This is a genomic window from Pseudomonas sp. BLCC-B112 (genome assembly GCF_028550695.1).
Lineage (GTDB): Bacteria > Pseudomonadota > Gammaproteobacteria > Pseudomonadales > Pseudomonadaceae > Aquipseudomonas > Aquipseudomonas danubii.
The window spans coordinates 171,171-225,306 of the sequence record NZ_JAQQGK010000001.1; the positions used below are offsets into that span (position 1 = coordinate 171,171).

Annotated in this window: 55 protein-coding genes and 2 pseudogenes (1 of these 57 running past the window's edge); 34 read left to right on the top strand and 23 right to left on the bottom strand. The window is 61.2% G+C overall.

Annotation, left to right across the window (positions count from 1 at the left end):
• The 3 genes in view from gatB to gatC are tightly spaced (at most 16 nt apart) and all read right to left on the bottom strand, a layout consistent with a single transcriptional unit that may run on beyond the window.
• Positions 1-39, bottom strand: the 5' portion of a protein-coding gene (gatB, locus tag PQT43_RS00770; RefSeq protein ID WP_102878366.1) for an Asp-tRNA(Asn)/Glu-tRNA(Gln) amidotransferase subunit GatB. The gene continues 1,407 nt to the left of window position 1, outside the view; 39 of the gene's 1,446 nt are visible here — the first part of the coding sequence; its start codon is at positions 37-39; the stop codon falls past the left edge of the window.
• Positions 40-49: 10 nt separating this feature from the next.
• Positions 50-1,501: an Asp-tRNA(Asn)/Glu-tRNA(Gln) amidotransferase subunit GatA gene (gene gatA, locus PQT43_RS00775; RefSeq protein WP_102878367.1), complete on the bottom strand. Its 1,452-nt coding sequence runs from the start codon at positions 1,499-1,501 to the stop codon at positions 50-52.
• A gap of 16 nt (positions 1,502-1,517) precedes the next feature.
• The gene (gene gatC, locus PQT43_RS00780) at positions 1,518-1,805 is read right to left on the bottom strand and encodes an Asp-tRNA(Asn)/Glu-tRNA(Gln) amidotransferase subunit GatC (RefSeq protein WP_011059250.1); all 288 of its coding nucleotides are present in this window, start codon (positions 1,803-1,805) and stop codon (positions 1,518-1,520) included.
• A 211-nt stretch (positions 1,806-2,016) separates the two neighbouring features.
• Between gatC and mreB the strand changes: the two genes are divergently transcribed.
• From mreB to tldD, 8 genes are all read left to right on the top strand, one after another.
• Positions 2,017-3,054, top strand: a complete 1,038-nt coding sequence (gene mreB / locus PQT43_RS00785; protein WP_002555108.1) for a rod shape-determining protein MreB — start codon at positions 2,017-2,019, stop codon at positions 3,052-3,054.
• Between the two features lie 142 nt (positions 3,055-3,196).
• Positions 3,197-4,291 carry a rod shape-determining protein MreC gene (gene mreC, locus PQT43_RS00790; protein ID WP_267270016.1) on the top strand — a complete coding sequence of 365 codons (1,095 nt, stop codon included), beginning with the start codon at positions 3,197-3,199 and terminating at the stop codon, positions 4,289-4,291.
• Positions 4,291-4,782 (top strand): rod shape-determining protein MreD, encoded by a 492-nt coding sequence (gene mreD, locus PQT43_RS00795; protein ID WP_102861138.1) that lies wholly within the window; start codon positions 4,291-4,293, stop codon positions 4,780-4,782. The genes mreC and mreD overlap by 1 nt, the downstream gene beginning before the upstream one ends.
• A 43-nt stretch (positions 4,783-4,825) precedes the next feature.
• The gene (locus PQT43_RS00800) at positions 4,826-5,431 is read left to right on the top strand and encodes a Maf family protein (RefSeq protein WP_102861139.1); all 606 of its coding nucleotides are present in this window, start codon (positions 4,826-4,828) and stop codon (positions 5,429-5,431) included.
• A 56-nt stretch (positions 5,432-5,487) separates the two neighbouring features.
• Positions 5,488-6,945 carry a ribonuclease G gene (gene rng / locus PQT43_RS00805; protein WP_102861140.1) on the top strand — a complete coding sequence of 486 codons (1,458 nt, stop codon included), beginning with the start codon at positions 5,488-5,490 and terminating at the stop codon, positions 6,943-6,945.
• A 75-nt stretch (positions 6,946-7,020) separates the two neighbouring features.
• Positions 7,021-10,824: a YhdP family protein gene (locus PQT43_RS00810; RefSeq protein WP_272753393.1), complete on the top strand. Its 3,804-nt coding sequence runs from the start codon at positions 7,021-7,023 to the stop codon at positions 10,822-10,824.
• Positions 10,825-10,882: 58 nt separating this feature from the next.
• Positions 10,883-11,722 (top strand): carbon-nitrogen hydrolase family protein, encoded by an 840-nt coding sequence (locus PQT43_RS00815; RefSeq protein WP_102861142.1) that lies wholly within the window; start codon positions 10,883-10,885, stop codon positions 11,720-11,722.
• 26 nt (positions 11,723-11,748) lie between these two features.
• On the top strand, positions 11,749-13,191 hold the full coding sequence (gene tldD, locus PQT43_RS00820) for a metalloprotease TldD (protein WP_102861143.1): 1,443 nt from the start codon (positions 11,749-11,751) through the stop codon (positions 13,189-13,191).
• A gap of 48 nt (positions 13,192-13,239) precedes the next feature.
• On the opposite strand, the gene yjgA is transcribed toward tldD, so the two are convergent.
• A complete protein-coding gene (yjgA, locus tag PQT43_RS00825; protein ID WP_102861144.1) occupies positions 13,240-13,761 on the bottom strand; it encodes a ribosome biogenesis factor YjgA in 522 nt (173 codons plus the stop codon).
• Positions 13,762-13,869: 108 nt separating this feature from the next.
• Here yjgA and pmbA point away from each other — a divergent pair, with 108 nt between their 5' ends.
• The 6 genes from pmbA to PQT43_RS00855 all read left to right on the top strand — a co-directional run bounded on the left by pmbA (position 13,870) and on the right by PQT43_RS00855 (position 19,233).
• On the top strand, positions 13,870-15,216 hold the full coding sequence (gene pmbA / locus PQT43_RS00830) for a metalloprotease PmbA (RefSeq protein WP_102861145.1): 1,347 nt from the start codon (positions 13,870-13,872) through the stop codon (positions 15,214-15,216).
• Between the two features lie 235 nt (positions 15,217-15,451).
• Positions 15,452-15,847 carry a FagA protein gene (locus PQT43_RS00835; protein ID WP_102861146.1) on the top strand — a complete coding sequence of 132 codons (396 nt, stop codon included), beginning with the start codon at positions 15,452-15,454 and terminating at the stop codon, positions 15,845-15,847.
• Entirely contained in the window at positions 15,840-17,216 is a 1,377-nt protein-coding gene (locus PQT43_RS00840; protein WP_102878373.1) for a class II fumarate hydratase, read from the top strand. The genes PQT43_RS00835 and PQT43_RS00840 overlap by 8 nt, the downstream gene beginning before the upstream one ends.
• A gap of 27 nt (positions 17,217-17,243) precedes the next feature.
• Entirely contained in the window at positions 17,244-17,693 is a 450-nt protein-coding gene (locus PQT43_RS00845) for a hypothetical protein (protein WP_102861148.1), read from the top strand.
• Position 17,694: 1 nt separating this feature from the next.
• Positions 17,695-18,306 (top strand): superoxide dismutase, encoded by a 612-nt coding sequence (locus PQT43_RS00850; protein ID WP_102861149.1) that lies wholly within the window; start codon positions 17,695-17,697, stop codon positions 18,304-18,306.
• Between the two features lie 33 nt (positions 18,307-18,339).
• Positions 18,340-19,233 carry a ZIP family metal transporter gene (locus tag PQT43_RS00855; RefSeq protein WP_102878375.1) on the top strand — a complete coding sequence of 298 codons (894 nt, stop codon included), beginning with the start codon at positions 18,340-18,342 and terminating at the stop codon, positions 19,231-19,233.
• A 29-nt stretch (positions 19,234-19,262) separates the two neighbouring features.
• Here the strand turns inward: PQT43_RS00855 and PQT43_RS00860 are convergent, their stop codons facing one another.
• From PQT43_RS00860 to PQT43_RS00905, 10 genes are all read right to left on the bottom strand, one after another.
• Positions 19,263-19,535, bottom strand: coding sequence for an HPr family phosphocarrier protein (locus tag PQT43_RS00860; protein ID WP_041115979.1), 273 nt, complete (start codon positions 19,533-19,535; stop codon positions 19,263-19,265).
• Between the two features lie 16 nt (positions 19,536-19,551).
• A complete protein-coding gene (gene rapZ, locus PQT43_RS00865) occupies positions 19,552-20,409 on the bottom strand; it encodes an RNase adapter RapZ (RefSeq protein WP_016966640.1) in 858 nt (285 codons plus the stop codon).
• Positions 20,410-20,411: 2 nt separating this feature from the next.
• Positions 20,412-20,876, bottom strand: a complete 465-nt coding sequence (gene ptsN / locus PQT43_RS00870) for a PTS IIA-like nitrogen regulatory protein PtsN (protein ID WP_011059267.1) — start codon at positions 20,874-20,876, stop codon at positions 20,412-20,414.
• A 12-nt stretch (positions 20,877-20,888) separates the two neighbouring features.
• Positions 20,889-21,194: a ribosome hibernation-promoting factor, HPF/YfiA family gene (hpf, locus tag PQT43_RS00875; RefSeq protein ID WP_016966642.1), complete on the bottom strand. Its 306-nt coding sequence runs from the start codon at positions 21,192-21,194 to the stop codon at positions 20,889-20,891.
• 125 nt (positions 21,195-21,319) lie between these two features.
• The gene (locus tag PQT43_RS00880; RefSeq protein ID WP_102861151.1) at positions 21,320-22,813 is read right to left on the bottom strand and encodes an RNA polymerase factor sigma-54; all 1,494 of its coding nucleotides are present in this window, start codon (positions 22,811-22,813) and stop codon (positions 21,320-21,322) included.
• Between the two features lie 182 nt (positions 22,814-22,995).
• Complete coding sequence (lptB, locus tag PQT43_RS00885; protein ID WP_011059270.1) at positions 22,996-23,721, bottom strand: LPS export ABC transporter ATP-binding protein; 726 nt, start codon at positions 23,719-23,721, stop codon at positions 22,996-22,998.
• Positions 23,721-24,266, bottom strand: a complete 546-nt coding sequence (gene lptA / locus PQT43_RS00890; protein WP_102861152.1) for a lipopolysaccharide transport periplasmic protein LptA — start codon at positions 24,264-24,266, stop codon at positions 23,721-23,723. The genes lptB and lptA overlap by 1 nt, the downstream gene beginning before the upstream one ends.
• Positions 24,253-24,825 (bottom strand): LPS export ABC transporter periplasmic protein LptC, encoded by a 573-nt coding sequence (lptC, locus tag PQT43_RS00895; RefSeq protein WP_102861153.1) that lies wholly within the window; start codon positions 24,823-24,825, stop codon positions 24,253-24,255. The genes lptA and lptC overlap by 14 nt, the downstream gene beginning before the upstream one ends.
• Before the next feature lie 9 nt (positions 24,826-24,834).
• On the bottom strand, positions 24,835-25,359 hold the full coding sequence (locus tag PQT43_RS00900; protein ID WP_102861154.1) for a KdsC family phosphatase: 525 nt from the start codon (positions 25,357-25,359) through the stop codon (positions 24,835-24,837).
• Entirely contained in the window at positions 25,359-26,333 is a 975-nt protein-coding gene (locus tag PQT43_RS00905) for a KpsF/GutQ family sugar-phosphate isomerase (protein ID WP_102878376.1), read from the bottom strand. Before PQT43_RS00905 ends, PQT43_RS00900 begins: the two co-directional genes overlap by 1 nt.
• A 264-nt stretch (positions 26,334-26,597) precedes the next feature.
• Here PQT43_RS00905 and PQT43_RS00910 point away from each other — a divergent pair, with 264 nt between their 5' ends.
• The 10 genes from PQT43_RS00910 (at position 26,598) to hisC (ending at position 34,586) form a co-directional block, all read left to right on the top strand.
• Entirely contained in the window at positions 26,598-27,407 is an 810-nt protein-coding gene (locus PQT43_RS00910; protein ID WP_102861156.1) for an ATP-binding cassette domain-containing protein, read from the top strand.
• A complete protein-coding gene (gene mlaE, locus PQT43_RS00915; protein ID WP_102861157.1) occupies positions 27,407-28,204 on the top strand; it encodes a lipid asymmetry maintenance ABC transporter permease subunit MlaE in 798 nt (265 codons plus the stop codon). The genes PQT43_RS00910 and mlaE overlap by 1 nt, the downstream gene beginning before the upstream one ends.
• Positions 28,204-28,671 (top strand): outer membrane lipid asymmetry maintenance protein MlaD, encoded by a 468-nt coding sequence (gene mlaD, locus PQT43_RS00920; RefSeq protein ID WP_011059277.1) that lies wholly within the window; start codon positions 28,204-28,206, stop codon positions 28,669-28,671. Before mlaE ends, mlaD begins: the two co-directional genes overlap by 1 nt.
• Before the next feature lie 11 nt (positions 28,672-28,682).
• The gene (locus tag PQT43_RS00925; RefSeq protein WP_102861158.1) at positions 28,683-29,336 is read left to right on the top strand and encodes an MlaC/ttg2D family ABC transporter substrate-binding protein; all 654 of its coding nucleotides are present in this window, start codon (positions 28,683-28,685) and stop codon (positions 29,334-29,336) included.
• On the top strand, positions 29,333-29,638 hold the full coding sequence (locus PQT43_RS00930) for an STAS domain-containing protein (protein ID WP_102878377.1): 306 nt from the start codon (positions 29,333-29,335) through the stop codon (positions 29,636-29,638). Before PQT43_RS00925 ends, PQT43_RS00930 begins: the two co-directional genes overlap by 4 nt.
• A gap of 117 nt (positions 29,639-29,755) precedes the next feature.
• The gene (locus tag PQT43_RS00935) at positions 29,756-29,995 is read left to right on the top strand and encodes a BolA family protein (RefSeq protein WP_011059280.1); all 240 of its coding nucleotides are present in this window, start codon (positions 29,756-29,758) and stop codon (positions 29,993-29,995) included.
• A gap of 22 nt (positions 29,996-30,017) precedes the next feature.
• A complete protein-coding gene (gene murA / locus PQT43_RS00940) occupies positions 30,018-31,283 on the top strand; it encodes a UDP-N-acetylglucosamine 1-carboxyvinyltransferase (protein WP_102861160.1) in 1,266 nt (421 codons plus the stop codon).
• Between the two features lie 129 nt (positions 31,284-31,412).
• The gene (gene hisG, locus PQT43_RS00945) at positions 31,413-32,048 is read left to right on the top strand and encodes an ATP phosphoribosyltransferase (RefSeq protein ID WP_016968619.1); all 636 of its coding nucleotides are present in this window, start codon (positions 31,413-31,415) and stop codon (positions 32,046-32,048) included.
• Between the two features lie 154 nt (positions 32,049-32,202).
• Complete coding sequence (hisD, locus tag PQT43_RS00950) at positions 32,203-33,531, top strand: histidinol dehydrogenase (RefSeq protein WP_047283941.1); 1,329 nt, start codon at positions 32,203-32,205, stop codon at positions 33,529-33,531.
• Between the two features lie 2 nt (positions 33,532-33,533).
• The gene (gene hisC, locus PQT43_RS00955; RefSeq protein WP_272753394.1) at positions 33,534-34,586 is read left to right on the top strand and encodes a histidinol-phosphate transaminase; all 1,053 of its coding nucleotides are present in this window, start codon (positions 33,534-33,536) and stop codon (positions 34,584-34,586) included.
• A gap of 82 nt (positions 34,587-34,668) precedes the next feature.
• Here hisC and PQT43_RS00960 read toward each other — a convergent pair whose 3' ends face one another.
• From PQT43_RS00960 to algW, 3 genes are all read right to left on the bottom strand, one after another.
• Complete coding sequence (locus PQT43_RS00960) at positions 34,669-35,397, bottom strand: DUF4198 domain-containing protein (RefSeq protein WP_253083664.1); 729 nt, start codon at positions 35,395-35,397, stop codon at positions 34,669-34,671.
• A 12-nt stretch (positions 35,398-35,409) separates the two neighbouring features.
• Positions 35,410-37,515, bottom strand: a complete 2,106-nt coding sequence (locus PQT43_RS00965) for a TonB-dependent siderophore receptor (protein ID WP_102878380.1) — start codon at positions 37,513-37,515, stop codon at positions 35,410-35,412.
• A gap of 85 nt (positions 37,516-37,600) precedes the next feature.
• Complete coding sequence (gene algW / locus PQT43_RS00970; RefSeq protein ID WP_102878381.1) at positions 37,601-38,755, bottom strand: Do family serine endopeptidase AlgW; 1,155 nt, start codon at positions 38,753-38,755, stop codon at positions 37,601-37,603.
• A gap of 102 nt (positions 38,756-38,857) precedes the next feature.
• Here algW and PQT43_RS00975 point away from each other — a divergent pair, with 102 nt between their 5' ends.
• The 3 genes from PQT43_RS00975 to cysN all read left to right on the top strand — a co-directional run bounded on the left by PQT43_RS00975 (position 38,858) and on the right by cysN (position 42,677).
• Positions 38,858-39,616 (top strand): Nif3-like dinuclear metal center hexameric protein, encoded by a 759-nt coding sequence (locus PQT43_RS00975; RefSeq protein ID WP_272753395.1) that lies wholly within the window; start codon positions 38,858-38,860, stop codon positions 39,614-39,616.
• A 235-nt stretch (positions 39,617-39,851) separates the two neighbouring features.
• Positions 39,852-40,769, top strand: coding sequence for a sulfate adenylyltransferase subunit CysD (cysD, locus tag PQT43_RS00980; protein ID WP_102861165.1), 918 nt, complete (start codon positions 39,852-39,854; stop codon positions 40,767-40,769).
• A gap of 9 nt (positions 40,770-40,778) precedes the next feature.
• Positions 40,779-42,677, top strand: coding sequence for a sulfate adenylyltransferase subunit CysN (gene cysN / locus PQT43_RS00985; RefSeq protein ID WP_110653379.1), 1,899 nt, complete (start codon positions 40,779-40,781; stop codon positions 42,675-42,677).
• Positions 42,678-42,797: 120 nt separating this feature from the next.
• Here the strand turns inward: cysN and PQT43_RS00990 are convergent, their stop codons facing one another.
• The 3 genes from PQT43_RS00990 to PQT43_RS01000 are packed head-to-tail and all read right to left on the bottom strand — an operon-like array spanning position 42,798 to position 46,199.
• Positions 42,798-43,703 carry an acyltransferase gene (locus tag PQT43_RS00990; protein WP_272753396.1) on the bottom strand — a complete coding sequence of 302 codons (906 nt, stop codon included), beginning with the start codon at positions 43,701-43,703 and terminating at the stop codon, positions 42,798-42,800.
• Complete coding sequence (gene pta, locus PQT43_RS00995) at positions 43,704-45,803, bottom strand: phosphate acetyltransferase (RefSeq protein WP_272753397.1); 2,100 nt, start codon at positions 45,801-45,803, stop codon at positions 43,704-43,706. It abuts the gene before it with no gap.
• A 57-nt stretch (positions 45,804-45,860) separates the two neighbouring features.
• Complete coding sequence (locus PQT43_RS01000) at positions 45,861-46,199, bottom strand: DUF3565 domain-containing protein (RefSeq protein WP_102879065.1); 339 nt, start codon at positions 46,197-46,199, stop codon at positions 45,861-45,863.
• Between PQT43_RS01000 and PQT43_RS01005 the strand changes: the two genes are divergently transcribed.
• From PQT43_RS01005 to PQT43_RS01015, 3 genes are all read left to right on the top strand, one after another.
• Entirely contained in the window at positions 46,168-46,653 is a 486-nt protein-coding gene (locus tag PQT43_RS01005) for an FKBP-type peptidyl-prolyl cis-trans isomerase (RefSeq protein ID WP_102861169.1), read from the top strand. The genes PQT43_RS01000 and PQT43_RS01005 overlap by 32 nt on opposite strands.
• A gap of 122 nt (positions 46,654-46,775) precedes the next feature.
• Positions 46,776-47,258: a glutathione peroxidase gene (locus PQT43_RS01010; RefSeq protein WP_267269384.1), complete on the top strand. Its 483-nt coding sequence runs from the start codon at positions 46,776-46,778 to the stop codon at positions 47,256-47,258.
• 186 nt (positions 47,259-47,444) lie between these two features.
• Positions 47,445-48,548, top strand: coding sequence for an NADH:flavin oxidoreductase (locus tag PQT43_RS01015; RefSeq protein ID WP_267269385.1), 1,104 nt, complete (start codon positions 47,445-47,447; stop codon positions 48,546-48,548).
• Here the strand turns inward: PQT43_RS01015 and PQT43_RS01020 are convergent.
• Together PQT43_RS01020 and PQT43_RS01025 are read right to left on the bottom strand one after the other, a co-directional pair.
• Positions 48,545-49,825, bottom strand: coding sequence for a glycosyltransferase family 4 protein (locus tag PQT43_RS01020; RefSeq protein WP_115581617.1), 1,281 nt, complete (start codon positions 49,823-49,825; stop codon positions 48,545-48,547). The two genes, PQT43_RS01015 and PQT43_RS01020, sit on opposite strands and share 4 nt — an antisense overlap.
• A gap of 45 nt (positions 49,826-49,870) precedes the next feature.
• Positions 49,871-50,089: pseudogene (locus PQT43_RS01025) on the bottom strand (EI24 domain-containing protein); the annotation flags it as partial.
• 290 nt (positions 50,090-50,379) lie between these two features.
• Between PQT43_RS01025 and PQT43_RS31265 the strand changes: the two are divergent.
• Positions 50,380-50,517, top strand: a pseudogene (locus PQT43_RS31265) (DUF4236 domain-containing protein); the annotation flags it as partial.
• 159 nt (positions 50,518-50,676) lie between these two features.
• The gene (locus tag PQT43_RS01030) at positions 50,677-51,555 is read left to right on the top strand and encodes a hypothetical protein (protein WP_253083668.1); all 879 of its coding nucleotides are present in this window, start codon (positions 50,677-50,679) and stop codon (positions 51,553-51,555) included.
• A 147-nt stretch (positions 51,556-51,702) separates the two neighbouring features.
• Here the strand turns inward: PQT43_RS01030 and PQT43_RS31270 are convergent, their stop codons facing one another.
• Entirely contained in the window at positions 51,703-52,032 is a 330-nt protein-coding gene (locus PQT43_RS31270) for a transposase (RefSeq protein WP_372342419.1), read from the bottom strand.
• Between the two features lie 254 nt (positions 52,033-52,286).
• On the opposite strand from PQT43_RS31270, the gene PQT43_RS01035 reads away from it, so the two are divergent.
• Together PQT43_RS01035 and PQT43_RS01040 are read left to right on the top strand one after the other, a co-directional pair.
• Entirely contained in the window at positions 52,287-52,859 is a 573-nt protein-coding gene (locus tag PQT43_RS01035) for a recombinase family protein (RefSeq protein ID WP_253083669.1), read from the top strand.
• A gap of 578 nt (positions 52,860-53,437) precedes the next feature.
• Complete coding sequence (locus PQT43_RS01040; protein WP_253083670.1) at positions 53,438-54,073, top strand: helix-turn-helix transcriptional regulator; 636 nt, start codon at positions 53,438-53,440, stop codon at positions 54,071-54,073.
• Positions 54,074-54,136: the final 63 nt, after the last annotated feature.

Genomic DNA, 54,136 nt, shown 5'->3' on the forward strand with positions numbered 1-54,136 from the left:
GGTATGAATCTCCAGCCCGATCACGACTTCCCATTGCATGTGTGTCTCCTCAGAAGCCGGTTGGGGTGCGGGTGTGCCAGTCAGTGTTCAACTGATACTGGTGCGCAACGTTGAGCAAGCGGCCTTCCTGGAAATACGGGGCGAGCAGTTGCACGCCGACCGGCAAGCCGTCGACGAAACCGGCCGGCATCGACAGGCCCGGCAGGCCCGCGAGGTTGGCGGTGATGGTGTAGACGTCTTCCAGGTACGCGGCGACCGGATCGCTGCTCTTGGCGCCGAGCTTCCAGGCCGGGTTGGGCGTGGTCGGGCCGAGGATGATGTCGACTTCGTTGAAAGCGGTCATGAAGTCGTTCTTCACCAGGCGACGGATTTTCTGCGCCTTGAGGTAGTAGGCGTCGTAGTAGCCGGCGGACAGCGCGTAGGCACCGACCATGATCCGGCGCTGCACTTCGCTGCCGAAGCCTTCGCCACGGGAGCGCTTGTACAGGTCTTCAAGGTTGGCCGGGTTCTCGCAACGGTAGCCGAAGCGCACGCCGTCGAAACGCGACAGGTTGGAGGAGGCTTCCGCCGGGGCGATCACGTAGTACGCGGGAATCGCGTGCTGCATGTTCGGCAGGCTGATTTCCTTGATCACCGCACCGAGCTTTTCCAGCTCCTTGATGCTGTTGTGGATCAGTTCGGCGATGCGCGGGTCGAGGCCGGCGCTGAAGTACTCCTTCGGCACGCCGATGCGCAGGCCCTGCAGCGAGCCGCTGAGGCTGGCGCTGTAGTCCGGCACCGGTTCATCGATGCTGGTGGAGTCGTTCGGGTCGAAGCCGGCCATGCCTTGCAGCAGGATCGCGCAGTCTTCGGCGGTGCGTGCCAGCGGGCCGCCCTGATCGAGGCTGGAAGCGTAGGCGATCATGCCCCAGCGGGAAACGCGACCGTAGGTCGGCTTCAGGCCGGTGAGGTTGGTGAAGGCGGCGGGCTGGCGGATCGAACCGCCAGTGTCGGTGGCGGTGGCCGCAGGCAGCAGGCGCGCGGCTACGGCGGCGGCGGAACCACCGGACGAACCGCCGGGCACGTGCTCCAGGTTCCACGGGTTTTTCACTGCGCCGTACCAGCTCGACTCGTTGGCCGAGCCCATGGCGAATTCGTCCATGTTGGTCTTGCCCAGGGTCACGGCCCCGGCAGCGGCCAGCTTGGCGACCACGGTGGCGTCATAGGGCGCCTTGAAGTTGTCGAGCATCTTCGAACCGCAGCTGGTGCGGATGCCTTGGGTGCAGAACAGGTCTTTGTGGGCGATCGGTGCGCCCAGCAGGGCTCCGCTCTCACCGTTGGCGCGACGTTCGTCGGCGGCCTTGGCCTGGCCCAGGGCCAGGTCTTGGGTGAGGCTGATGAAACTGTTGATCTGCGGATCCAACTGAGCGATGCGCGCCAGCAGGGTCTGGGTCAGTTCTACAGAGGAAAACTTCTTGTCGGCGAGGCCGCGGGCGATCTCGGCCAGAGTCATGTGGTGCATTGCAGGCTCTTTCCCTTTAGTCGATGACTTTCGGAACCAGATACAGGCCGCTTTCGACCGCTGGTGCGATGGACTGATAGGCCTCGCGATGATTGGACTCGGTCACAACGTCTGCGCGCAGGCGCTGGCTGGCTTCCAGAGGGTGGGCCAGGGGCTCGATACCATCGGTATCGACTGCCTGCATTTCATCCACCAGCCCGAGAATGCTGTTAAGGGCGGAGGTGATGTGTGGAAGATCGCCTTCATTGAGCTTGATGCTGGCCAAATGAGCGATTTTTTCCACGTCGGAGCGTTCAAGCGCCATGGGATTCTCCAGTGGAAAACAAAAACGGATTTCGTCCGCGTGTTAGATTGTCGGAACACTACCGCATTTCTACGGTCTTATGGCCGCGATTGTGGGGTTTGGTGCACAGAAAAGCGGCCAATTTAACATATTGGCGCCTTGCCCAAAATCCCTGTCGTTGTTAGAGTTTGCCGCACTTTTTTACCCACGCGTTGCCTAGGGTCCCTTTCCCATGTTCAAGAAACTGCGTGGCATGTTTTCCAGCGATCTTTCCATTGACCTGGGCACTGCCAACACCCTTATTTACGTGCGCGAGCGCGGTATTGTCCTGAATGAACCATCGGTTGTGGCCATTCGGACCCACGGTAATCAGAAAAGTGTTGTTGCGGTTGGTACTGAGGCCAAGCGCATGCTCGGTCGTACTCCGGGCAACATTGCCGCCATTCGTCCGATGAAGGACGGCGTGATCGCCGACTTCAGCGTCTGCGAAAAGATGCTGCAGTACTTCATCAACAAGGTTCATGAAAACAGCTTTCTGCAGCCCAGCCCTCGTGTGCTGATCTGCGTTCCATGCAAGTCCACCCAGGTTGAGCGTCGTGCCATCCGTGAATCGGCCCTTGGCGCCGGTGCCCGTGAAGTGTTCCTGATCGAAGAGCCAATGGCCGCTGCGATCGGTGCCGGCCTGCCGGTTGAAGAGGCCCGTGGTTCGATGGTCGTGGACATCGGTGGTGGTACCACTGAAATCGCCCTGATCTCCCTGAACGGTGTGGTTTACGCCGAATCCGTACGTGTTGGCGGCGACCGTTTCGACGAGGCCATCATCACTTACGTGCGTCGCAACTACGGCAGCCTGATCGGTGAGTCCACCGCTGAGCGCATCAAGCAGGAAATCGGTACTGCCTACCCAGGCGGCGAAGTACGTGAAGTCGACGTACGCGGCCGTAACCTGGCTGAAGGTGTGCCACGTGCCTTCACCCTGAACTCCAATGAAGTGCTGGAGGCTCTGCAGGAGTCCCTGGCAACCATCGTTCAGGCGGTGAAAAGTGCCCTGGAGCAATCGCCTCCGGAACTGGCTTCGGACATCGCCGAGCGCGGCCTGGTGCTGACCGGTGGTGGCGCTCTGCTGCGTGATCTGGACAAGCTGTTGGCCCAGGAAACCGGTCTGCCGGTGATCGTTGCCGAAGATCCGCTGACCTGTGTTGCTCGCGGCGGTGGCCGTGCATTGGAAATGATGGACAAACACACCATGGACCTGCTCTCCAGCGAGTAACTTCGCCGGTTGCATCTATGCTGTTGCGCTCACAGGCAGCACTTTGCAGTGCTGCCTGTGGCGTTTATCTTCTGTCAATCTGCATCCAGGCCGGTTTGATGCCGTATGAATAAACACAACATTTGCCTGGGAGGAGCGGCTTATTAAACCGCTTTTCGCCAAAGGCCCCTCATTGGGCGTGCGCCTCCTGGTGCTGGTCGTACTGTCGGTCGCACTAATGGTGGTCGATGCCCGCTTCACACTGCTCAAGCCAGTGCGTAGCCAGATGTCGCTGGTGTTGATGCAGTCCTACTGGATCACCGACCTGCCGCAGCGGCTATGGCAGGGCGTTGCCAGTCAGTTCGGCAGTCGCACCGAGCTGGTCGCTGAAAACGAAAAACTCAAGACCGAAAACCTGCTGCTGCAGGGGCGCATGCAAAAGCTCGCAGCCCTGACCGAGCAGAACGTGCGTCTGCGCGAATTGCTCAACTCTTCGGCACTGGTCAACGAGAAGGTCGAAGTGGCCGAGTTGATCGGCATGGACCCCAACCCCTTTACCCATCGCATCATCATCAATAAAGGTGAGCGTGATGGCGTGTTCCTCGGCCAGCCGGTGCTCGATGCCCGTGGCTTGATGGGGCAGGTGGTGGAGTTGATGCCTTATACCTCGCGCGTCCTGTTGCTGACCGACACCACCCACAGCATTCCGGTACAGGTCAATCGCAACGGCCTGCGGGCCATTGCCAGTGGCACTGGCAACCCGGAGCGCCTGGAGTTGCGCCACGTGGCCGACACCGCCGATGTCAAGGAAGGCGATTTGCTGGTCAGTTCGGGCCTTGGCCAGCGTTTCCCCGCTGGATATCCGGTGGCCACGGTCAAGGAAGTGATCCACGATTCCGGTCAGCCATTCGCCATTGTGCGAGCGGTGCCCACTGCTGCGCTGAACCGCAGCCGTTACCTGTTACTGGTATTCAGTGATCCGCGCACGGCCGAAGAGCGGGCCAATGATGCGGCCCAGGCTCAGGAAGCCCAGGACCAGCAGGGTGGCAATCCCACCCCGGCGGTGCCGGCCACGGTGCCCAAGCCTGCGGTGACTCCAGCTGCCACTGCCGCGCCTGCCACTGCCCCCACTGCTGCACCGGCGGCTCCGGTCAAGCCGGCCGCCCATGCGCCGGCCAAGCCGGTCAATAAACCTGTGGTGAAACCGGCGGCCCAGCCTCCGGCTGCGGCACCGGCCACCACCGGAGGAAGAGAATAATGGCGGGTAGCACCTATTCGCAAAACGGCTGGATCGTCTGGCTGACGTTTCTGATCGGCATGCTGCTGAGTGTGTCGCCTTTGCCTCAGTTCATGGAAATCCTGCGCCCGCTATGGCTGGCCCTGCTACTGGCCTTTTGGGCCCTGGCCCTGCCGCACAAGGTGGGCATGGTCACGGCTTGGTGCCTTGGGCTGGCGGAGGATGTGCTTTACGGCACGCTCCTGGGGCAGAACGCCTTGATCCTGACTCTGATCACCTTCCTCGTGCTATCCCTGCAACAGCGTCTGCGGATGTTCCCGATGTGGCAGCAGAGTTTGGTGATCCTGGTGATCTTTGGCTTGGCGCAGTTGGTCCAACTCTGGCTCAGCGCCCTGACCGGTAATCGCCAGCCGACCCTGGCGCTGGTCCTGCCAGCCCTGGTCAGTGCGCTGTTGTGGCCGTGGGTCAGCTTTGGCCTGCGTGGGTTGCGCCGACGTTTCAAAATCAATTAATTCGGTCAGGCATTGGCCCGCACCTCGACAGGGAGATGTCTTGATGAATCCGCTTTACCTCGCTTCCGGTTCGCCCCGTCGGCGTGAGCTGCTCACCCAGATCGGTGTGCCCTTCACCGCCATCAGCGCGGACATCGATGAAACTCCGCTGGCTGATGAATCCCCTGCGGCTTATGTCGAGCGTCTTGCCCGTGGCAAGGCGGCGGCCGGGCGCGCCCTGATCACCAGCAGCGAATCCCGGGCCCCGGCCTGTGTGCTGGGAGCCGATACGGCCGTGGTGCTGGATGGGCGGATCCTCGGCAAACCGTTGGACCAGGCCGACGCCCTGGCGATGCTCATGGCGCTGGCCGGGCGCGAGCACGAAGTGTTGACTGCCATTGCCCTGCTCGACGGGGAGCGCTGCGAGTCGAGAGTGGTGCGCAGCCTGGTGCGGTTTCGCGCCATCTCCCCTGAGGAAGCGAGCATCTACTGGGCCAGCGGCGAGCCTCGGGACAAGGCCGGTGGTTATGCAATCCAGGGGCTTGCGGCGGTGTTTGTGTCAGGGCTCAATGGCAGTTACTCCGCTGTGGTTGGCTTGCCGGTGTGCGAAACCGCAGAACTGCTTGGCCATTTCGGCATACCCTGTTGGCAAAACCTTCCAGTGCGCTAAAGCGCCGTACCCGACTGCTGCGGCCTTCTATGAACACGCCTGAACGAGACACTGCCATGAGTGAAGAGATTCTGATCAACATCACGCCGATGGAATCACGGGTGGCGGTGGTCGAAAACGGAGTGCTGCAAGAGGTTCACGTCGAACGGACCCAGCGCCGCGGTATCGTTGGCAACATCTATAAAGGCAAGGTGGTGCGGGTATTGCCCGGCATGCAGGCCGCTTTCGTCGATATCGGCCTGGACCGCGCAGCGTTTATTCATGCTGCGGAAATCTCCACCCGTGAAGGTACGGCGGTGGAAAGCATCAGTGCCCTGGTGCATGAAGGGCAGAGCCTGGTGGTGCAAGTCACCAAGGACCCCATCGGCACCAAGGGCGCCCGACTGACCACCCAGTTGTCGATTCCTTCACGTTATCTGGTGTACATGCCCCGTACCGCCCATGTCGGCATCTCGCTGAAGATCGAGGATGAAGCCGAGCGTGAGCGCTTGAAGCAGGTGGTCAGCGACTGCGTGGCCCAGGAAGGCATCAAGGAGGCGGGCGGGTTCATCCTGCGTACTGCCGCCGAGGGCGCCGGGGCCGATGAGATCCTGATGGACATTCGCTACCTGCGTCGGCTCTGGGATCAGATCGGTGTTCAGATCAAGACCATTGGCGCGCCCAATGTGATCTACGAAGACCTGGGCCTGGCGCTGCGTACCCTGCGGGATCTGGTGAGCCCGAAAATCGAGAAGATCCGCATCGACTCCCGGGAAACCTTCCAGAAGACCACCCAGTTCGTTGCCGAGCTGATGCCGGAAATCGCCGATCGCCTGGAGCACTACCCCGGTGAGCGGCCGATCTTCGACCTGTACGGCGTCGAGGATGAAATCCAGAAGGCCCTGGAGCGCAAGGTGCCACTCAAGTCCGGTGGTTATCTGGTGGTGGACCCGGCAGAAGCCATGACCACCATCGACGTCAACACCGGGGCCTTCGTCGGTCATCGCAATCTTGAGGAAACCATCTTCAAGACCAACCTCGAAGCCGCTACCGCCATTGCCCGGCAACTGCGCCTGCGCAACCTGGGCGGGATCATCATCATCGACTTCATCGACATGGAAGACGAGGAGCATCAGCGTCAGGTACTGCGGACCCTGGAGAAGCAGCTGGAGCGCGATCACGCCAAGACCAACATCATCGGCATCACCGAACTGGGCCTGGTGCAGATGACCCGCAAACGCACGCGCGAGAGTCTGGAGCAGGTGCTCTGCGAGCCCTGCAGCAGTTGTCAGGGACGGGGCAAGCTGAAGACCCCGGAAACCATCTGTTACGAAATATTCCGTGAAATCCTCCGTGAGGCCCGGGCTTATCAGGCAGAAGGGTATCGAGTGCTGGCCAATCAGAAAGTGGTGGATCGTCTGCTGGACGAAGAGTCGGGCAATGTGGCGGAGTTGGAAGGTTTTATCGGCCGTACCATCAGGTTCCAGGTCGAAACCATGTACTCCCAGGAACAATACGACGTGGTGCTGCTCTGATTTCCCGTGTTTTACACCACTGGAAACGGCTGGCTTCAGCTTTTTGCATGACTTTTGCCATGGGAGCCAACTGAGATGGAGCGGCTGATCCGCTTGTTCACCACGCTGATTCGCTGGGGGCTGGGTTCCTGCGCGTTGCTGTTGGTGGTGACGGCCTTGTACGTCAGCCTGGGTCGGGAACTGACTCCGCTGGTGGCTGAGTACCAGGCCGAGGTCGAAGCCAAGGTGCAGCAGGCCGTGGGGCTGCCGGTGCATATCGGTAGCCTGGAAGGGCGTTGGAGCGGACTGTCGCCGATTCTCCTGGCACACGATGTGATGGTGGGCGAGGGGGCCAACGCCCTGCGCCTGGACCAGGTCAGCGTGGCCCCGGACATGCTCGGCAGCCTGTTGGCCCGTGACCTGCGCATAGGGCGCCTGGAGCTCAGCGGTCTGAGTCTGAGCCTCAAGGAAGGCGCGGACGGCCAATGGCAATTGCAAGGCCTGCCAATGCAGCAGGACCAACCCATGGATCCGGGACAACTGCTGACTCGCTTGCAGCAAGTCGCGGAACTCTCCCTGTTGGACAGCCAAGTCACTTTACTGCCGCAGGATCATTCGCCGCTGGCCCTGACCTATGTCGGACTCAATCTGCGCACCGGTCCCAGCCGCCAGCGCCTGGACCTGCGCCTGACCCTGCCTGATGGGCAGCCCCTGGCCGTCAACCTGCGCACACGCATCCAGGCGGATGCATGGCGCGACGCCCGGGCCGAGCTGTACCTGAGCCTGCCGCAAAGTGACTGGTCGCGCTGGCTGCCGGCCCGTGTCACTCAGCAATGGAAACTCTCCGAACTCAAGGCCGGTGGCGAGCTGTGGCTGACCTGGGCCAAGGGCACAGTGCAGAGCGCGGCGCTGCGCTTGAATGCGCCACAGCTCAGCGGCGCCTATGCCGAGCGCACGCCAGTCACCCTGAAGAATCTGGCGTTGAATGCCTTCTTCCAGCGCAGCGATCAGGGCCTGCAGGTACAACTCGATTCCCTGGCGCTGAGCCTTGGCGAAACCCGTTGGGAATCGCGTCTGCAACTGCAGCAAACCCAGGCCGGCGATAACCGTGAAGAACTCTGGCATCTGCAAGCCGACCGCCTGGACCTGACGCCGCTCACGCCGATCCTCAATGCCCTGGCACCTTTGCCGCAAGGCCTGGCCACCACCATCGAGCGCTTGAAGGTTAGCGGCGGGCTGCGCAATGTGCTGCTCGACTATCGCCCCCAGAACACCGGCGACCAGCGGCTGAGCTTTGCCGCCAACCTTGATCGGGTCGGCTTCGACGCCTATCACGGCGCTCCGGCGGCGCGAAACGTCAGTGGCAGCATCAGCGGCGACCTGGGCAAGGGCGAGCTGCGCATGGACAGCAAGGATTTCTCCCTGCACCTGTACCCGATCTTCGCCAAGCCCTGGCAGTACATCCAGGCCAACGCCACCCTGACCTGGAAGCTCGACAAACAAGGTTTCACCCTGATCGCGCCCTACCTCAAGGTGCTGGGGGAAGAGGGCAAGATTGCCGGCGATTTCCTGATCCGGCTGCACTTCGACCACAGCCAGGAAGACTACATGGACCTGCGGGTCGGCCTGGTGGACGGCGATGGGCGCTACACCGCCAAGTACCTGCCCCAGGTGCTCAGTCCGGCGCTGGATGAATGGCTGCGCACGGCGATCCTCAAGGGCGCGGTGGATGAGGGGTTCTTCCAGTACCAGGGTTCGCTCAACCATGACGCTATCGAGGCGGCTCGCAGCATCAGCCTGTTCTTCAAGGTGCATGACGCCGAACTGGCGTTCCAGCCGGGCTGGCCGCACCTGAGCAAGATCAGCGGCGATGTGTTTGTCGAAGACAGCGGCGTACGCATCGTCGCCAGCAAGGGGCAGCTGTTGGATACCAAGGTGCGGGATGTTTTCGTCAACATTCCCCATTCCGTTGCCGGTCAGAGCAGCCACATGTTCATCGACGGCAGTTTTGCCGGCGGCCTGGGTGACGGGGTGAAGATTCTGCAGGAAGCGCCGATCGGCACCGCATCGACCTTTGCCGGCTGGCAGGGCGAGGGCGACCTGCAAGGCAAGCTGAACCTGGACATCCCCCTGGTCAAGGGCGAGGAACCGAAGATCCTGGTGGACTTCAAAACTGACAAGGCGCGCCTCAAACTCAGCGAACCCGAGTTGGAACTGACCCAGCTCAAGGGCGACTTCCGCTTTGACAGTGCCAGGGGCCTGAGTGGCTCAGGGATCAGCGCCCAGGCTTTCGATCGGCCGGTCACGGCGCAGATTTTTGCCGATGGCAAGCCAGGCAAGCCCAATACCCGAGTGGTTGCCAAGGGTCAGGTTACGGTGAAGAAACTCACCGACTGGTTGAAAGTCAGCCAGCCGTTGCCGGTGTCCGGCGAAGTGCCCTTTCAGTTGCAACTGAACCTTGACGGTGCCGACAGTCAATTGATGGTCAACTCCAGCCTCAAGGGCATGGCGGTGGACCTGCCGGCGCCGTTTGGCATGGCTGCCAGCACCGGGCGTAACAGTGTGTTTCGCATGACCCTGCAAGGGGCCGAGCGGCGCTACTGGTTCAAATACGGCGAGTTGGCCGACTTCACTTTCGCGGCGCCCAGCGGCAAGCTCGCCGAGGGTCGGGGCGAACTGTTCCTCGGCGATGGTGCGGCCTTGCTGCCTCCTGGCAAAGGGCTGCGGGTACGGGGGATTCTCTCCGAGCTGGATGTGGAACCGTGGAAGGCCCTGGTGGATCGCTATGCCGGAAAGGACCCGGGGGGCAGCGCCAAGCAGTTGCTCAGCAGTGCGGACTTCAAGGTCGGCAAGCTCAGCGCCTTCGGCACCTCGCTGGATCAGGTCAACCTGCTGCTGAGCCGCAAGCCCACTGCCTGGGAGCTGCAGATCGACAGTCAACAGGCCAAGGGCAAAGTCGGGATTCCCGATGCCAAGGTGGCGCCAATGGTCATCGACATGGCGTATGTGCGCCTGCCGGCCGCCGACCCGACGGCCCAGACCGATGAAAATGCACCTGATCCTTTGGCTTCGGTGGACCCGAAGAACGTTCCGCCACTGGATATATCCATTGCCCAATTGTTCCAGGGCCAGGACCTGATCGGTCGCTGGGCGCTCAAGGTTCGGCCGACGGCCAAGGGCATGGTCTTCAATGGCCTGAACCTGGGCCTCAAGGGCATGCAGTTGCAAGGCGAGGGTGGCTGGGAAGGTCAGGCCGGTGCCAGCAGCAGTTGGTACCGTGGCCGTATTGGTGGCAAGAACCTGGCGGATGTGCTCAAGGGCTGGGGCTTCGCACCGACCGTGACCAGTGAAGACTTTCACCTGGATGTCGATGGCCGCTGGCCGGGCTCACCGGCCTGGGTGGGCTTGAAGCGCTTCTCCGGCAGCCTGGACGCCACCCTGCGCAAGGGGCAGTTCGTTGAAGTCGAAGGCGGGGCCCAGGCCCTGCGGGTATTCGGCCTGCTCAACTTCAACTCCATCGGCCGGCGCCTGCGCCTGGACTTCTCCGACCTGTTCGGCAAGGGCTTGAGCTATGACCGGGTCAAGGGCGTGCTGGCGGCGAGCAATGGTGTGTATGTCACTCGCGAACCGATCACCCTCACGGGGCCGTCGAGCAATCTGGAGCTCAATGGCACCCTGGATATGGTGGCCGATCAGGTGGACGCCAAGCTGCTGGTGACCCTGCCGGTCACCAACAACCTGCCGATTGCCGCGCTGATCGTCGGGGCGCCTGCGGTGGGTGGGGCGTTGTTCCTGATCGACAAGCTGATCGGAGACCGCGTGGCGCGCTTTGCCAGCGTCAAATACAACGTCAAAGGCCCGTGGAAAGATCCCCAAATCACCTTCGACAAGCCGTTTTGAGAATCCTCGATTCGTGCCTATGGAGTAGCATGGCGGCCTACCCTACAAGGAGTTCGCCATGTCTCTTGCGGTGATTCAAATGGTCAGCCAGAGCGATGTGCTGGCCAATCTGAACCAGGCTCGGAGCCTGCTTGAGCAAGCCGCCGTTGCTGGTGCCAAGCTGGCCGTGCTGCCGGAAAACTTCGCCGCCATGGGCCGCCGCGACATGGCGGCCATCGGTCGCGCCGAAGCCCTGGGCGAAGGTCCGATCCTGCCATGGTTGAAACAGACCGCCCGCGACCTCAGGTTATGGATAGTGGCCGGCACCTTGCCGCTGCCCCCCGAGGATCAGCCCGAGGCCAAGGCCAACGCCTGTTCTTTGTTGGTGGACGATCAGGGACAGATTGTGGCGCGCTACGACAAGCTGCATCTGTTCGATGTCGACGTGGCGGACAATCGCGGACGCTATCGCGAATCCGATGACTATGCTCATGGAGACCGCGTGGTAGTGGCGGATACGCCGGTGGGTCGGTTGGGGCTGACGGTTTGTTATGACCTGCGCTTTCCCGAGCTGTACAGCGAATTGCGCGCCGCCGGCGCTGAATTGATTACCGCGCCTTCGGCTTTTACCGCGGTGACCGGCGCCGCCCATTGGGAGGTGCTGATCCGGGCCCGGGCCATTGAAACCCAGTGCTACCTGCTGGCGGCGGCCCAGGGTGGCGTGCATCCCGGCCCACGGGAAACCTACGGCCACGCGGCCATCGTCGACCCATGGGGACGCGTGTTGGCGGAGCAGGATCAAGGTGAGGGCGTGCTGTTGGCCGAGCGCGACAGCAGTGAACAGGCGTCCATCCGGGCGCGGATGCCGGTGGTCAGTCACCGGCGCATTTTCTCGCAAGGCGTTCAACGGCTTGCATAAGTACGACGAATTTAAGGCCAAAGCATATGAGCGGGTTGTTGTCCTCAGTCAGTGAACATCTTCTAGCCCCTGGCGGCGTGACCATCGAAAGCTTGCAGGGCGTGCTGGGGGATCTGGCCGGCCCGGGCATCGATGCCGCCGACCTGTATTTCCAGGGGCAGATTTCCGAGTCCTGGTCCCTGGAAGACGGGATCGTCAAGGAAGGCAGTTTCAACCTCGACCAAGGGGTGGGTGTGCGTGCGCAGTCCGGGGAGAAGACCGGCTTTGCCTACAGCAACGCCATCACCCTGGAAGCCCTGGGGCTGGCGGCCCGTGCGGCGCGTTCGATCTCCCGGGCCGGACAGAACGGTACCGTGCAGGCATTCACCAGCCAGGACGTGGCGCAACTGTATGCGCCGGACAATCCTCTGGAAGTCATCAGCCGGGCCGAGAAAGTCGAACTGCTCAAGCGAGTGGACGCGGCGACTCGTGCTCTGGACCCGCGTATCCAGCAGGTCAGCGTGAGCATGGCTGGGGTCTGGGAGCGGATTCTGGTGGCCTCGACGGACGGCGGCCTGGCGGCGGATGTGCGGCCGTTGGTGCGCTTCAACGTCAGCGTCATCGTCGAGCAGAATGGCCGCCGCGAGCGCGGTGGTCACGGTGGCGGCGGGCGTACCGATTACCGCTATTTCCTCACTGAAGATCGGGCCATGGGCTATGCCCGTGAAGCGCTGCGTCAGGCCCTGGTCAATCTCGAAGCCATTCCGGCACCGGCGGGCACCTTGCCGGTGGTACTCGGCTCCGGCTGGTCCGGTGTGCTGCTGCACGAAGCCGTGGGCCACGGCCTGGAAGGCGACTTCAACCGCAAGGGCAGCTCTGCCTACAGCGGCCGCATGGGCGAGAGGGTGGCCTCCAAGCTCTGCACCATCGTCGACGACGGCACCCTGGCCGGTCGCCGCGGTTCCCTGAGCGTGGACGACGAAGGCACCCCGACCGAATGCACCACCCTGATCGAGAACGGTGTGCTCAAGGGCTATATGCAGGACAAACTCAATGCCCGCCTGATGGGCGTGGCCCGCACTGGCAACGGGCGTCGTGAGTCCTACGCGCACTTGCCGATGCCGCGCATGACCAACACCTACATGCTGGCTGGCGAAAGCGATCCGGCGGAAATCATCGCCTCGGTGAAGAAGGGTATCTACTGCGCCAACCTTGGCGGCGGCCAGGTGGACATCACCAGCGGCAAGTTCGTGTTTTCCACCAGCGAGGCGTATCTGATCGAAGACGGCAAGATCACCGCACCGGTCAAGGGCGCGACCCTGATTGGCAATGGTCCTGAAGCGATGAGCCGAGTGTCGATGGTGGGCAATGATTTGTCCCTGGACAGCGGCGTTGGCACTTGTGGCAAGGACGGGCAATCAGTGCCGGTAGGCGTCGGTCAGCCGACCTTGAAGATCGATGCGATCACCGTGGGTGGCACAGGGGCATAAGAGAAGAGGGCGCCGGGTGAACTGCTGGGCAGCTCACCCGTGGAGGACTCAACGCAGACCGCGTTGGGTCTCGTCCAGCTCGCGGATGTACTTGAAGATTTTACGGCTGGAGGCCGGCGCCTTGTTATGGGCCACCTCGTGCTGGGCCTGACGAATCAGGGAGCGCAGTTGCTGGCGATCGGCGTCAGGGTATTCACTGACGAACTTTTCCAGAACGTCATCGCCGCCGCCGATCAGGCGGTCACGCCAACGTTCCAGGTTGTGGAAACGTTCGTTGTACTGCCGGGTGGAGGCGTCGAGTTGGTCGAGCAGTTGCAGAATCGCGTCGGTGTCCTGGTCACGCATCAGCTTGCCGATGAATTGCAGGTGGCGCTTTCGGGCGATATGGGCGACGTGCTTGGGCGCATCCGCCAGGGCCCGGCGCAAGGCGTCGGTCAACGGCAGTTTGTTCAGCAAGTCAGGCTTGAGAGTGGTAAGGCGCTCGCCGAGATCAACCAGAGCATGCAGCTCGCGTTTGACCTGGGATTTGCTTTTCTCCCCATCGAGGGAGTCGTCGTAAGAATCAACCATGGTGGCAGTCCGCAAAGAAACGCCGCCATGATAACCAGTCGAGGGCCGCTTGTCCGGCCCGGTCGCTCGCCGGCCTTAATCGAAAGCAGAATTTGAGTGGAGAACAGCATGAGTGCAGCACAAAGCGTCGGCCCACAGGCTTTGCCGGCCCTGCAGGAGCAAGTCGAGCAGATCGTTGCCGAGGCCAAGCGCCAGGGGGCCAGTGCCTGCGAAGTAGCGGTGTCTCTGGAGCAGGGCCTGTCGACTTCGGTGCGCCAGCGGGAAGTGGAAACCGTGGAGTTCAACCGCGACCAGGGCTTTGGCATCACCCTCTATGTGGGCCAGCGCAAGGGTTCGGCCAGCACCTCTGCCAGCGGCCCCGAGGCCATTCGTGAAACCGTGGCCGCGGCCCTGGCAATCGCCAAGCACACCTCCGAAGACGAAGCCTCGGGGCTGGCCGATGCATCCTTGATGGCCAAGGACCTGCAGGACTTCGACCTGTTCCATGCCTGGGACATCACCCCAGAGCAGGCCATCGAGCAGGCCTTGGCCTGTGAAGCTGCGGCCTTTGCCGCCGACAGCCGGATCAAGAATGCCGACGGCACCACCCTGAGCACCCATCAGGGCTGCCGGGTGTATGGCAACAGTCACGGTTTTATCGGTGGTTATGCCTCCACTCGCCACAGTCTGAGTTGCGTGATGATTGCCGAGGCTGACGGCCAGATGCAGCGCGACTACTGGTATGACGTCAATCGCCAGGGCCAGTTGCTGGCCGACCCTGCGAGCATTGGTCAGCGTGCTGCCCAACGCGCGGCCAGTCGACTTGGCGCCCGCCCGGTGCCGACCTGCGAAGTGCCGGTGCTGTTTTCTGCGGAACTGGCCGGCGGCCTGTTCGGCAGTTTTCTCGGCGCGATTTCCGGCGGCAATCTGTATCGCAAGTCATCCTTCCTTGAAGGCGCCTTGGGCCAACAGCTGTTTCCCCAGTGGCTGACCATCGATGAGCGTCCGCACCTGATGCGCGCCATGGGCAGTTCGGCGTTTGATGGTGACGGCCTGGCCACTTACGCCAAGCCTTTCGTCAAGGACGGGGAGTTGGTGTCCTATGTGCTGGGCACCTATTCGGGTCGCAAGCTGGGCATGCCGAGTACCGCCAACGCCGGTGGCGTGCACAATCTGTTCGTCACCCATGGCGATGAAGACCAGGCGGCGCTGCTGCGGCGTATGGGGCGTGGCCTGTTGGTGACCGAGTTGATGGGGCATGGCCTGAACATGGTCACTGGGGATTACTCCCGTGGTGCGGCGGGTTTCTGGGTCGAGAATGGCGAGATCCAGTTCGCGGTGCAGGAAGTCACCATTGCCGGTAATTTGCGGGACATGTTCAAGCAGATCATTGCCGTGGGTAACGACCTGGAACTGCGCAGCAACATCCGCACCGGCTCGGTGCTGATCGAACGCATGACCGTCGCTGGCAGCTGACTGCCCTCCTGAGTCACCCAAACGCGCCACCTCCCCGGGTGGCGCGTTTTTTTATGCCTGGCGCTTTCTAAGCTGGCTTGCCAGCGAAGGCGTCCTGACGCTCGATACCCGGCACAAGGGCTCATTCGCCGCCAAGTCGGCTCTTACAAGGGTTGGGCAAAATTCGTACAAGTCAGATTGATTTGATTCTCAATATCATTTAATAATGAAAATCATTATTCAATGAGCCCAGGTCATGAGTTCTGCCTTGCACGAGCAGCCCTACCTCGAAAGCTGGCGCTGGATGAGTCGCCAGATCCGTTGCGCACTGGAACCGGACGAACCGCGTCTGATCGAGCATTACCTCGCCGAGGGCCGCTACCTGGCCTGCTGCACCGCGATGTCGGCCTGGACCGTCGCTGAAACCTCCTTCCGTTTGTTGATCGATACCGCTACCGATACTGCGCTGCCCTGGCACTGGCGCAGCCTGTGCCTGGATCAGGCCTGGCGGCCATTGCGTGACATGGAGCGGTTGTCTTTGTGCAAGTGCCGGCTCAAGCGCTGGCAAAGCCATGCCTGGCAACTGGCGACCTGTTCGCTGCTGCCTTCCATTCCTCTGATTGAACTGGTGCAAGGATTTCCCGATGAGTAATACCCGTATCGAACGAGACAGCATGGGCGAACTGCAGGTCCCTGAGCAGGCCTTGTATGGCGCGCAGACTCAGCGCGCGGTGGATAACTTTCCCATCAGCGGGCAACGTATGCCGGCAGCCTTCATTCGTGCCCTGATTCTGGCCAAGGCTGCAGCGGCCGAGGCCAACGTCGAGCTTGGGCAGCTCAGCGCGTCCCAGGGCAAGGCCATTGTCGATGCCGCCCAGGGGCTGTTGGAAGGCGACTACATGCAGCACTTTCCGGTGGACATCTTCCAGACCGGCTCCGGTACCAGTTCCAACATGAACGCCAACGAAGTGCTGGCGACCCTGGCCAGCCGCCTGTTGGGCGAGCCGGTCAATCCCAATGACCACGTCAACTGTGGTCAGAGCAGCAACGACATCATTCCCACCACCATTCACGTCAGCGCAGCCCTGACCCTGCATGAGCAACTGCTGCCGGCACTGGTGCACCTGGTGGAGGTCATCGAACGCAAGGCGGTGCAGGTGCATCCCTTCATCAAGACCGGTCGTACCCACCTGATGGATGCCATGCCGGTGCGAATGAGCCAGGTGCTGGACGGTTGGGCGCAGCAGCTCAAGGCCAATATCGCTCACTTGCAGGACCTGCTGCCGAGCCTGCAGGCCCTGGCTCAGGGCGGCACCGCCGTGGGTACTGGAATCAACGCTCACCCCGAGTTCGCTGCGCGCTTCAGCCGGCAGTTGAGCAAGCTGACCCAGGTGCAGTTCACCCCGGGCAAGAACCTGTTCGCCCTGATCGGCTCACAGGACACGGCGGTCACGGTGTCCGGCCAGCTCAAGGCCACTGCGGTGTCGTTGATGAAGATCGCCAACGACCTGCGCTGGATGAACTCCGGTCCACTGGCGGGGCTTGGCGAGATCGAGCTGGAGGGGCTGCAGCCGGGCTCGTCGATCATGCCGGGCAAGGTCAATCCGGTGATTCCGGAAGCCGTGGCGATGGTCGCGGCCCAAGTCATTGGTAACGACAGCACCATCACCGTGGCCGGGCAATCGGGCAACTTCGAGCTCAACGTGATGCTGCCGATCATTGCCCAGAACCTGCTCGGTAGCATTGAACTGCTGGCCAACTCCAGTCGCCTGTTGGCGGACAAGGCCATTGCCAGCTTCAAGGTCAACGAGCCCAAGCTCAAGGAAGCACTATCACGCAACCCGATCCTGGTGACTGCTCTGAACCCGATCATCGGGTATCAGAAGGCCGCTGAAATTGCCAAGACTGCCTACAGGCAAGGTCGCCCGGTGATCGACGTGGCACTTGAACTCACTGATCTGCCACGCAGCCAACTTGAGGTCCTGTTGGACCCGGAAAAACTCACCGCAGGCGGCGTGTAACTCCCAACACCGCTTTGGAGGCTCACCATGGAGCACTGGAAACGCACGATCGAAAGGGCCAATCGCCTCTTTATGCAGGGCGAACTGGTGGATGCTCGCGAGTTCTACCTGCAGGCACTGGCCTTGGCTCAGGTGTTGTTCGAGCGCTGGGGGGATGCCGACGAGGCGGTGGCAGCCTGTGTGATTTCCCATCACAACCTGGCGGACCTGCATTTGCGCCTGAACCAGCCGGAGGAGAGCGCAGAGTACCTCTGCGCGATCCACCAGCGCCTGCTGCAGACCATGCAGGACAGCCGCCTCAGCCCTGCCTTGCGCGAGGCGGCTTTGCGCCAGAGCAGCAAGACCTACGTCGAACTGCTGAATTTCATCGGTGATCACGGTGAGTACCCCCGTACTCATCGTTTGCTGGACAGCAACGTCGCGGGCCTGTCAGCCGACAGCCCGCTAGCCGACAGCCCCTCTTACGGAGCCCATTGATATGTCCTTTACCTTGCCTGCACTGCCTTATGCCTACGACGCCCTGGAACCGCACATCGACGCGCAGACCATGGAGATTCACTACAGCAAGCACCACCAGACCTACATCAACAATCTCAATGCCGCTGTAGAAGGCACTGAATGGGCGGGCTGGGAAGTCGAGAAACTGGTGGCCAGCGTCCAGCAACTGCCGGAAAAACTTCGGGCCGCGGTGATCAACCAAGGGGGCGGCCACGCCAACCATTCGCTGTTCTGGGCGGTCATGACCCCGGCCGGCGGCGGTAAGCCCGAGGGTGCCCTGGCTCAGGCAATCGAGCAGCAACTGGGTGGTTTCGAGCGCTTCAAGGAGGCGTTCACCAAGGCTGCGCTGACCCGTTTCGGCAGTGGCTGGGCCTGGCTCAGCGTGACTCCGGAGAAAAAACTGCTGGTGGAAAGCAGCGGTAACCAGGACAGCCCGCTGATGAATGGCAACACGCCGATTCTCGGTCTGGACGTGTGGGAGCACGCCTACTACCTGCGTTATCAGAACCGTCGGCCGGAATACATCAATGCGTTCTACAACGTGATCAATTGGCCGGAAGTCGCTCAACGCTATCAGGCCGCGATGGCCTGATACCTCCATTCATAACAAGACCTAAGGCCGACTATGGGCACTGAAACACTGGCGATCAGCAGCGGACGGATGTTTCGTTATGCCTTCGGTTCGCTGTTGCTGTTGGCGGGCACTGCGCTGCTGGTGGCTCAAGGGCTGAGCTGGCTGGATCTGGAACCAAGGTTGTTGCGCGCCTTGCAGGGTGGCTCGATCTGCGCGTTGGGCACGGCACTGGGGGCGGTCCCGGTGCTGGTGATCCGCAGAATGCCGATGGCCGTGAGCGATACGTTGCTGGGTTTTGGCGCTGGGGTGATGCTGGCGGCGACGGCGTTTTCGCTGATCGTTCCCGGTATTGCCGCTGCTCAAGACTTGGGCTTGTCTGCCTGGGGCTCCAGTGGCCTGGTTTGCGCCGGCATCATGCTGGGGGCTTTTGGCTTGTTCCTGGTGGATCGCAAGGTGTCGGGAGCCAGCCCCGAAGTGCTGGTAGGTACGGCGGAGCATCCGGTGATTGCGCCACGCATCTGGCTGTTTGTCTTTGCCATCATTGCCCACAACATTCCGGAAGGCATGGCGGTGGGGGTGTCGGCAGGGGGCGGCATGGCGGACGCGGACAGCTTGGCCATGGGGATTGCCCTGCAGGATGTACCGGAGGGGCTGGTGATCGCTCTGGTGCTGGCGGGGGCGGGGATGTCGCGGGTCAGGGCATTTCTGATTGGCGCCGCTTCAGGCTTGGTAGAGCCGGTCTTTGCCTTGCTCTGTGCCTGGTTGGTGAGTCTGGCGCAGGTGCTGCTGCCGCTGGGGTTGGCCTTGGCGGCGGGAGCCATGTTGCTGGTGGTGACTCACGAAGTCATTCCCGAGTCCCGCCGCAATGGTCACGAAAAGCTCGCCAGCCTCGGATTGTGCATCGGCTTTTGCCTGATGATGGTGATGGACACGGCGCTTGCCTGAGGGCCGTTTGGCGAGTGGCCCGCAGGGGCTTACTCGCCCTCGTCGAAGTAGTTGTTGATCAATGCCACCAGCGCATTCAGCGCTTCCTGTTCCTGCTCGCCTTCGGTCTTCAGATGGATCTTGGTGCCCTTGCCTGCGGCGAGCATCATCATGGCCATGATGCTTTTGCCGTCCACCATTGACTCCGGGCTCCTGCCGGCGCGGATCTGGCAGGGGAACTGTCCCGCTACACCGACGAATTTGGCTGAGGCGCGGGCGTGCAAACCCAGTTTGTTGATGATCTCGATTTCCAGAGCTGGCATCGCGGGGTAGATCCTTTCAGCTAAGGTCGCGGTGGCGAACCTGGACGTTCTTCAGGGTTTTTTGCAACACCTTGCCCAGGCGCTCGGTCAGGTACACGGAGCGGTGATGTCCGCCGGTGCAGCCAATGGCAATGGTCACGTAGGCGCGGTTGCTGGCAGCGAAGCGTGGCAGCCACTTGAGCAGATAGCTTTCGATGTCCTGGAACATTTCTTCGACATCGGGCTGTGCGGCCAGGTATTCGGCCACGGGAGCGTCCAGACCGGATTGGGCGCGCAGTTCGGGCTTCCAGTACGGATTGGGCAGGCAGCGCACGTCGAACACCAGGTCGGCGTCCACCGGCATGCCGCGCTTGAAACCGAAAGACTCCACCAGGAACGCGGTCCCGGGTTCGGGTTGGTTCAGCAGGCGCAGCTTGATGGTGTCCCGCAATTGGTAGAGGTTCAGATTGGTGGTGTTGACCTTGAGGTCGGCCAGATCGACGATCGGCCCCAGCAGTTGAGTCTCATCGTGGATGGCTTCAGCCAGCGAGCGATTGGCACTGCTCAGCGGGTGGCGCCGCCGGGTTTCCGAGAAACGCTTGAGCAGGGTTTCCTCATCGGCGTCCAGATAGAGCACGTCGCACTGGATATGCCGGCTGCGCACTTCTTCCAGCAACTCGGGGAAGCGCGACAGATGGCTGGGCAGGTTTCGGGCGTCGATGGAAACCGCTACCAGAGGTTGTGCCAGTTCCGTGTGAATCAACGCGCGCTCGGCCAGCTCGGGCAGCAAGCCGGCGGGAAGGTTGTCGATGCAGTAGTAGCCGTGGTCCTCAAGAACATCGAGGGCGGTGCTTTTACCTGAGCCGGAGCGGCCGCTGACAATGATCAAGCGCATGGTTACTGACCGTTTTGCTCGTCCAGGACAACCTGATACAAGGCTTCATTGCTGGTGGCACTGCGCAGCCGGTCACGGACTTCCTTGCGATCGAGCATGCTGGCGATCTGCCGGAGCAGTTCCAGGTGTGCGTCGGTAGCGGCTTCCGGAACCAGGAGGACGAACAGCAGATCCACGGGTGCACCGTCGATGGCGTCGAAATCGATCGGAGCGTCCAGGTGCATCAATGCACTGATAGGCGACTCACAGCCTTTGAGGCGGCAGTGGGGAATGGCGATGCCGTTGCCAAAACCGGTGGAACCGAGTTTTTCACGGGCGATCAGGCTCTCGAAGACATCCTGCATCTCCAGATCAGGCACTTCGCGGCTGATCAGGTTGGCAATTTGTTCGAGGGCGCGTTTTTTACTGCCGCCCGGCACGTTCACCAGGGAACGGCCGGGGGTCAGGATGCTTTCAAGTCGGATCATGAGAGGGGAGTGTTAGCGACCCGTGCCTTGGAGAAGGTGGAGTTGCTTTTCCTTATGCTTTTTCAGTTGGCGGTCAAGCTTGTCCGTGAGCAGGTCGATTGCGGCATACATATCGTCATGTTCTGCATTGGCGACGACCTCCCCACCGTGGATGTGCAGGGTGGCTTCGATTTTCTGCTTCAGCTTCTCGACAGCCATGGTGACCTGCACATTGGTAATCTTGTCGAAGTGCCGCTCCAGCCGGTCGAGTTTCTCGCCGATGTAAGCGCGCAGAGGTTCAGTCACTTCGAGTTGGTGTCCACTGATGTTGACTTGCATACAGCTTCTCCTTCGTTGCCAGTGCATAACGCGACAGGCTGGGTTGCCTGCCACCTAGACCGCGTTTGAAACCGACTTTCGGCCTGTTTCAAACACACTCTGAAACGCTGTGGCCAGCCCGGCGGCTACATCAACCGCTTCCGTTCGCTGGAAGGCGCGATCCCAAGGGATTCGCGGTACTTGGCGACGGTACGACGGGCTACCTGAATGCCTTGTGCCTCCAGTAAACCAGCGATCTTGCTGTCACTCAACGGCTTTTTCTGATTTTCCGCAGCCACCAGTTTTTTGATGATCGCGCGGATCGCCGTGGACGAGCATTCGCCGCCTTCGGAGGTGCTGACGTGGCTGGAGAAAAAGTATTTCAGTTCATATATGCCCCGGGGGGTATGCATGAATTTTTGCGTGGTTACACGGGAAATGGTCGATTCGTGCATGCCCACAGCTTCAGCGATGTCATGCAGAACCAGAGGTTTCATGGCTTCGTCGCCGTACTCCAGGAAGCCTCGTTGGTGCTCGACGATCTGAGTGGCGACTTTCATCAGGGTTTCGTTACGGCTCTGCAGGCTCTTGATGAACCAGCGAGCTTCCTGCAACTGATTGCGCATGAAGGTGTTGTCGGCACTGGTGTCGGCGCGGCGAACAAAGCCGGCGTACTGTGCGTTGACCCGCAGGCGTGGCACCGATTCCTGATTCAGCTCCACCAGCCAGCGCTCGTTGTCCTTGCGCACGATGACGTCCGGTACCACGTACTCGGCTTCGCTGGATTCGATCTGTGAGCCCGGGCGCGGATTGAGGCTCTGCACCAGTTCGATGACTTGACGCAGTTCGTCTTCCTTGAGCTTCATGCGGCGCATCAGCTGGCTGTAGTCGCGACTGCCCAGGAGGTCGATGTAGTCACTGACCAGGCGCTGGGCTTCGCTCAGCCAGGGAGTTTTCGCTGGCAGTTGGCGCAGTTGCAGCAGCAGGCATTCACCCAGGTTGCGGGCGCCGATGCCGGCTGGCTCGAATTGCTGGATGCGGTGCAGGACGGCTTCGATCTCGTCCAGCTCGATGTCCAACTCCGGATCGAAGGCCTCGAGAATCTCTTCAAGGGTTTCGTCCAGGTAACCCTGATTGTTGATGCAATCGATCAGGGTCACGGCGATCAGGCGGTCGGTATCCGACATTGGCGCCAGGTTCAGTTGCCAGAGCAGGTGGCTTTGCAGGCTCTCGCCGGCCGATGTGCGAGTGGTGAAGTCCCATTCATCATCATCACTGCTGGGCAGGCTGCTGGCGCTGGTCTGGTAGACGTCTTCCCACGCGGTGTCCACCGGTAGCTCGTTGGGGATGCGTTCGTTCCATTCGCCTTCCTCGAGGTTATCCACCGTGGGGGCGGTTTCCTGGTAGGAGGGTTCCTGAATCTCGGTGTTGGGTTTGGACTCGGTGTTGTCGGCCAAGGGGTCGCTGTTGTCGAAGTCTTCGCCATCTTCCTGGCGTTCGAGCATCGGGTTGGACTCCAGGGCCTCCTGGATTTCCTGTTGCAGGTCCAGGGTCGACAATTGGAGCAGGCGGATGGCCTGTTGCAGCTGCGGTGTCATCGTCAGCTGCTGGCCCATTCTCAGGACTAGCGATGGTTTCATGGCAGGGGCTTAACACCTTATTTGCCGGCGCACATGCGCCATCCACTACAGGGCGCCGGAGCGCCAAACATAAGCAAATTATATGCCTGAAACTGAAGTGTTTGCCTAGAGCGCTGTAACAATAAAATCAGTAGGTATTTATTGTTCCTGACGCTCTGGCATCTAGCCCGACACCTCAGCCTTTACAGGCGGAACTCATGGCCCAGGTAGACTTCCTTGACCAATTCGTTGGCCAGGATGGTCTCGGAGTCGCCTTCGGCAATCAGTTGCCCGTCATTGACGATATAGGCGGTTTCACAGATGTCCAGGGTTTCGCGGACATTGTGGTCGGTGATCAGCACCCCGATGCCCTTGGCCTTCAGGTGATGGATGATCTGCTTGATATCGCCGACCGAGATCGGGTCCACGCCGGCGAAGGGTTCGTCCAGCAGGATGAACTTGGGCGCGGTGGCCAGGGCGCGGGCGATTTCCACGCGACGGCGCTCACCACCGGACAGGCTCATGCCGAGGTTGTCGCGGATATGGTTGATGTGGAACTCCTGCAGCAGGCTTTCCAGTTCCTGGCGACGGCCGGCCTTGTCGAGTTCCTTGCGGGTCTCGAGGATGGCCATGATGTTGTCGGCCACCGACAGCTTGCGGAAGATCGAGGCTTCCTGTGGCAGGTAGCCGATGCCGGCGCGGGCGCGACCGTGCATCGGTTGGTGGCTGACATCCAGGTCGTCGATCAGGACGCGACCCTGGTCGGCCTGGACCAGGCCGACGATCATGTAGAAACAGGTGGTCTTGCCGGCGCCGTTGGGGCCGAGCAGGCCGACGATCTGGCCGCTGTCGATGGACAGGCTGACATCACGCACGACCTGACGGCTCTTGTAGCTCTTGGCCAGGTGCTGAGCTTTCAGAGTTGCCATTACTGGGCCTTTTGCTCGTCGGTTTTCTTTTTCGGCTGGATGACCATGTCGATCCGCGGACGTGGCGCGGTGACCGAGCTGCCATTGGCGCGACCGGCGTTAGCCACTTGCTTTACGGTGTCGTAGACGATCTTCTCGCCTTCGGTGGTGTTGCCGTCGTTGATGACCTTGGCTTTGTCGATCAGCACGATGCGATTCTGCTGAGCGTGGTACTGGATGGTCACAGCGTAGGCCTGAACCGGTTTCGGGTCGGTCTGCTTCTGCAGCTGCTCGAAGTAGGCGAGGTTGCCCACCGACGTCACTACGTCGATTTCGCCGCTCTGGGCTCGGGTGATGGTCACGGTGTTGCCAGTGATCTTCATCGAACCCTGGGTGATGATCACATCGCCCTTATAGGTGGCTACGCCGTTCTTATCGTCCAACTGGGCGTCGTCGGCCTGGATGCGGATTGGCTGTTGGCTATCGTTCGGCAGAGCCCAGGCGCTCACGCTTCCCAGTGCTGCGCCCAGACTGAGCAAAATAGGGAGGGTTTTAACGAGCCTCATACTGTCCTCTTACGTTCGATAGCAGGTTCATCCTGCCGTCTTTCAAATACGCTTTCATTCCCTTGGCCGTAGTCACGCCGCCGGCGCCGTCGATTCTAACGGCTTGCTCGGTCTGCGCATATTGCTTCTGCGGGAATACTGTCATGCGGCTGGTGGTGATCAGCAGGTTGCGGTTGCGCTCATCAGTGCGGGAAACCCGTACCGAATCGATCAGCTCGACCTCGGTGCCGTCCGGATTGACTTCGCCGCGCTCGCTCTGGACGTGCCAGGGGAAAGTGGTGCCGCGGTACATCTGCAGGTCCGGCTTGGTCAGCAGCGTCACTTCGCTGGCCTTGACGTGCTCCACTTTGTCCGAGGTCATTTCGTACTGCAGCTTGCCGTCAGGCAGGTACTGCACGCTGCGAGCGTTGATCACGTAATAGTCGATGGCGTTGTCGTCGACCTGCACTACTGGCTTGTCGAGGAAGCGCTCAGGGCTGATGTTCCAGTAACCGACCGCCGCGAACAGCAGGGCGATGATCCCGAATATCAGGATGTTGCGAATCTTTTTACTCAGCATGGGAGGGCTCTATAAATAAGCGGCGTTGGCTGCTTCAAGGCGGTCCTGGGCTTGCAGGATCAGCTCGCAGAACTCCCGGGCAGCGCCTTCGCCACCGCGGGCTACAGTGATGCCATGGGCGTGTTCGCGGACAAAGCCGGCTGCGTTGGCCACCGCCATGCCCAGGCCGACACGGCGGATCACCGGCAGGTCGGGCAGGTCGTCGCCCAGATAGGCGACCTGTTCATAGCTTAGGCCCAGTTGGGCAAGAAGTTCGTCCAGCACCACCAGCTTGTCTTCACGACCCTGGTAGAGGTGGGGAATCCCCAGGTTCTTGGCCCGGCGCTCCACCACAGGGGTCTTGCGCCCGCTGATGATCGCCGTCTGCACCCCGGCGGCCATGAGCATCTTGATGCCTTGGCCGTCGAGGGTATTGAACGTCTTGAACTCACTGCCGTCCTCAAGGAAGTACAGGCGACCGTCGGTCAGTACGCCGTCGACGTCGAAAACCGCCAGCTTGATGTTTTTACCGCGTTGCAGCAGGTCGGCACTCATTACATCACTCCCGCGCGCAGCAGATCGTGCATGTTCAAGGCACCGATCGGCCGGTCTTCCTTGTCCACCACCACCAGGGCGCTGATTTTATGGTCTTCCATGATCTTCAGGGCTTCGGCTGCCAGCATATCGGCGCGTGCCGTCTTGCCGTGAGGGGTCATGACCGAGTCGATGGTGGCGTGATGAATATCGATGGCGCGATCCAGGGTGCGGCGCAAGTCGCCGTCGGTGAAGATCCCGGCCAGGCGGCCATCGGCCTCCAGGATCACGGTCATGCCCAGGCCCTTGCGGGTCATCTCCATGAGCGCGTCCTTGAGCAGGGTGCCCCTTTGCACGTGCGGCAACTCGGTGCCTTCATGCATCACATTCTCCACCTTGAGCAGCAGGCGGCGGCCCAGGGCGCCTCCGGGATGGGAGAAAGCGAAGTCTTCGGCGGTGAACCCGCGAGCTTCCAGCAGGGCCACGGCCAGGGCATCGCCCATGACCAGGGCGGCAGTGGTCGAGGAGGTCGGCGCCAGGTTCAGCGGGCAGGCCTCGTGTTCGACATGCACATTGAGGTTGACGTCGGCGGCCTTGGCCAGCGGCGAGTCAGGGTTGCCGGTCAGGCTGATCAACTGGATACCCAGGCGCTTGATCAAGGGCAGCAGGGTGACGATTTCGTTGGTGGAGCCGGAGTTGGAGAGGGCCAGGATCACGTCGTCGCGAGTGATCATGCCCATGTCGCCATGACTGGCTTCAGCCGGGTGGACAAAGAAAGCCGTGGTGCCGGTGCTGGCCAGGGTGGCGGCGATCTTGTTGCCGACGTGCCCGGACTTGCCCATGCCGACCACTACCACGCGGCCTTTACTGGCCAGAATCATCTCGCAAGCGCGTACGAAATCTGCATCGATATGGGGCAGCAAGCCTTCTACGGCCTGAAGTTCGAGGCGGATGGTGCGTTGTGCTGATTGAATCAGGTCGCTGGATTGGCTCATGTCTGAAATCGTATAGCCCGATGAAAAGGCGGCGATTATAGCGGTAATGAACAAATCCCTCACGCAAGTTCGTCAGCCTTTATCTGGCCGGTATTAGGATTCCTCCGATTTTGCCTGTCTTGGACCTGAACGTTCACGGCTTCGGCCTTGGGGGCTCCGTGTCAGCAGTGATATAGTTCGCCGCCAGTTCGGCCTGCCCAGGGGCACGTACTCCCGGCAGGGAGCCAAGCGTCCGAGTGATAGGCTGCATCGCAAGGAGTTTAGATGAGTGCCGATAACGCCTACGCGGTCGAGCTGAAGGGACTGTCCTTCAAGCGCGGTACGCGCAGCATTTTCAATAACGTGGATATCCGTATTCCGCGGGGCAAGGTCACCGGCATCATGGGGCCTTCAGGCTGCGGAAAAACCACCCTGTTACGCTTGATGGGCATGCAATTGCGGCCCAGCAGCGGCGAAGTGTGGGTCAACGGCCAGAATCTGCCGACCCTCTCGCGCAGCGATCTGTTCGATGCACGCAAGCAAATGGGCGTTCTGTTCCAGAGCGGCGCGCTGTTCACCGATCTGGACGTGTTCGAGAACGTGGCCTTTCCGCTGCGGGTACATACCGAGCTGCCGGACGAAATGATTCGTGACATCGTGCTGCTCAAGCTACAGGCGGTGGGCCTGCGCGGTGCCGTCGACCTGATGCCCGACGAGCTGTCCGGTGGCATGAAGCGTCGGGTCGCCCTGGCCCGGGCCATCGCCCTGGACCCGCAGATTCTCATGTACGACGAGCCTTTCGTGGGCCAGGACCCGATTGCCATGGGCGTCCTGGTGCGCTTGATTCGCCTGCTCAACGATGCCCTGGGCATTACCAGCATCGTGGTGTCCCACGATCTTGCGGAAACCGCGAGCATTGCCGATTACCTCTATGTGGTCGGCGATGGCCAGGTATTGGGGCAGGGAACTCCTGACGAACTGATGGACTCCGACAATCCGCGTATCCGTCAATTCATGAAGGGCGATCCCGACGGCCCAGTGCCGTTTCACTTTCCAGCGACGGACTACCGCGCAGATCTTCTGGGGAAGCGCTGATGCGCAAAATATCGCTAATCGAGAGGGTTCGCCTCTTCGGTCGCTCAGGCATCGATGTCCTGGCGGTACTGGGGCGCTCCACGCTGTTCCTGTTTCATGCGTTGCTGGGGCGCGGCGGCATTGGCGGCAGCTTTGGTCTGCTGGTCAAGCAACTGCATTCGGTGGGCGTGATGTCCCTGGTGATCATCGTCGTGTCCGGGATCTTCATCGGCATGGTGCTGGCGCTGCAGGGCTTCAACATTCTGTCCAGCTACGGTTCGGAGCAGGCCGTCGGGCAAATGGTTGCCCTGACCTTGCTGCGGGAGTTGGGCCCGGTGGTGACTGCGTTGCTGTTCGCCGGTCGTGCCGGGTCGGCGCTGACCGCGGAAATCGGCAACATGAAGTCCACCGAGCAACTCTCCAGCCTGGAGATGATCGGGGTCGATCCACTCAAGTACATCATTGCGCCGCGCCTGTGGGCCGGCTTCATTTCCCTGCCGTTGCTGGCGATGATTTTCAGCGTGGTGGGAATCTGGGGCGGTTCCTGGGTGGCTGTCGACTGGCTGGGCGTCTATGACGGTTCCTACTGGGCGAACATGCAGAACAGCGTGACCTTCACCGGTGACGTCCTCAACGGTGTGATCAAAAGTATTGTTTTTGCGTTTGTAGTGACCTGGATCGCCGTATTCCAAGGCTACGACTGTGAGCCCACTTCAGAAGGGATCAGCCGTGCCACTACCAAGACCGTGGTGTATGCCTCGTTGGCCGTACTCGGCTTGGACTTTATTCTGACCGCCTTGATGTTTGGAGATTTCTGATGCAAAACCGCACCCTGGAAATCGGTGTCGGCCTTTTTCTGCTGGCCGGCATCCTGGCTTTGCTGTTGCTTGCCCTGCGGGTCAGTGGCTTGTCTCCGACTGCGAGCACCGATACCTATAAACTTTACGCCTACTTCGACAATATCGCCGGTTTGACGGTCAGAGCTAAGGTGACCATGGCCGGTGTGACCATCGGCAAGGTTACAGCGATCGATCTGGACCGTGACAGCTTCACCGGCCGGGTGACGATGCAACTGGAAAAGCGTGTGGATAATCTGCCGACCGACTCCACTGCATCTATCCTGACGGCTGGCCTGTTGGGTGAGAAGTACATCGGTATCAGCGTGGGCGGGGAAGAAGCCTTGCTCAAGGATGGTGGAACCATCCACGACACCCAGTCGTCGCTGGTACTGGAGGACCTGATCGGTAAATTCCTGCTCAATACCGTTAGCAAAGACGCCAAATGAGGAGTTTTTCGATGATCTCTATCTTGCGACGTGGCTTGTTGGTCCTGCTGGCGGCCCTGCCGTTGCTGGCCAATGCGGCAAGCACGCCTTCCGCGCATGATCTGGTGCAGGACACGACCACCCGTCTGCTGGCGGATCTGGCGGCCAATAAAGAGAAGTACAAGCAAAGCCCGAACGACTTCTACAACGCCTTGAACGGTATTGTCGGTCCGGTGGTGGACGCCGATGGCATCTCCCGCAGCATCATGACCGTGAAGTATTCGCGCAAGGCCACCCCGGAGCAGATGGCGCGCTTCCAGGAAAACTTCAAGCGCAGCCTGATGCAGTTCTACGGCAATGCCTTGCTGGAGTACAACAACCAGGGCATCACTGTTTCTCCGGCCAAGGATGAAAGCGGTACCCGTACCAGCGTGGATATGCAGGTCAAAGGCAACAACGGCGCGATCTACCCGGTGTCCTATACCCTGGAGAAGATCAACGACGAGTGGAAAGTGCGTAACGTGATTATCAACGGCATCAATATCGGCAAACTGTTCCGTGATCAGTTCGCCGATGCCATGCAGCGTAACGGCAACAACCTGGACAAGACCATCGACGGCTGGGCCGGCGAAGTGGCCAAGGCCAAGGAAGTGACCGAAGACGCCGCAGATAAGGTTGCGCAATGAGCGAGTCCGCCGTACGCCTCGGGGACGCCGGGGAGTTGCTGATCAGCGGTGTGCTGGATTACCGCAGCGGCCCGGGGCTGCGCAAGCAGGGCCAGGCATTGATCAAGTCCAGCACCGCTGCGGCGTTGGTGCTGGATTGCTCGGCGGTGGAAAAGTCCAGCAGTGTCGGCCTGGCCCTGCTGCTGGCCTTCATGCGAGATGCCCAGGACCTGGGCAAGGCAGTGAGTGTTCGTGCCTTGCCCGAAGACATGCGAGAAATTGCCGAAGTATCCGGGGTCACCGAGATCCTTCTCCATCCGTAGTAACCCACATCTATATAGAAGCCCCCCGTCAGAGTCCTGCTATGCGGGGTTCGCAGGCGCGGGGCTTTTTTGTATGATGTCCGACCCGCGCGCACAGGGCGCCGATTGAGGTTGAGCATGCAGGCCAACGAAGTGAAGAGCTTTCTTGAGGGAAAGCTGCCCGGAGCTCAGGTAGAAGTTGAGGGCGAAGGCTGCAACTTTCAGCTGAACGTGATTAGCGACGAACTGTCGGCCTTGAGCCCGGTGAAGCGTCAGCAGAGCATCTATGCCCATTTGAATCCATGGATTGCCGATGGCAGCATCCACGCGATCACTATGAAATTTTTCAGCCGCGCGGCCTGGGCCGAGCGCACCTGAGCCCAAGGGCGTCGAGACTGTTATGGATAAATTGATTATTACCGGCGGCGTTCGCCTTGATGGCGAGATCCGCATTTCCGGGGCCAAGAACTCCGCGCTGCCGATTCTGGCAGCAACCCTGCTGTGCGATGGCCCGGTCACCGTGGCCAACCTCCCGCACCTGCACGACATCACCACCATGATCGAACTGTTCGGTCGCATGGGCATCGAGCCGGTGATCGACGAGAAACTGAGCGTCGAAATCGATCCACGCACCATCAAGACCCTGGTGGCGCCGTACGAGCTGGTGAAAACCATGCGCGCCTCGATCCTGGTACTGGGCCCGATGGTTGCCCGTTTCGGCGAAGCCGAAGTGGCCCTGCCAGGCGGTTGCGCCATCGGTTCGCGTCCAGTGGACCTGCACATTCGCGGCCTGGAAGCCATGGGCGCGGTGATCGATGTCGAGGGCGGCTACATCAAGGCCAAGGCGCCTGAAGGCGGCCTGCGCGGTGCCAACTTCTTCTTCGATACCGTGAGTGTGACCGGTACCGAGAACATCATGATGGCCGCTGCCCTGGCCAAGGGCCGCAGCGTGCTGCAGAACGCCGCCCGCGAACCTGAAGTCGTCGACCTGGCGAACTTCCTGATCGCCATGGGTGCGAAGATTTCCGGTGCTGGCACCGACACCATCACCATCGATGGCGTCGAGCGTCTGCATTCGGCGATCTACAAAGTGATGCCTGACCGTATCGAAACCGGTACCTACTTGGTGGCCGCAGCCGTCACTGGCGGCCGGGTCAAGGTCAAGGACACCGATCCGACCATCCTTGAAGCCGTTCTGGAAAAGCTCAAGGAAGCGGGCGCCGAAGTCACCACCGGCAGCGACTGGATCGAGCTCAACATGCATGGCAAGCGCCCCAAGGCGGTCAACGTGCGTACTGCTCCGTACCCGGCGTTCCCGACCGACATGCAAGCGCAGTTCATTTCCCTGAACGCGATTGCCGAAGGCACGGGGGCGGTCATCGAGACCATTTTCGAAAACCGCTTCATGCACGTGTACGAGCTGCACCGCATGGGCGCCAAGATCCAGGTCGAAGGCAACACCGCGATCGTTACCGGCACCGAGATCCTCAAGGGCGCGCCAGTCATGGCCACCGACCTGCGGGCCTCGGCCAGCCTGGTGATCTCGGCCCTGATGGCCGAAGGCGACACCCTGATCGACCGCATCTACCACATCGACCGTGGTTACGAGTGCATCGAAGAGAAGCTGCAGATGCTCGGCGCCAAGATCCGCCGCGTACCGGGCTAGTTGCATGACGGGCACAGGGAGGTGCCCAACGCTGAATCAGTTCCACGTCGAGCCTGTCTTCAGGCTCGACGCATGTCTGGCGCCGTTTGCGTCCGGGCATCAGTCGCCGCATAAGGACTTACGTTACTCATGTTGACCATCGCACTGTCCAAGGGCCGTATCCTCGACGACACGCTGCCGCTTCTGGCTGAAGCGGGCATCGTGCCAACCGAGAATCCGGACAAGAGCCGCAAACTGATCATCCCCACGACCCAGGACGACGTTCGCCTGCTGATCGTGCGTGCCACTGACGTACCGACCTATGTCGAGCATGGCGCCGCCGACCTCGGGGTGGCCGGCAAGGACGTCCTGATGGAGTACTCAGGCCAGGGCCTGTACGAACCGCTGGACCTGCAGATTGCCCAGTGCAAGCTGATGACCGCCGGTGCGATTGGCGCCGTCGAACCCAAGGGGCGCCTGCGCGTGGCCACCAAGTTCGTCAACGTCGCCAAGCGTTATTACGCCGAGCAGGGCCGTCAGGTCGACATCATCAAGCTCTACGGCTCGATGGAACTGGCGCCGCTGATCGGTCTGGCGGACAAGATCATCGACGTGGTCGACACCGGCAACACCCTGCGGGCCAACGGTCTGGAGCCCCAGGAACTGATCGCCACCATCAGCTCCCGCCTGGTGGTCAACAAGGCATCGATGAAGATGCAGCACGCCCGTATCCAGGCGTTGATCGATACCCTGCGCAAGGCAGTGGAATCGCGACACCGCGGCTGACTCACATGCGTGGCCTTGAGCCGCGCCCATCTATCCGCGTCATAGCCAGAATGCTCAGGTGCCCACGCGGATGGCTTGGTAGTCTTGCGGCGCCTGAGCTTTGCAAATCCAAGCTTGCCCTTTTGTGCACTCGCCAATCATTGAGGCCTTCGCTATGACCGCTCCGACTGCAATTCGCCGACTCAACGCTGCCGACCCGGATTTCGCCCGTCATCTGGATCATCTGCTGAGCTGGGAAAGTGTCTCTGACGATTCGGTCAATCAGCGGGTGCTGGACATCATCAAGGCCGTGCGCGAGCGCGGCGATGCGGCGCTGGTGGAGTTCACCCAGCGTTTCGACGGCCTGCAAGTGGCCTCCATGGCCGACCTGATCCTGCCTCGCGAGCGCTTGGAACTGGCCCTGACCCGAATCACCGTGGCCCAGCGCGAAGCCTTGGAAAAGGCCGCGGCGCGGGTGCGCAGCTACCACGAGAAGCAGAAACAGGACTCCTGGAGCTACACCGAAGCCGACGGCACGGTGCTGGGCCAGAAGGTTACGCCGCTGGACCGCGCCGGCTTGTATGTACCGGGGGGCAAGGCGTCTTACCCGTCATCGGTGCTGATGAACGCGATCCCGGCCAAGGTGGCGGGCGTGACCGAGGTGGTGATGGTGGTGCCGACCCCCCGCGGTGAAGTCAACGAGCTGGTACTGGCCGCTGCCTGCATCGCCGGGGTTGACCGGGTGTTCACCATCGGTGGCGCCCAGGCCGTGGCCGCGCTGGCCTACGGCACCGAAAGCGTGCCCCAGGTGGACAAGGTGGTCGGCCCAGGCAACATCTATGTGGCCACCGCCAAGCGCCACGTGTTTGGCCAGGTCGGGATCGACATGATCGCCGGTCCTTCGGAGATCCTTGTGGTCTGTGACGGCCAGACCGATCCGGACTGGATCGCCATGGACCTGTTTTCCCAGGCTGAGCACGACGAAGACGCCCAGGCAATCCTGGTCAGCCCGGACGCCGAGTTCCTCGACAAGGTGGCGGCGAGCATCGCCAAGCTGCTGCCGACCATGGAGCGCGCAGAAATCATCAACACCTCGATCAACGGCCGCGGCGCGCTGATCCAGGTTCGCGACATGCAGCAAGCCATGGACGTGGCCAACCGCATTGCCCCCGAGCACCTGGAGTTGTCGGTGGCCGACCCGCAAGCCTGGCTGCCGCAGATCCGCCACGCCGGGGCGATCTTCATGGGCCGTCACACCTCCGAGGCGCTGGGCGATTACTGCGCCGGGCCGAACCACGTGCTGCCGACGTCCGGTACTGCGCGTTTCTCCTCACCGCTGGGGGTGTATGACTTCCAGAAACGCTCGTCGATCATTTTCTGCTCCGAGCAGGGCGCGTCCGAGCTGGGGCGGACCGCCTCGGTTCTGGCCCGTGGCGAGTCGCTGACCGCCCACGCCCGCAGCGCCGAATACCGCATCGTCGACGACCAAGATCAGGGGCAATGAACATGAGCAAATTCTGGAGTCCGTTCGTCAAGAACCTGGTGCCCTATGTGCCGGGCGAACAACCCAAGCTGACCAATCTGGTCAAGCTCAACACCAACGAAAACCCCTATGGCCCGTCGCCCAAGGCCCTGGCGGCGATGCAGGCCGAGCTCAATGACAACCTGCGCCTGTATCCCGACCCCAACAGCGACCTGCTCAAGCAGGCGGTGGCCCGCTATTACGGGGTGCAGGGCAATCAGGTATTCCTCGGCAACGGTTCCGACGAAGTCCTGGCGCACATTTTCCATGGCCTGCTGCAGCAGGATAAGCCGCTGCTGTTCCCGGACATCAGCTACAGCTTCTATCCGGTGTACTGCGGCCTGTACGGCATCGACTACCAGGCGGTGCCCCTGGATGAACAGTTCCAGATCCGTGTGGCCGACTACGCTCAGCCCAACGGCGGGATCATCTTCCCCAACCCGAATGCGCCCACCGGCTGCTTGCTGGCCCTGGACGCCGTGGAGCAGATCCTCCAGGCCAGCCCGGATTCGGTGGTGGTCGTGGACGAAGCCTATATCGACTTCGGTGGCCAGACTGCCATCAGTCTGGTGGACCGCTACCCCAACCTGCTGGTGACCCAGACTCTGTCCAAGTCGCGCTCCCTGGCCGGCCTGCGGGTGGGCCTGGCTGTGGGGCATCCGGACCTGATCGAGGCCCTGGAGCGGATCAAGAACAGCTTCAACTCCTACCCTCTGGATCGCCTGGCCATTGTGGGTGCAGCGGCGGCCTTCGAGGACCGCGAGTACTTTGCCAAGACCTGCCAACGGGTGATCGACAGTCGTGAGTGGGTGGTGGCGCAGTTGCAGGCCAAGGGTTTTGAAGTATTGCCGTCGGCGGCCAACTTCATCTTTGCCCGCCACCCCCAGCACGACGCAGCCGGCCTGGCGGCCAAGCTGCGTGAGCAAGGGGTGATAGTGCGTCACTTCAAGCAGGAACGGATCGCCCAATTCCTGCGCATCAGCATCGGCACGCCGGAGCAGAACCAGGCGCTGATCGACGGATTGGGGCAGCTTTAAGTTAGAAGCCCAGAGCCAATGCTTGGAGCCTCTCGCTTGTAGCTACAAGCTTGCCGCTTGTAGCTGCAGCCCCGGGCTGCTCTCACTCGTGGTGCGGCTCGCCGAGGAAGGTCAGGGAGCTGAACAGGCCGCGTGAAGCCACATCCGGATCGTCCTTGAGCGGCACTTCAAGCTCTGCGGCAATCACGTTCAAGCCTTCATTTCTCACCAACACTTGAGCGCGTCCCTGGGCATCGGTTTCGGTGCTCAGGGTGCTCGGTGCATTGCGGTAATCGCCGATCAACTTGACCCCAGCCACGGGCCGCCCATCCAGCAGTACCCGCACCGGCAGGCGGTTGCCCTGGCCCACGGTCAGCGGGTCGACTTCCGGCAGGATCAGCAGCTTGAGCTGTTCCAGCTTGGGCAGCTTCGCCCCCGCTTGATAGATCGCCAGGCTGTACTTGAAGGTGTGAGTCGAGGCGATGGCCCCCGGGACTTTGCTGCGCCCCTGGTTGACCCAGCGTTTGTCCGCCGTTTGCGACCACGGACCGTTGTCCAGCGCCACGGCCAGCACCGCCGGTGGCTTGAGTGGTTGCAGGCGCGCGTGGTCGGCCAGGCGTTGCACGGTCACCGGAATCATTCTGGCTGCGGCGTCGTAGGCCCAGGCACCACTGACCTTCTTGGCCTTGAAGGCGTCGTCTTCGGCGCCGTGGCCGTAGATCACTTCGATATTGCCGCGGCGCTGTTCGGTCCACAGACCGTGGGCCGAGGCCTGGGTTGTACCCAGGGTGGCGAGCAGGCCCAGCAGGGCGATTGATTTGAGGTTGTGCATGGCGATTTCCGGCTACAGGTTGAGTGTCAGGCTGACGGTGAAGTTGCGCGGCTCGCCGGGGTTGACCCAGTAGTTGCTGTAGGAGCGCTCGTAGTACTTCTCGTCGAACAGGTTGTTCAGGTTCAGGCCCAGGGTCAGGTTGTCGCTGGCCTTGTAGTGGGCCAGCAGGTCCAGGGTGCGGTAGGCGGGCAACTCGAAGCGGCCTCCGGCCTCGCCCGAGCGATCGCCGACGTAGGTCAGGGCGGCGCCGACGTCCGAGCCTTTGAGTCGTCCGTCCTGGAACTCATAGACGCCCAACAGGCTGCCACTGTGCTTGGCCACACCGAGTATGCGACTGCCGGCGGGGATCGCCCGATCGCCCTTGGTGACCTCGGCATCGATCAGCGCATAGGCACCTATCACCCGCACCGCATCGGTCAACTGGCCGGTCACTTGCACGTCGAAGCCCTGGCTGCGGGCCTTGCCCACGGCGCGGCTGGAGTCGGTGCCGGGGTCCAGGGCCAGGACGTTTTCCTTGTCGATATGGAAGGCGGCGAGGGTGGCGCTCAGGCGTTCGTCGAACAGCTCGCTCTTGATCCCCACTTCATAACCGACCCCTTCCTCGGGTTTGAAGGTCTTGCCGGCCGCATCCAGCCCGTTGTTGGGCTTGAACGAGGTGGAGGCGTTGGCGAACAGCCCCAACTGCGGAGTCAGTTGATACAGCAGGCCGGCGCGCTGGGTCAGGGCGTCGTGGCTCTGGCGGCTGCGTTTGCCGGTGGTGTGGTCGTCGATCCGTTGCTCGAAATGTTCGAAGCGGGCGCCGAGCATGCCGCGCAAGCGGTCGTTGAAGACAATCTGGTCCTGCAGGTTGAGGGCCTGGCTTTCGACATGTTCGAAAAAATCCGTGCCGGAACGTTTGCCGTTGGGCTTGGCCTGGCCGTAGATCGGGTCGTAGATGTCGACAGCGTAGGCGCCGCCGGCGATGGTGGTGACCCGCTCGTTCTTGCGGTAGTTCTCGTATTCGCTGCCGATCAGCAGCTCGTGCTGCCAACTGCCGATGTCGAACAGGCCGCGCAGTTCCAGTTGGGTGATGCTGTCGTGCCAGTTGTTGTCGCGCTCGCGATAGCGCCGGTTGACGGTGTGCTGGTCGGCATTCAGCGGGCGGGTTTCCGAGGCGAAGCCCCACAACTTGCCTTCCTTGTAGTGGCTGGCCAGGCGCAGCTTCCAGCTGTCGTTGAGGTGATGTTCCAGGGCGGCCTGGAGCATGGTGTTGTGGTTGTCGATGTTGCCGTCGTTGGGTTCACCGAGGAAGGTCGAGCGCGAGACGCCGCTCCAGCGATTGTTGGGCGCGACGATGCCGCGGTCGAAGGTCGAGCTGTGGCGCACGAACTCGCTCTCCACCAGCAGGCTGGTGTCCGGGTTCAGCTGCCAACTGAAGGAAGGGGCGACGAACAACCGGCGGCTGTCCACATGGTCGCGGAAGCTGTGGTTGTCCTCCACCGCCAGGTTGACCCGGGACAGCAGGTTGCCCTGGTCATCCAGCGGGGTGTTGAGGTCCAGGGCAGTGCGGTAGCGGTCCCAGCTGCCGGCGCTGGTCTGCAGGGTGGCGAAGGCTTCGGGCTGAGGTTTCTTGGTGACGATGTTCACCGTACCGCCGGGATCGCCCCGGCCATAAAGGCTGGCCGCCGGTCCCTTGAGCACTTCGATGCGCTCGATATTGGCCGCATCCGGGGTGCTGGGATAACCGCGATTGGCGCTGAAACCGTCCTTGTAGAACTCCGAGGTGGTGAAGCCGCGCACGCTGTATTCATACAGGGTCAGGCCGCCGAAGTTGTTCTGCTTGGAGACCCCTCCGGCGAACTCCAGGGCCCGCTCGACGTTACTGCTGCCCAGGTCCTTGAGCACGCTGGCAGGGATCACGCTGATGGACTGCGGGATATCGCGGATTGCCGTGTCAGTCTTGGTGGCGCTGGCCGAGCGAGTGGCCCGGTAACCTTTGACCGGGCCGCTGGCAGACTCGTATTCGGTGGTGATGCGGGTGGTTTCAAGTTCCAGCGACTGCGGTTCTTCGGCAAGCAGCGGGTCTGCCAGCAGGCCTAGGGTCAGGCCTGCCAAGGGGAGGATTTTTCGGGACGTCATCGGGCTGTTCCAATAGCAATATTGAAACAATATAACATGACTGATGAGAATGTATGTTGTTAGCCCGGCATGGCCGGGCGCACATTCACTCTTCTTCTTTGACCGGTGCGGGCGGCGGACGCAGGCCGATTTCTGCGGTCAGCTTGAGTTCCTTGCCGTTGCGCATGACCTGGATCGAGACTTTGTCCGTCGGCTTGATCCGCGCCACCTGATTCATCGAACGACGACCATCGCCGGCGGGTTCGCCGTCAATGCTGAGGATCACATCACCCAGCTGCATACCGGCCTTCTGCGCCGGACCGTCGCGGAAGATCCCGGCCACCACGATTCCAGGCCGCCCGGCCAGGCCGAAGGACTCTGCCAGCTCCTGGGTCAGCGGCTGCACTTCGATGCCCAGCCAGCCACGGATCACCTGGCCATGCTCGATGATCGATTTCATCACCTCCATGGCCAGTTTGATCGGGATCGCGAAGCCGATGCCCTGGGAACCGCCGGACTTGGAGAAGATGGCGGTGTTGATCCCGGTCAGGTTGCCGTTGGCGTCTACCAATGCACCACCAGAGTTGCCTGGGTTGATCGCGGCATCGGTCTGGATGAAGTCTTCGTAGTTGTTCAGGCCCAGCTGGTTGCGCCCGGTGGCGCTGATGATGCCCATGGTCACGGTCTGGCCGACCCCGAACGGGTTGCCGATGGCCAGGGCGACGTCACCGACACGGACGTTTTCCGAGCGGCCGACGGTGATCGAAGGCAGTTTTTTCAAGTCGATCTTGAGTACCGCCAGATCGGTTTCCGGATCGCTGCCGATGACCCTTGCCAGGGTTTCACGGCCATCCTTGAGCGCCACCACGATCTGCTCGGCGCCGGAAGTCACGTGGTTGTTGGTCAGCAGGTAGCCTTCGGGGCTCATGATCACCCCGGAACCCAGGCTTGACTCCATGCGCTGCTGCTTGGGCAGGTTGTCGCCGAAGAAACGCCGGAACTGCGGGTCTTCAAACAGCGGATGCGCGGGTTTGTTGATCACTTTGGTGGTGTACAGGTTGACCACCGCGGGCGCGGCAATCAGTACCGCATCGGCGTAGGAGACTGGCCCCTGCTGGGTGCTGGTGGTTTGCGGAGCTTGCTGCAGGTTGACGTCCAGGCTGGGTAGCCCGACCCATTGCGGATAACGCTGAATAATCAACAACGCGATAAGCACGCCGGCCAGTAGCGGCCAGCCAAAAAAACGCAGAGCCTTGAGCATTGAGCAAGTCCTGGGTGGTTACGAAGGGCTGCGTACGGCCCATAATGTCGCGCATTATACGAGGCCGCGCGCGCCTCTGAACGGGATATTTAGGAGTCTTTTATGGCCGTTGCCCTGAGCACACTGGTGGAAGAAGCGGACCGCTACCTGGGCAGTTCACGCATCGCCGACTATTGCCCCAATGGTTTGCAAGTCGAAGGACGCCCGCAGGTGATGCGCATCGTCAGTGGCGTGACCGCCAGCCAGGCGTTGCTGGACGCAGCCGTGGAGGCCAAGGCCGATCTGGTGCTGGTGCATCACGGCTACTTCTGGAAAGGCGAGAACCCCTGCATCACCGGAATGAAGCAGCGTAGGTTGAAAACCCTGCTCAGGCACGACATCAGCCTCTTGGCCTATCACCTGCCCCTGGACCTGCACCCGGAGGTGGGCAACAACGTGCAGTTGGCCCGGCAGTTGGATATCACCGTCGAAGGCCCATTGGACCCGGAGAACCCCAAGGTCGTCGGTCTGGTCGGTTCCCTCAACGAACCCATGACGGCGCGGGACTTTGCCCGGCGGGTGCAAGAAGTGATGGGCCGCGAACCCTTGCTGATCGAAGGCAGCGAGATGATTCGTCGGGTCGGCTGGTGCACCGGTGGCGGCCAGGGCTACATCGACCAGGCGGTCCAGGCCGGCGTTGACCTGTACCTGAGTGGTGAGGCTTCGGAACAAACCTTCCACAGCGCCCGGGAAAACGACATCAGCTTCATTGCTGCCGGTCACCACGCCACTGAGCGTTATGGCGTCCAGGCCCTGGGCGACTACCTGGCCCGGCGCTTCGCCCTGGAGCACCTGTTCATCGACTGCCCCAACCCGATCTGACCCCGTGCAGGAGCCGGCTTGCCGGCAAAAAGATCTTCAGCCCTGAGGTGCGCTTGAAAGTGCCTTCGCTGGCAAGCCAGCTCCTACAGAGGGGCGTTTGGGGGCTAACGGAGCGGTATATTCATATACCGTTTCGTTCTAGTTGGCGTCCTGATTAGAAGCAGGTCGCTGTGCTAGCATGCCCCGCTCGAACACGGCCCGCTGGCCGTCCATAAGAAAGCTTTCGTGAGTAGCCATGGTCGACAAACTGACGCATCTGAAACAGCTGGAGGCGGAAAGCATCCACATCATCCGCGAGGTGGCCGCCGAGTTCGACAACCCGGTGATGCTGTACTCCATCGGTAAAGACTCCGCCGTGATGTTGCATCTGGCCCGCAAGGCGTTCTTCCCCGGCAAGCTGCCGTTCCCGGTGATGCACGTCGATACCCAGTGGAAATTCCAGGAAATGTACAAGTTCCGCGATCGCATGGTCGAGGAGCTGGGGCTGGACCTGATCACCCACGTCAACCCGGATGGCGTGGCCCAGGGCATCAACCCGTTCACCCACGGCAGTGCCAAGCACACCGACATCATGAAGACCGAGGGCCTCAAGCAGGCTCTGGACAAGTACGGTTTCGACGCCGCATTCGGCGGTGCCCGTCGCGATGAAGAGAAGTCCCGCGCCAAGGAGCGCGTCTACTCGTTCCGCGACAGCAAGCACCGCTGGGATCCGAAGAACCAGCGCCCCGAGCTGTGGAACGTCTACAACGGCAAGGTCAACAAGGGCGAGTCGATCCGCGTGTTCCCGCTGTCCAACTGGACCGAGCTGGACATCTGGCAGTACATCTACCTGGAAGGCATCCCGATCGTGCCGCTGTACTTCGCCGCCGAGCGTGAAGTGATCGAGAAGAACGGCACCCTGATCATGATCGATGACCAGCGCATCCTCGAGCATCTGTCCGATGAAGAGAAAGCCCGCATCGTCAAGAAGAAAGTGCGTTTCCGTACCCTTGGCTGCTACCCGTTGACGGGCGCGGTGGAGTCCGAGGCCGAGAGCCTGACGGACATCATCCAGGAAATGCTCCTGACGCGAACTTCCGAGCGCCAGGGCCGGGTCATCGACCACGATGGCGCCGGCTCGATGGAAGATAAAAAACGTCAGGGTTATTTCTAAGGGGCTGTCATGTCGCATCAATCTGATTTGATCAGCGAGGACATCCTCGCTTACCTGGGCCAGCACGAACGCAAAGAGCTGCTGCGCTTTCTCACCTGCGGTAACGTCGACGACGGCAAGAGCACCCTGATCGGGCGTCTGCTGCACGACTCGAAGATGATCTACGAAGACCATCTGGAAGCCATCACCCGGGATTCGAAGAAGGTCGGCACCACCGGTGACGACATCGACCTGGCGTTGTTGGTCGATGGCTTGCAGGCCGAGCGCGAGCAGGGCATCACCATCGATGTCGCCTATCGTTATTTCTCCACCGCCAAGCGCAAGTTCATCATCGCCGACACCCCCGGCCATGAGCAGTACACCCGCAACATGGCCACCGGTGCTTCCACCTGTGACCTGGCGATCATCCTGGTGGACGCCCGCTACGGCGTGCAGACCCAGACCCGTCGTCACAGCTTCATCGCCTCCCTGCTGGGCATCAAGCACATCGTCGTGGCCATCAACAAGATGGACCTCAAGGACTTCGACCAGGGCGTGTTCGAGTCGATCAAGGCCGACTACCTGAAGTTTGCCCAGGGTTTGAAGATCCAGCCCACCAGCCTGCACTTCGTGCCAATGTCGGCCCTCAAGGGCGACAACGTGGTGAACAAGAGCGAGCGTTCGCCCTGGTACACCGGCCAGTCGCTGATGGAAATTCTCGAGACTGTGGAAGTGGCGGGTGACCGCAACTTCACCGACCTGCGTTTCCCGGTGCAGTACGTCAACCGTCCGAACCTGAACTTCCGTGGTTTTGCCGGCACCCTGGCCAGCGGCATCGTGCACAAGGGCGACGAAGTCGTGGTGCTGCCGTCGGGCAAGAGCAGCCGGGTCAAGTCCATCGTCACCTTCGAGGGCGAGCTGGAGCAGGCAGGTCCAGGCCAGGCCGTGACCCTGACCATGGAAGACGAGATCGACATCTCCCGCGGCGACCTGCTGGTGCATGCCGACAACGTGCCGCCGGTCACCGACAGCTTCGAAGCCATGCTGGTGTGGATGGCCGAAGAGCCGATGCTGCCGGGCAAGAAATACGACATCAAGCGCGCCACCAGCTACGTGCCGGGTTCGATTGCCAGCATCACTCACAAGGTTGATGTGAACACCCTGGAAGAGGGGGCGGCCAGCGCGCTGCAACTGAACGAGATCGGCAAGGTCAAGATCAGCCTCGACGCGCCGATTGCCCTGGATGGCTACGAAAGCAACCGCACCACCGGTGCTTTCATCGTTATCGACCGCTTGACCAACGGCACCGTCGGCGCCGGCATGATCATCGCCCAGCCAGTGGCCCATGGCAGCGTCACCCATCACGGCAAGCTGGCCCATGTGGCCACTGAGGAGCGTGCGCTGCGTTTCGGCCAGCAACCGGCCACCGTGCTGTTCAGCGGCCTGTCGGGCGCTGGCAAGAGCACCCTGGCTTATGCGGTGGAGCGCAAGCTGTTCGACATGGGCCGTGCGGTGTATGTGCTCGATGGCCAGAACTTGCGGCATGACTTGAACAAAGGCCTGCCACAGGATCGTGCCGGGCGTACCGAGAACTGGCGCCGTGCGGCTCACGTGGCCCGTCAGTTCAACGAAGCTGGCCTGCTGACCTTGGCCGCGTTCGTGGCGCCGAGTGCCGAAGGGCGCGAGCAGGCCAAGGACCTGATCGGCAAGGATCGTCTGCTGACGGTTTACGTCCAGGCATCGCCTGCGGTGTGTGCCGAGCGTGATCCTCAAGGCCTGTACGCTGCCGCTGGGGACAACATCCCGGGCGAATCCTTCCCCTATGACGTACCGCTGAATGCCGATCTGGTGATCGACACCCAGGCGCTGTCGGTGGAAGAGAGCGTCAAGCAGGTGCTGGACCTGTTGCGTAGCCGCGGCGCGATCTAAGCCGTAGCCAAAAGCCCGCAGTCGAGTGATCGGCTGCGGGCTTTTTTGTGCGCTGCAGATAGCGTCAGCCGGCCAGGACGGTGCAGCTACGCAGGCGCTGGCCTGCCAGCGAACAGGCCCTCAGGGCTTTGCCGGATACTTGCGATGCAGTTCTTCCAGCAGCGCGTCCTTGTCCAGCCACTGCTGGTTGATCCAGCCCTGGAATGCCTGGCGATAGGTCGTGTCCTGCTCGTAGTTCTTGCCAATGAACTGCGGTGGAATCTGCACCTCCTCAAAGCGCACCACCACCTCCTTGACCCTGCCGCACAGCAGGTCCCAGAAACCGGGCCGGCCAGCGGGGTAGTGGATGGTCACATCGATGATCGATTGCAATTGCTCGCCCATGGCATCCAGGACAAAGGCGATGCCGCCGGCCTTGGGCTTGAGCAGGTAGCGGAACGGCGACTGTTGCTGGGCATGCTTGCCTTCGGTGAAGCGCGTGCCTTCGACGAAGTTGAAGATCCCCACCGGGTTGTTGCGGAACTTCGCGCAGGTCTTGCGGGTGGTTTCCAGGTCCTTGCCCTTTTTCTCCGGATGCTTTTCCAGGTAGGCCTTGGAGTAGCGCTTCATGAACGGAAAGCCCAGGGCCCACCAGGCGAGGCCAATCACCGGCACCCAGATCAGCTCCTGCTTGAGGAAGAACTTCAGCGGGCGGATGCGGCGGTTGAGCACGTACTGCAGCACCATGATGTCGACCCAGCTCTGATGGTTGCTGGTGACCAGATAGGAGTGCTGGTAATCCAGGCCTTCAAGGCCCTGCAGGTGCCAGCGAGTGCGGCACACCAGCTGCATCCAGGCCTTGTTGTTGCTGATCCAGGCTTCGTGGGTGTGGTTCATCAGCCAGTGGGTGAAGCGCTGGGTGAGGGCGAAGGGCAGGGCCTTGCAGATCGCCACGCAGAACAGGAACGAGCACAGCAGGATGGTGTTCAGCGCCAGCAGGATCGAGGCGATGATCCCGCGCACAGCGGCAGGTAGAAATTCCAGCATTTAGACATCCATGGGTCGGTTGGCGGCTTGAATCGCGGTCAGGGCGATGGTGTAGACAATGTCATCCACCTGGGCGCCCCGGGGCAGGTCGTTCACAGGCTTGCGCAGGCCTTGCAGCATCGGCCCCAGGCTCACGCAATCGGCACTGCGTTGCACGGCCTTGTGGGTGGTGTTGCCGGTGTTCAGGTCGGGGAACACGAAAACCGTGGCCTTGCCTGCCACCTGGCTGTTGGGGGCCAGTTGCCGGGCGACGTTTTCGTTGGCCGCGGCATCGTATTGCAGCGGGCCGTCGATCAACAGCGAACGCTGGGCTTCATGGGCCAGCAGGGTCGCCTCGCGGACTTTCTCCACTTCTTCGCCGCTGGCCGAGTCGCCGCTGGAGTAGCTGATCATGGCCACTCTTGGAGTAATGCCGAACGCCGCCGCCGAGTCGGCACTCTGCAAGGCGATCTCCGCCAGTTCGCTGGCGCTGGGGTGCGGGTTCATCACGCAGTCGCCGTAGACCAGCACCTGCTCGGGGAACAGCATGAAGAATACCGAGGACACCAGGGTGCAGCCCGGGGCGGTCTTGATCAGTTGCAGGGCCGGGCGAATGGTGTTGGCGGTGGAATGGATGACCCCCGATACCAGGCCATCCACCTCATCCAGGGCCAGCATCACGGTGCCGATCACCACCGGGTCCTCCAGTTGCTGCTCGGCCATGGGTGCGTTGAGGCTCTTGCTCTTGCGCAAGGCCACCATGGGCTCCACGTAGCGCTCGCGAATCAGGTCCGGGTCGAGAATCTCCAGGCCTTCGGGCAACTCGATGCCCTGGGCCCGGGCTACCGCATGCACTTCCTCTGGCTTGGCCAGCAGTACACAACGGGCGATGCCCCGGGCCTGGCAGATGGCGGCGGCCTGCACGGTCAAGGGTTCGCTGCCTTCGGGCAGGACGATACGCTTGTTGGCGTCCTGTGCCCGCTGGATCAACTGATAGCGGAACACCGCCGGCGACAGGCGCATTTCCCGCGGAGTGCCGCAGCGCTGGTGCAGCCAGTTGGCGTCCAGGTGGCTGGCGACGAAGTCGGTGATGATTTCCGCGCGCTCGCGGTCATCGATGGGGATTTCCTTGTTCAGGCCATTGAGCTGGTTGGCGGTGTCGTAGGACCCGGTGCTGACCGACAGCACCGGCAGGCCGGCGTTCAGGGCACCACGGCACAGTTCCATGATGCGCGGGTCGGGCAGGGTGTCGCTGGTCAGCAGCAGGCCGGCCAGGGGCACACCGTTGATCGCCGCGAGACTCACGGCGAGGATGATGTCGTCGCGATCCCCCGGGGTCACCACCAGTACGCCGGGCTTGAGCAGTTCCACAGTGTTGCGCATGGTGCGGGCGCAAATGATGATCTTGGTCATGCGCCGGGTTTCATAGTCCCCGGCATTGAGCACCTGGGCGCCCATCAGGTCGGCTACGTCGCGGGTGCGCGGTGCGTTCAGTTCCGGCTGGAAGGGAATGCAGCCCAGCAGGCGGAAGTCGCCGCTGCGCAGCAAGGGCGAGTGCTCCTTCAAACGGGCGGAGAACGCCTCCATGCTTTCGTCGGTACGCACTTTGTTGAGGATCACCCCCAGCACTTTCGGGTCTCGCGGGCCGCCGAACAACTGCGCCTGCAACTCGACCCGTCCCGACAGCTCGGTGAGCACTTCGTTTTCCGGAGCAGAGACCAGGATCACTTCGGCATCCAGGCTTTTGGCCAGGTGCAGGTTGACCCGGGCTGCGTAGCTGGCGCTGCGGGTCGGCACCATGCCTTCGACGATCAGCACGTCCTTGCCGATGGCGGCCTGCTGGTAGAGGGTGATGATTTCCTCTAGCAATTCATCCAGCTGGCCGTCGCCGAGCATTCGCTCCACATGGGCCAGGCCCAGGGGTTGTGGCGGCTTCAGGCCGTGGGTCCGGGCTACCAGCTCGGTGGAGCGCTCGGGGCCGGTATCACCGGGGTGGGGCTGGGCAATGGGCTTGAAAAAGCCGACCTTGAGGCCGGCCCGTTCCAAGGTACGCACCAGCCCGAGGCTGATGGAGGTCAGACCCACACCAAAATCGGTGGGCGCGATAAAAAAAGTTTGCATGCGAGTTCTCAGAAGGTGCATGGCAAAGGCGACGGTCTGCAGCCGTCTGCCTGGTCGTCAGGCGCTAAGGTTATCGTTATCCGGTGCTTGAGCACACCAGCCGCAGTCAAAGCGCTGGCCTATTTTTTCCGCCCGCGACTGCGGGTCCAGTACCCAGGCCCGGGATTGCCAGGGCGGCAAGTGACGCAGGTGCTGGGTATGCCCACAGGACAGTTCGGCCACCCAATGACCCTCTTCGTCCTGATGGAAACCGCAGATTGTCGAGTGATTTTTCACGTTCCGTTGGTCCGGGTTCCGTTCGCTTTCGAGCGATTGCTTCGCTAAACTTGCCCGTTCTTCATTCTTATGCAAAAGGTCCCGCCCCATGCTGATCGCCGCCAATAAGGCTGTCTCCATCGACTATACCCTCACCAACGATGCTGGTGAGGTCATCGACAGCTCTGCCGGCGGCGCCCCGCTGGTTTACCTGCAAGGCGCAGGTAACATCATTCCTGGTCTGGAAAAGGCTCTGGAAGGCAAGCAAGTCGGTGACGAACTGAACGTCTCCGTGGAACCTGAAGATGCCTACGGCGAATACGCTGCCGAACTGGTCAGCACCCTGAGCCGCAGCATGTTCGAAGGCGTCGACGAACTGGAAGTGGGCATGCAGTTCCACGCGTCCGCTCCGGACGGCCAGATGCAGATCGTGACCATCCGTGATCTGGACGGTGACGACGTGACCGTAGACGGCAACCACCCGCTGGCCGGTCAGCGCCTGAACTTCCAGGTCAAGATCGTTGCCATCCGTGATGCCAGCCAGGAAGAAGTTGCTCATGGTCACGTCCATGGCGAAGGTGGCCATCACCACTGATTTTCTGCGCTAAGCTCAAGCTTACTGGAGAGGCGCCCGAGGGCGCCTTTTTAGTCCGCGGCTTTTGGCTGTACTGTCGAGAGGCTGTTTTTCTGTAAGAACACAGGAATTTGGAGTTCGTCATGAGTGCTTTTCACGACCTTAAATTGAAAGCCCTGGATGGTCAGGAGCTGCCGCTCGCGCCCTTCAAGGGGCAAGTCGTGCTGGTGGTCAACGTCGCCTCCAAATGTGGTCTGACACCACAATATGCGGCGTTGGAGAATCTCTACCAGCAATACAAGGCCCAGGGATTCAGCGTGCTGGGGTTGCCCTGCAACCAGTTCGCCGGGCAGGAACCGGGCACCGAGCAGGAGATCCAGGAGTTTTGCAGCTTCAACTACGGGGTGACTTTTCCCTTGAGCAGCAAACTGGACGTGAACGGTCCCGAGCGTCATCAGCTGTACCGTTTGCTGGCGGGCGAGGGCGCGGAGTTTCCCGGGGATATCACCTGGAACTTCGAGAAATTCCTGTTGGGCAAGGACGGTCGGGTACTGGCGCGTTTCTCGCCCCGTACCGCTCCGGATGATCCGACTGTGGTCCAGGCCATCGAAAAAGCCCTGAGCTAAGCACTGTCGGGCCCCTCTTTCACGCCGCTGCAATGCGGCGTTTTTGCATCTAAATCACTCAAATCAATAATGCTGTGCAGCACTGTGAGGGGGCCATATTATCCTCATCATAAGTGCGCCGGGGCAGGTACCCGGCGCAGTCTTGTGCGTCGAGTATCGACTCGAGCCTTTTTGTCGGAGTGCAGCATGCCTGTTCAAGCCTTGTTCAAACCCTTTCAACTCGGCGCGCTGGAGCTGCCGAGCCGCGTAGTGATGGCGCCGATGACCCGTTCGTTTTCTCCGGGTGGCGTGCCCAACGCCAAGGTCATCGAGTATTACCGTCGCCGCGCTGCTGCGGGTGTCGGCCTGATCATCACCGAGGGCACCACGGTGGGGCACCAGGCCGCCAACGGTTACCCCAATGTGCCGCAGTTCCATGGCGAGGCGGCCCTGGCCGGGTGGAAGAAGGTGGTGGATGCGGTCCACGCCGAAGGTGGCAAGATCGTTCCGCAACTGTGGCATGTGGGTAATGTGCGGCGCCTGGGCACCGAGCCGGACGCCAGCGTGCCCGGCTATGGCCCGACCGAGAAGCTCAAGGACGGCAAGGTGCTGGTGCACGGCATGACCCACCAGGACATCCAGGAAGTGATCGCAGCCTTTGCCCAGGCCGCCAAGGATGCCCAGAGCATCGGCATGGACGGTGTGGAAATCCATGGTGCCCACGGTTACCTGGTGGATCAGTTCTTCTGGGAGGGCACCAACCAGCGCACCGACGAATACGGCGGCGACCTGGCCCAGCGCTCGCGTTTCGCCATCGAGTTGATCAAGGCGGTGCGGGCTGCCGTCGGCCCGGATTTCCCGATCATCCTGCGTTTCTCCCAGTGGAAGCAGCAGGATTACAGCGCGCGTCTGGTGCAGACCCCGGAAGCTCTGGGCGCCTTCCTCAAGCCGTTGGCAGATGCAGGTGTGGATATCTTCCACTGCTCGACGCGACGCTTCTGGGAGCCGGAGTTCGAAGGCTCGGACCTGAACCTGGCAGGCTGGACCCGCAAGCTCACCGGCAAACCCACCATCACCGTGGGCAGCGTCGGCCTGGACGGCGAGTTCCTGCAGTTCATGGTCAACACCGACAAGGTGGCGCAGCCGGCCAGCCTGGAAAACCTGCTGCAGCGCTTGAACAACGACGAGTTCGATCTAGTGGCCGTGGGTCGGGCACTGTTGGTGGACCCGGATTGGGCGCAGAAAGTCCGTGAAGGCCGTGAGCAGGACATCCTGCCGTTCAGCCGTGAAGCACTGACGACCCTGGTTTAACTTCTGGCCCCGGGCGGTGAGGGGGGCAGCCTCCTTGCCGCACCAAGTGTCTCTGTGGCGCTGCGTGGTTCCAGCGCCGCTTCGATCATCCCTTCGTAATCCACGACCGGTGCTGGCTGGCAGACACTGCGCAACTGATCCTCAAACTGTGCGATCACGGCCGGCCAGCCCTGGCGGCTGGCGTGTTGCCGGGCGTTGAGACGTACCCGGCGCAGGGTTTCCGCTTCCTCCAGCAGCCAGCCGGCGGCCTCACAGAACGCGCCTTCATCCCCGGGCATGGCCAGCACGCCGTTGTAGCCATGGCGGATATGCTGGGCTGCAGCGGCCTGATCGTAGGCCACCACCGCCAGCCCGGAAGCCAGGGCTTCCAGCACCACATTGCCGAAGGTTTCCGTGAGGCTGGGAAACAGGAACACATCCCCCGAAGCGTAATGGGCCGCCAGGGCTTCACCCCGCTGACTGCCACAGAACAGGGCCTCGGGCAGGCTTTTTTCCAGGGCGGCGCGTTGTGGGCCGTCACCCACCACGATCAGTTTCATCTTCCGCTGTGGATAAGTGGCCTTGAGCTGCTCGAAGCAGCGCTTGAGCAGGCTCAGGTTCTTCTCCGGGGCCAGGCGCCCGACATGGATCACCGCCAGATCATCGTTGCCCAGGCCCCAGCGGGTGCGCAGCTCATTGAGGCGTTTGGCCGGATGGAACAGTTGGCTGTCGACGCCCCGGGACAGCAGGGCCAGGCGTTCGAAGTGCCGACGCTCCAGCTCCAGGCGCTGACTGGCGCTGGGCACCAGGGTCAGCTTCGAACGGTTGTGGAACCAGCGCAGGTAATGGGTCAGCAAGCGCGTCAGCAAACCCAGGCCGTACTGGCTGGAATACTGCTGGAAGTTGGTATGGAAGCCACTGACCACCGAGATTCCCAGACGTTTCGCCGCCCGCAGCGCGGACAGCCCCAGCGGGCCCTCGGTGGCGATGTAGAGCACGTCCGGGCGTTGGCGTTTCCAGCGTCGCAGCAGTTTGTGCATCGACGACTGGCCCCATTGCAGCCCCGGGTATCCCGGCAGTGGCCAGCCGCGGCACAGCATCAGGGCCTCGTCGCTGGGGCGGCTCTGATCACAACCCTGGCGCGGACGCACCAGTTCCACCTGATGCCCACGGGCACGCAGGCCATCACACAGGCGGCCAAGGGTATTGGCCACGCCATTGATTTCCGGTGGGAAGGTTTCAGTGATGAGGGTGATGTGCAGAGCTGTCGTCATGACCTCAGTGTCGACTGAGGCCATGTCGTCATTGTGACGTCTGGATGATGGATTTATGACACGCCAGCCTTATTTGGCCGGCAGGTTCTCCATCCCGCGCTCACGCACCCAGAACAGCGTCGCCCCGGCCACGGCGGCTGGCATCATCAGGATGTTGACGAAGGGGATCATCAGCGCCAGGTAGACGATGCCGCCAAAACCCAGGCTCTGCCAGCGCTTCTGCCGCAGCCAGACGATCATCTCCTGCCAGCTCATCTTGTTGTTATCCGCCGGGTAGTCGATGTAGCCAAGTTTGAAGCCGAACGTCCTGAAAGCCACACGATAAGCAGACCCCTTTCCTAGGGGGGCATTATTCTGTATCAGAGGACTGTATCGACGCAAGACTACGAGGGCGGTGCTTCCAACCTACTACATAACTGTTGCGGTTACGCGGTGTATCGCTGTTCTCGGTCCTGTAGCTGTGGATGTCCTTACCTTGCATTCTGACTGTCGTGGCTTGCTAAAAACGACTGGTTTCCGCAGGCTTGTCCTATGGTCACAGACGGTGGCACAACCGACAGGGATAGTTAGTCATGGCGATGCGATTCAGGAAATCAATCAAACTGGCTCCAGGCATCCGAATGAATTTGAGTGGGTCTGGCGTTGGTTGGACGCTCGGTCCACGAGGGGCATCTGTTGGCATTGGCAAGCGAGGAGCCCGGCTGAACACTAGCTTCATGGGTTTTTCCAGTAGCCAAAAACTCTCTGGCCCTTCTCGTAGTACCAGATCAGCCCCAACGAAGCCTGCATTCACACTTGTTTCTGTGACATGTCGCTTGCATGACGATGGGAGCCTGACTTTCCATGACACTGAAGGGAATGACCTACCGGAACATATGATTGAAGCTGCCAAGAAGCAGAACAAAGACGTAATCCTTGCTGTGATTCAACGCAAGTGCGACGAAATCAACGGCAACATTGAAGCCTTAGGGGCCATCCACCTAGATACCCCCGGCTGTACTTCTCGACCAGTATTTGTTGAGGTGCCTTTCGAGGAGCCAGAGCCTGTAACTCCATCCCTTCTCAAGCCATCCCTTCTGGACAGGCTGTTCAAGAAACGAATGCTGCGCCTAGAAGAGCAGAACACCAAAATCCAGAAAAACTTCGCCGCTTACTACAGCGACTGGTCAAACGAACGAGAAAATCATATTCAGCTAGAGCAGGAGAGGAAGCGGCTCATTAATGAGGGCATCTACACCAGCACATCTGATATGGAGACATGGCTGGAGTACAACCTACAAGACATACAATGGCCGCGAGAGACCGCAATTTCTTTGGAATTGCTTGAGGGTGGCCAGCTTGTGCTCCTGGACGTTGACCTGCCGGAAATAGAGGACATGCCATCATCTACTGCCAGCGTGCCCAGCAGAGGCTTGAAACTGTCGGTGAAAGAGATGTCAGCTACAGCCGTCCAGAAACTCTACATGGCGCACGTCCACGCTGTTGCCTTCAGGATAATTGGCGAGACCTTTGCCGCCTTGCCCAAGACAGCCACAGTAGTCCTCTCTGGGTACTCTCAGCGGCCAGACAAGGCCACAGGGCGTATTGCCGACGAGTACCTTTTCTCTGTCCGAGTTGGCAGGGGGGCCTGGAGCGATATTGACTTTGGGCGCCTGCCAGACATCGATGTCGTTGAGGCATTGGCACGATTCGATCTGCGTCGGCAGATGTCAAAGACTGGAGTATTCAAGGCTATTGAGCCGTTCCTAAAGTAGCCGCCCATGCACGGACTGCTTGCTTCTGCGTAGGGGGGGAAGGCGGCCACCAAGTGGTCGGACTATTTTCGGCAGAGAAATCTGAGGAGTCATGTAACTAATAGCGTCGAGTCTCATTCCCCCCCCCTGGGGCAGGGTAGCTGGCTCCTAGGGCATAAGCCCATCCCCATTCTCCGGGGAGTTGCCAGCGAGTGTAGCTATGAGCGCGACCAACCTACCGACATGAGCCATGTGCTCCTCCAGCAGGTCGGTCGCATCAGTCAACGTTGCAACTTCATCCGCCATCCCGGCCAGCTCCCAATTCAACAATCCATCCGGTGAGTTAAAACCTGTAGCGCCACTATCGCGTTCCTGTGCAACCCATGCATACAGGGCTGACCTCGCTAAATTCAAACTATCTGCAACTTCCTGGACTGCCAGTCCGCTCCTGACAGCTGCGAGTGCTATTGCTTTGAATGTGTTGCTACGCCTAGCCATACGCCTTCTCCACTGGGTAAAACACGATAGTAACCAATTCGAAGACGTTCGAAACAATAGGTCCGGAACCGGGCGTTTATTTCATCTTTCTTCTCTCTAATATGTTGGCTCATTAAGTACACCTTATGAGCCAGCCTGGGAGGCCGTAGTGGCCAACGAAAGAATGCGGGGTCTAGGGTGGATCATAAGTGTTGACGCAATAGGAGCCAGCCGGTAGCTTTACGAGCCTACATTGTGGACCAGGAGGCCCGACCATGACCGCTATCATCGCCTACACCCGCGTCAGCACTGACGGCCAGTCTATCGAGGCGCAGCGCCACGCCATCGGACACCGCTTCAACGTATCTGAGGACGGCTGGTTCACCGACGAAGCCACCAGTGGCACGACCAAGGCGATGGACAGGAAGGGTTTTGCAGCCCTGTTCAGCTACGCCAGGAAGGGAGACACCGTTGTCGTCGCCGCCATCGACCGCTTGGGTCGGAACACCATCGACGTCCTAGAGACAGTTGAGGCGCTGAAAGCGAAGGGTGTCACTGTCGTCTCAATGCGCGAAGGCTTCGACCTGTCCAATCCCACGGGGAAACTCATGCTGACACTATTGGCAGGTGTCGCGGAGCTGGAGCGGGAGAACATCAAGGCGCGGCAGATGGCAGGAATCAACAAGGCCAAGGCCGACGGTCGCAAGCTGGGCGCTCCCAAGCAGCACGACGATGCCGCCATTGCCGCATGGAGGAAGGAGACCAGCTCCAGCATCAAGGCCACTGCTGACCACTGGGGTGTATCAACGGCCACCGTGAAGCGGGCCTGCAAGGCAGCCCTGGATTGACTACTGACCAGCACCTGAACGTCGACCGTGGCGCCCTACCCCATGCTGCACGCCCATTTTTCAGCCCCACCAACGCGCCTGTAACCCCTGGCCCCGCTGGGTTTGAGGGCTAGAAACCGAAATTAACGCCAGTCAGGGAGAAAGGCACCCGTCGCCACCCCTCATGCGGCGCCACGGGAATTACTGCCAGTCTTTGTATAACCGCACCCAACATCCCGTCAGGTGCGCCTCAAGCATCCCACCTCCTGCAACCCATCAACCCTGCCTGGGCAACCACGGCGGGGCATTTGCGTTTGCTATCACCGGACTTCAATCCCATGAAACAGCCCATGCGCCTTGTGCGCCTTAATCTACACCTACGTGCGGACCACCTTGACCGCCTGACCCAGCTTGCCAGCGCCATCAGTCGGCGCAAAGGACGTGACATACGGCTTGCTGAAGCGCTGGAGCTGGCCCTGGTCAGCGGCCTTACGTGGACTGACGTCGACATGCTCGACCTTCTCCAGCCTGACTGGAAGGCCCCTTACTGGCACGCCCTAGGCCCCATCGTGCGAAGTCGCTGAATGGACGCAAATAACATGAATGTTGACGCTGCTCCACAACGCAACCACCAAGACACTCACACGCGATTCAACCCAACAGCAGGCAGACCGGCCATCGCGGTTACGGACGGTAAGCACACATACTTTGCCGACCCGAATACAGGCCAAATCATCCACTCCACCCGCAAGCTTCCCAGATACAGAGTTGTACGCCGGGTTGACGTTTACGTGGGCCTCGACACCAAGTTCCCAGCCCAAGCAAGGGACAATGAGGAACTCAGTGAAGCGTTGGCCCCGTTCGACACTTGGCTAGACAACAAATATTTCAGTGCTACAAAAGCCATTGAACTGCTTGCTGCCGGCGCATCGGGAACCGCCGTTTGCACCCTAAGCCATCTTGCTCAGAACTTGTCTGGCCGAAACTACTGGTTCGGTCGCATTGAAGATTTGGCCAAGGCCCTGGACACACCACGGAGGTCGGTTGAACGTGCGCTCAAGGACCTGGAAAGTATGAACATAGTGAAGCGTAAGACCCAAGGACGCCAATGGCCAACACGTATCGCGGTTCATCCCTGGTACGCCTGGAGAGGCGACCTCCAAGGCCGTGATGCTGCGTACTCGGATTGGCTTGGCATTAGTCCCGCCGAATTTGGCGGTCGAACTGGCCTGTAGCCCGCGTATTACGGGACCTCAATTTCCTGCCAGATATTATATAAGCAGACAACTGAGGGCAGG

Excerpts from the sequence above, each read along its gene's own strand:
- gatA (WP_102878367.1), bottom strand. The coding sequence starts at position 1,501 with ATGCACCACATGACTCTGGCCGAGATCGCCCGCGGCCTCGCCGACAAG.
- gatC (WP_011059250.1), bottom strand. The coding sequence starts at position 1,805 with ATGGCGCTTGAACGCTCCGACGTGGAAAAAATCGCTCATTTGGCCAGC.
- mreB (WP_002555108.1), top strand. The coding sequence starts at position 2,017 with ATGTTCAAGAAACTGCGTGGCATGTTTTCCAGCGATCTTTCCATTGAC.
- mreD (WP_102861138.1), top strand. The coding sequence starts at position 4,291 with ATGGCGGGTAGCACCTATTCGCAAAACGGCTGGATCGTCTGGCTGACG.
- PQT43_RS00800 (WP_102861139.1), top strand. The coding sequence starts at position 4,826 with ATGAATCCGCTTTACCTCGCTTCCGGTTCGCCCCGTCGGCGTGAGCTG.
- rng (WP_102861140.1), top strand. The coding sequence starts at position 5,488 with ATGAGTGAAGAGATTCTGATCAACATCACGCCGATGGAATCACGGGTG.
- PQT43_RS00810 (WP_272753393.1), top strand. The coding sequence starts at position 7,021 with ATGGAGCGGCTGATCCGCTTGTTCACCACGCTGATTCGCTGGGGGCTG.
- PQT43_RS00815 (WP_102861142.1), top strand. The coding sequence starts at position 10,883 with ATGTCTCTTGCGGTGATTCAAATGGTCAGCCAGAGCGATGTGCTGGCC.
- tldD (WP_102861143.1), top strand. The coding sequence starts at position 11,749 with ATGAGCGGGTTGTTGTCCTCAGTCAGTGAACATCTTCTAGCCCCTGGC.
- yjgA (WP_102861144.1), bottom strand. The coding sequence starts at position 13,761 with ATGGTTGATTCTTACGACGACTCCCTCGATGGGGAGAAAAGCAAATCC.
- pmbA (WP_102861145.1), top strand. The coding sequence starts at position 13,870 with ATGAGTGCAGCACAAAGCGTCGGCCCACAGGCTTTGCCGGCCCTGCAG.
- PQT43_RS00835 (WP_102861146.1), top strand. The coding sequence starts at position 15,452 with ATGAGTTCTGCCTTGCACGAGCAGCCCTACCTCGAAAGCTGGCGCTGG.
- PQT43_RS00840 (WP_102878373.1), top strand. The coding sequence starts at position 15,840 with ATGAGTAATACCCGTATCGAACGAGACAGCATGGGCGAACTGCAGGTC.
- PQT43_RS00845 (WP_102861148.1), top strand. The coding sequence starts at position 17,244 with ATGGAGCACTGGAAACGCACGATCGAAAGGGCCAATCGCCTCTTTATG.
- PQT43_RS00850 (WP_102861149.1), top strand. The coding sequence starts at position 17,695 with ATGTCCTTTACCTTGCCTGCACTGCCTTATGCCTACGACGCCCTGGAA.
- PQT43_RS00855 (WP_102878375.1), top strand. The coding sequence starts at position 18,340 with ATGGGCACTGAAACACTGGCGATCAGCAGCGGACGGATGTTTCGTTAT.
- PQT43_RS00860 (WP_041115979.1), bottom strand. The coding sequence starts at position 19,535 with ATGCCAGCTCTGGAAATCGAGATCATCAACAAACTGGGTTTGCACGCC.
- rapZ (WP_016966640.1), bottom strand. The coding sequence starts at position 20,409 with ATGCGCTTGATCATTGTCAGCGGCCGCTCCGGCTCAGGTAAAAGCACC.
- ptsN (WP_011059267.1), bottom strand. The coding sequence starts at position 20,876 with ATGATCCGACTTGAAAGCATCCTGACCCCCGGCCGTTCCCTGGTGAAC.
- hpf (WP_016966642.1), bottom strand. The coding sequence starts at position 21,194 with ATGCAAGTCAACATCAGTGGACACCAACTCGAAGTGACTGAACCTCTG.
- PQT43_RS00880 (WP_102861151.1), bottom strand. The coding sequence starts at position 22,813 with ATGAAACCATCGCTAGTCCTGAGAATGGGCCAGCAGCTGACGATGACA.
- lptB (WP_011059270.1), bottom strand. The coding sequence starts at position 23,721 with ATGGCAACTCTGAAAGCTCAGCACCTGGCCAAGAGCTACAAGAGCCGT.
- lptA (WP_102861152.1), bottom strand. The coding sequence starts at position 24,266 with ATGAGGCTCGTTAAAACCCTCCCTATTTTGCTCAGTCTGGGCGCAGCA.
- lptC (WP_102861153.1), bottom strand. The coding sequence starts at position 24,825 with ATGCTGAGTAAAAAGATTCGCAACATCCTGATATTCGGGATCATCGCC.
- PQT43_RS00900 (WP_102861154.1), bottom strand. The coding sequence starts at position 25,359 with ATGAGTGCCGACCTGCTGCAACGCGGTAAAAACATCAAGCTGGCGGTT.
- PQT43_RS00905 (WP_102878376.1), bottom strand. The coding sequence starts at position 26,333 with ATGAGCCAATCCAGCGACCTGATTCAATCAGCACAACGCACCATCCGC.
- PQT43_RS00910 (WP_102861156.1), top strand. The coding sequence starts at position 26,598 with ATGAGTGCCGATAACGCCTACGCGGTCGAGCTGAAGGGACTGTCCTTC.
- mlaE (WP_102861157.1), top strand. The coding sequence starts at position 27,407 with ATGCGCAAAATATCGCTAATCGAGAGGGTTCGCCTCTTCGGTCGCTCA.
- mlaD (WP_011059277.1), top strand. The coding sequence starts at position 28,204 with ATGCAAAACCGCACCCTGGAAATCGGTGTCGGCCTTTTTCTGCTGGCC.
- PQT43_RS00925 (WP_102861158.1), top strand. The coding sequence starts at position 28,683 with ATGATCTCTATCTTGCGACGTGGCTTGTTGGTCCTGCTGGCGGCCCTG.
- PQT43_RS00930 (WP_102878377.1), top strand. The coding sequence starts at position 29,333 with ATGAGCGAGTCCGCCGTACGCCTCGGGGACGCCGGGGAGTTGCTGATC.
- PQT43_RS00935 (WP_011059280.1), top strand. The coding sequence starts at position 29,756 with ATGCAGGCCAACGAAGTGAAGAGCTTTCTTGAGGGAAAGCTGCCCGGA.
- murA (WP_102861160.1), top strand. The coding sequence starts at position 30,018 with ATGGATAAATTGATTATTACCGGCGGCGTTCGCCTTGATGGCGAGATC.
- hisG (WP_016968619.1), top strand. The coding sequence starts at position 31,413 with ATGTTGACCATCGCACTGTCCAAGGGCCGTATCCTCGACGACACGCTG.
- hisD (WP_047283941.1), top strand. The coding sequence starts at position 32,203 with ATGACCGCTCCGACTGCAATTCGCCGACTCAACGCTGCCGACCCGGAT.
- hisC (WP_272753394.1), top strand. The coding sequence starts at position 33,534 with ATGAGCAAATTCTGGAGTCCGTTCGTCAAGAACCTGGTGCCCTATGTG.
- PQT43_RS00960 (WP_253083664.1), bottom strand. The coding sequence starts at position 35,397 with ATGCACAACCTCAAATCAATCGCCCTGCTGGGCCTGCTCGCCACCCTG.
- PQT43_RS00965 (WP_102878380.1), bottom strand. The coding sequence starts at position 37,515 with ATGACGTCCCGAAAAATCCTCCCCTTGGCAGGCCTGACCCTAGGCCTG.
- algW (WP_102878381.1), bottom strand. The coding sequence starts at position 38,755 with ATGCTCAAGGCTCTGCGTTTTTTTGGCTGGCCGCTACTGGCCGGCGTG.
- PQT43_RS00975 (WP_272753395.1), top strand. The coding sequence starts at position 38,858 with ATGGCCGTTGCCCTGAGCACACTGGTGGAAGAAGCGGACCGCTACCTG.
- cysD (WP_102861165.1), top strand. The coding sequence starts at position 39,852 with ATGGTCGACAAACTGACGCATCTGAAACAGCTGGAGGCGGAAAGCATC.
- cysN (WP_110653379.1), top strand. The coding sequence starts at position 40,779 with ATGTCGCATCAATCTGATTTGATCAGCGAGGACATCCTCGCTTACCTG.
- PQT43_RS00990 (WP_272753396.1), bottom strand. The coding sequence starts at position 43,703 with ATGCTGGAATTTCTACCTGCCGCTGTGCGCGGGATCATCGCCTCGATC.
- pta (WP_272753397.1), bottom strand. The coding sequence starts at position 45,803 with ATGCAAACTTTTTTTATCGCGCCCACCGATTTTGGTGTGGGTCTGACC.
- PQT43_RS01005 (WP_102861169.1), top strand. The coding sequence starts at position 46,168 with ATGCTGATCGCCGCCAATAAGGCTGTCTCCATCGACTATACCCTCACC.
- PQT43_RS01000 (WP_102879065.1), bottom strand. The coding sequence starts at position 46,199 with ATGGAGACAGCCTTATTGGCGGCGATCAGCATGGGGCGGGACCTTTTG.
- PQT43_RS01010 (WP_267269384.1), top strand. The coding sequence starts at position 46,776 with ATGAGTGCTTTTCACGACCTTAAATTGAAAGCCCTGGATGGTCAGGAG.
- PQT43_RS01015 (WP_267269385.1), top strand. The coding sequence starts at position 47,445 with ATGCCTGTTCAAGCCTTGTTCAAACCCTTTCAACTCGGCGCGCTGGAG.
- PQT43_RS01020 (WP_115581617.1), bottom strand. The coding sequence starts at position 49,825 with ATGGCCTCAGTCGACACTGAGGTCATGACGACAGCTCTGCACATCACC.
- PQT43_RS01030 (WP_253083668.1), top strand. The coding sequence starts at position 50,677 with ATGATTGAAGCTGCCAAGAAGCAGAACAAAGACGTAATCCTTGCTGTG.
- PQT43_RS31270 (WP_372342419.1), bottom strand. The coding sequence starts at position 52,032 with ATGGCTAGGCGTAGCAACACATTCAAAGCAATAGCACTCGCAGCTGTC.
- PQT43_RS01035 (WP_253083669.1), top strand. The coding sequence starts at position 52,287 with ATGACCGCTATCATCGCCTACACCCGCGTCAGCACTGACGGCCAGTCT.
- PQT43_RS01040 (WP_253083670.1), top strand. The coding sequence starts at position 53,438 with ATGAATGTTGACGCTGCTCCACAACGCAACCACCAAGACACTCACACG.